At 72.6% G+C, this 55,824-nt stretch carries 51 protein-coding genes and 5 tRNA genes (2 of these 56 only partly in view); 20 read left to right on the top strand and 36 right to left on the bottom strand.

Annotated features, from left to right (window positions below):
- Both ABZ815_RS40920 and ABZ815_RS40915 read right to left on the bottom strand, forming a co-directional pair.
- Positions 1-2: a 2-nt sliver of a cupin domain-containing protein gene (locus tag ABZ815_RS40920; RefSeq protein ID WP_357706755.1), read on the bottom strand. It extends 625 nt beyond the left edge of the window; just 2 of its 627 coding nucleotides fall inside the window; its start codon straddles the left edge of the window (only 2 of its three bases are visible, at positions 1-2); its stop codon lies off the left edge, out of view.
- A gap of 102 nt (positions 3-104) precedes the next feature.
- A complete protein-coding gene (locus ABZ815_RS40915) occupies positions 105-992 on the bottom strand; it encodes an NAD(P)H-binding protein (RefSeq protein WP_357706754.1) in 888 nt (295 codons plus the stop codon).
- Positions 993-1,079: 87 nt separating this feature from the next.
- On the opposite strand from ABZ815_RS40915, the gene ABZ815_RS40910 reads away from it, so the two are divergent.
- Positions 1,080-2,846 (top strand): thiamine pyrophosphate-dependent enzyme, encoded by a 1,767-nt coding sequence (locus tag ABZ815_RS40910; protein WP_357706752.1) that lies wholly within the window; start codon positions 1,080-1,082, stop codon positions 2,844-2,846.
- Between the two features lie 115 nt (positions 2,847-2,961).
- On the opposite strand, the gene ABZ815_RS40905 is transcribed toward ABZ815_RS40910, so the two are convergent.
- Positions 2,962-3,714: an IclR family transcriptional regulator gene (locus ABZ815_RS40905; protein ID WP_357706750.1), complete on the bottom strand. Its 753-nt coding sequence runs from the start codon at positions 3,712-3,714 to the stop codon at positions 2,962-2,964.
- Positions 3,715-3,794: 80 nt separating this feature from the next.
- Here ABZ815_RS40905 and ABZ815_RS40900 point away from each other — a divergent pair, with 80 nt between their 5' ends.
- Complete coding sequence (locus tag ABZ815_RS40900) at positions 3,795-4,955, top strand: 4-hydroxybenzoate 3-monooxygenase (protein WP_357706749.1); 1,161 nt, start codon at positions 3,795-3,797, stop codon at positions 4,953-4,955.
- 64 nt (positions 4,956-5,019) lie between these two features.
- The gene (locus tag ABZ815_RS40895) at positions 5,020-5,325 is read left to right on the top strand and encodes a DUF6401 family natural product biosynthesis protein (protein WP_357706747.1); all 306 of its coding nucleotides are present in this window, start codon (positions 5,020-5,022) and stop codon (positions 5,323-5,325) included.
- Between the two features lie 101 nt (positions 5,326-5,426).
- Here the strand turns inward: ABZ815_RS40895 and ABZ815_RS40890 are convergent, their stop codons facing one another.
- From ABZ815_RS40890 to ABZ815_RS40880, 3 genes are all read right to left on the bottom strand, one after another.
- Positions 5,427-6,242 carry a hypothetical protein gene (locus ABZ815_RS40890; RefSeq protein ID WP_357706746.1) on the bottom strand — a complete coding sequence of 272 codons (816 nt, stop codon included), beginning with the start codon at positions 6,240-6,242 and terminating at the stop codon, positions 5,427-5,429.
- Positions 6,243-6,358: 116 nt separating this feature from the next.
- Positions 6,359-6,940 (bottom strand): hypothetical protein, encoded by a 582-nt coding sequence (locus ABZ815_RS40885; protein ID WP_357706744.1) that lies wholly within the window; start codon positions 6,938-6,940, stop codon positions 6,359-6,361.
- Positions 6,940-8,313 (bottom strand): NAD(P)/FAD-dependent oxidoreductase, encoded by a 1,374-nt coding sequence (locus tag ABZ815_RS40880; protein WP_357706743.1) that lies wholly within the window; start codon positions 8,311-8,313, stop codon positions 6,940-6,942. Before ABZ815_RS40880 ends, ABZ815_RS40885 begins: the two co-directional genes overlap by 1 nt.
- A gap of 163 nt (positions 8,314-8,476) precedes the next feature.
- Here ABZ815_RS40880 and ABZ815_RS40875 point away from each other — a divergent pair, with 163 nt between their 5' ends.
- Entirely contained in the window at positions 8,477-8,638 is a 162-nt protein-coding gene (locus ABZ815_RS40875) for a hypothetical protein (protein WP_357706742.1), read from the top strand.
- Here ABZ815_RS40875 and ABZ815_RS40870 read toward each other — a convergent pair.
- Genes ABZ815_RS40870 through ABZ815_RS40855 form a run of 4 tightly spaced genes read right to left on the bottom strand, consistent with a single transcriptional unit; the run spans position 8,621 to position 12,210 of the window.
- Positions 8,621-9,256 (bottom strand): VOC family protein, encoded by a 636-nt coding sequence (locus ABZ815_RS40870; protein ID WP_357706740.1) that lies wholly within the window; start codon positions 9,254-9,256, stop codon positions 8,621-8,623. The two genes, ABZ815_RS40875 and ABZ815_RS40870, sit on opposite strands and share 18 nt — an antisense overlap.
- Positions 9,234-10,055: an alpha/beta hydrolase gene (locus tag ABZ815_RS40865; protein ID WP_357706739.1), complete on the bottom strand. Its 822-nt coding sequence runs from the start codon at positions 10,053-10,055 to the stop codon at positions 9,234-9,236. The genes ABZ815_RS40870 and ABZ815_RS40865 overlap by 23 nt, the downstream gene beginning before the upstream one ends.
- Positions 10,052-10,966: a Rieske 2Fe-2S domain-containing protein gene (locus tag ABZ815_RS40860; RefSeq protein WP_357706738.1), complete on the bottom strand. Its 915-nt coding sequence runs from the start codon at positions 10,964-10,966 to the stop codon at positions 10,052-10,054. The genes ABZ815_RS40865 and ABZ815_RS40860 overlap by 4 nt, the downstream gene beginning before the upstream one ends.
- Complete coding sequence (locus tag ABZ815_RS40855; protein ID WP_357706737.1) at positions 10,963-12,210, bottom strand: FAD-dependent oxidoreductase; 1,248 nt, start codon at positions 12,208-12,210, stop codon at positions 10,963-10,965. Before ABZ815_RS40855 ends, ABZ815_RS40860 begins: the two co-directional genes overlap by 4 nt.
- A gap of 51 nt (positions 12,211-12,261) precedes the next feature.
- Here ABZ815_RS40855 and ABZ815_RS40850 point away from each other — a divergent pair, with 51 nt between their 5' ends.
- The gene (locus ABZ815_RS40850; protein WP_357706735.1) at positions 12,262-13,449 is read left to right on the top strand and encodes a cytochrome P450; all 1,188 of its coding nucleotides are present in this window, start codon (positions 12,262-12,264) and stop codon (positions 13,447-13,449) included.
- A 12-nt stretch (positions 13,450-13,461) separates the two neighbouring features.
- Here ABZ815_RS40850 and ABZ815_RS40845 read toward each other — a convergent pair whose 3' ends face one another.
- The 3 genes from ABZ815_RS40845 to ABZ815_RS40835 are packed head-to-tail and all read right to left on the bottom strand — an operon-like array spanning position 13,462 to position 15,687.
- Complete coding sequence (locus ABZ815_RS40845) at positions 13,462-14,319, bottom strand: ABC transporter permease (RefSeq protein WP_357706734.1); 858 nt, start codon at positions 14,317-14,319, stop codon at positions 13,462-13,464.
- Positions 14,316-15,272, bottom strand: a complete 957-nt coding sequence (locus ABZ815_RS40840; RefSeq protein ID WP_357706733.1) for an ABC transporter ATP-binding protein — start codon at positions 15,270-15,272, stop codon at positions 14,316-14,318. Before ABZ815_RS40840 ends, ABZ815_RS40845 begins: the two co-directional genes overlap by 4 nt.
- A gap of 40 nt (positions 15,273-15,312) precedes the next feature.
- A complete protein-coding gene (locus ABZ815_RS40835) occupies positions 15,313-15,687 on the bottom strand; it encodes a hypothetical protein (protein ID WP_357706732.1) in 375 nt (124 codons plus the stop codon).
- Between the two features lie 305 nt (positions 15,688-15,992).
- Here ABZ815_RS40835 and ABZ815_RS40830 point away from each other — a divergent pair, with 305 nt between their 5' ends.
- Genes ABZ815_RS40830 through ABZ815_RS40820 form a run of 3 tightly spaced genes read left to right on the top strand, consistent with a single transcriptional unit; the run spans position 15,993 to position 18,279 of the window.
- A complete protein-coding gene (locus ABZ815_RS40830; protein ID WP_357706731.1) occupies positions 15,993-17,249 on the top strand; it encodes a cytochrome P450 in 1,257 nt (418 codons plus the stop codon).
- The gene (locus tag ABZ815_RS40825) at positions 17,246-18,097 is read left to right on the top strand and encodes a methyltransferase domain-containing protein (protein ID WP_357706730.1); all 852 of its coding nucleotides are present in this window, start codon (positions 17,246-17,248) and stop codon (positions 18,095-18,097) included. Before ABZ815_RS40830 ends, ABZ815_RS40825 begins: the two co-directional genes overlap by 4 nt.
- Complete coding sequence (locus ABZ815_RS40820; protein ID WP_189646391.1) at positions 18,094-18,279, top strand: hypothetical protein; 186 nt, start codon at positions 18,094-18,096, stop codon at positions 18,277-18,279. The genes ABZ815_RS40825 and ABZ815_RS40820 overlap by 4 nt, the downstream gene beginning before the upstream one ends.
- A 22-nt stretch (positions 18,280-18,301) precedes the next feature.
- On the opposite strand, the gene ABZ815_RS40815 is transcribed toward ABZ815_RS40820, so the two are convergent.
- From ABZ815_RS40815 to ABZ815_RS40785, 7 genes are all read right to left on the bottom strand, one after another.
- Entirely contained in the window at positions 18,302-18,646 is a 345-nt protein-coding gene (locus tag ABZ815_RS40815) for a YciI family protein (protein ID WP_357706729.1), read from the bottom strand.
- A 69-nt stretch (positions 18,647-18,715) separates the two neighbouring features.
- A complete protein-coding gene (locus ABZ815_RS40810; protein WP_357706727.1) occupies positions 18,716-19,042 on the bottom strand; it encodes a YciI family protein in 327 nt (108 codons plus the stop codon).
- Between the two features lie 19 nt (positions 19,043-19,061).
- On the bottom strand, positions 19,062-21,989 hold the full coding sequence (locus ABZ815_RS40805; protein ID WP_357706725.1) for an NHLP bacteriocin export ABC transporter permease/ATPase subunit: 2,928 nt from the start codon (positions 21,987-21,989) through the stop codon (positions 19,062-19,064).
- Between the two features lie 4 nt (positions 21,990-21,993).
- Positions 21,994-24,339 (bottom strand): NHLP family bacteriocin export ABC transporter peptidase/permease/ATPase subunit, encoded by a 2,346-nt coding sequence (locus tag ABZ815_RS40800; RefSeq protein ID WP_357706724.1) that lies wholly within the window; start codon positions 24,337-24,339, stop codon positions 21,994-21,996.
- Positions 24,340-24,381: 42 nt separating this feature from the next.
- Positions 24,382-25,194 carry an HlyD family efflux transporter periplasmic adaptor subunit gene (locus ABZ815_RS40795; protein WP_357706722.1) on the bottom strand — a complete coding sequence of 271 codons (813 nt, stop codon included), beginning with the start codon at positions 25,192-25,194 and terminating at the stop codon, positions 24,382-24,384.
- Between the two features lie 54 nt (positions 25,195-25,248).
- Positions 25,249-26,607 (bottom strand): SagB family peptide dehydrogenase, encoded by a 1,359-nt coding sequence (locus ABZ815_RS40790; protein ID WP_357706720.1) that lies wholly within the window; start codon positions 26,605-26,607, stop codon positions 25,249-25,251.
- A 39-nt stretch (positions 26,608-26,646) separates the two neighbouring features.
- Positions 26,647-28,929 carry a TOMM precursor leader peptide-binding protein gene (locus tag ABZ815_RS40785; protein ID WP_357706718.1) on the bottom strand — a complete coding sequence of 761 codons (2,283 nt, stop codon included), beginning with the start codon at positions 28,927-28,929 and terminating at the stop codon, positions 26,647-26,649.
- A 285-nt stretch (positions 28,930-29,214) separates the two neighbouring features.
- Between ABZ815_RS40785 and ABZ815_RS40780 the strand changes: the two genes are divergently transcribed.
- Entirely contained in the window at positions 29,215-32,070 is a 2,856-nt protein-coding gene (locus tag ABZ815_RS40780; protein ID WP_357706717.1) for an AAA family ATPase, read from the top strand.
- A 71-nt stretch (positions 32,071-32,141) separates the two neighbouring features.
- Here ABZ815_RS40780 and ABZ815_RS40775 read toward each other — a convergent pair whose 3' ends face one another.
- The 3 genes from ABZ815_RS40775 to ABZ815_RS40765 form a co-directional block, all read right to left on the bottom strand.
- Positions 32,142-33,965: a glycosyltransferase family 39 protein gene (locus ABZ815_RS40775; RefSeq protein WP_357706715.1), complete on the bottom strand. Its 1,824-nt coding sequence runs from the start codon at positions 33,963-33,965 to the stop codon at positions 32,142-32,144.
- 158 nt (positions 33,966-34,123) lie between these two features.
- Positions 34,124-35,338 carry a bifunctional glycosyltransferase family 2/GtrA family protein gene (locus ABZ815_RS40770; RefSeq protein ID WP_357706713.1) on the bottom strand — a complete coding sequence of 405 codons (1,215 nt, stop codon included), beginning with the start codon at positions 35,336-35,338 and terminating at the stop codon, positions 34,124-34,126.
- Between the two features lie 186 nt (positions 35,339-35,524).
- Complete coding sequence (locus tag ABZ815_RS40765; protein WP_357706711.1) at positions 35,525-36,766, bottom strand: serine hydrolase domain-containing protein; 1,242 nt, start codon at positions 36,764-36,766, stop codon at positions 35,525-35,527.
- A 117-nt stretch (positions 36,767-36,883) separates the two neighbouring features.
- Between ABZ815_RS40765 and ABZ815_RS40760 the strand changes: the two genes are divergently transcribed.
- Positions 36,884-37,081 (top strand): hypothetical protein, encoded by a 198-nt coding sequence (locus tag ABZ815_RS40760; protein WP_357706763.1) that lies wholly within the window; start codon positions 36,884-36,886, stop codon positions 37,079-37,081.
- A gap of 251 nt (positions 37,082-37,332) precedes the next feature.
- On the opposite strand, the gene ABZ815_RS40755 is transcribed toward ABZ815_RS40760, so the two are convergent.
- The 5 genes from ABZ815_RS40755 to ABZ815_RS40735 all read right to left on the bottom strand — a co-directional run bounded on the left by ABZ815_RS40755 (position 37,333) and on the right by ABZ815_RS40735 (position 39,848).
- Positions 37,333-37,404: transfer RNA gene (locus ABZ815_RS40755), tRNA-Val, on the bottom strand.
- Positions 37,405-37,423: 19 nt separating this feature from the next.
- Positions 37,424-37,495 (bottom strand) — tRNA-Gly (locus tag ABZ815_RS40750).
- Positions 37,496-37,542: 47 nt separating this feature from the next.
- Positions 37,543-37,613, bottom strand: a tRNA-Cys gene (locus tag ABZ815_RS40745).
- A gap of 15 nt (positions 37,614-37,628) precedes the next feature.
- A tRNA-Gly gene (locus ABZ815_RS40740) sits at positions 37,629-37,700 on the bottom strand.
- Between the two features lie 90 nt (positions 37,701-37,790).
- Positions 37,791-39,848 (bottom strand): peptidoglycan recognition family protein, encoded by a 2,058-nt coding sequence (locus tag ABZ815_RS40735; RefSeq protein WP_357706709.1) that lies wholly within the window; start codon positions 39,846-39,848, stop codon positions 37,791-37,793.
- A 220-nt stretch (positions 39,849-40,068) separates the two neighbouring features.
- Between ABZ815_RS40735 and ABZ815_RS40730 the strand changes: the two genes are divergently transcribed.
- The 6 genes from ABZ815_RS40730 to ABZ815_RS40705 all read left to right on the top strand — a co-directional run bounded on the left by ABZ815_RS40730 (position 40,069) and on the right by ABZ815_RS40705 (position 45,612).
- The gene (locus tag ABZ815_RS40730; protein WP_357706707.1) at positions 40,069-40,356 is read left to right on the top strand and encodes a hypothetical protein; all 288 of its coding nucleotides are present in this window, start codon (positions 40,069-40,071) and stop codon (positions 40,354-40,356) included.
- Positions 40,357-40,368: 12 nt separating this feature from the next.
- Entirely contained in the window at positions 40,369-42,189 is a 1,821-nt protein-coding gene (glmS, locus tag ABZ815_RS40725; protein WP_357706705.1) for a glutamine--fructose-6-phosphate transaminase (isomerizing), read from the top strand.
- Positions 42,190-42,251: 62 nt separating this feature from the next.
- On the top strand, positions 42,252-43,025 hold the full coding sequence (locus ABZ815_RS40720) for an SAM-dependent methyltransferase (RefSeq protein WP_357706704.1): 774 nt from the start codon (positions 42,252-42,254) through the stop codon (positions 43,023-43,025).
- Positions 43,026-43,133: 108 nt separating this feature from the next.
- Positions 43,134-44,066 carry a tripartite tricarboxylate transporter substrate-binding protein gene (locus ABZ815_RS40715; protein ID WP_357706703.1) on the top strand — a complete coding sequence of 311 codons (933 nt, stop codon included), beginning with the start codon at positions 43,134-43,136 and terminating at the stop codon, positions 44,064-44,066.
- A gap of 172 nt (positions 44,067-44,238) precedes the next feature.
- Positions 44,239-45,315: a mechanosensitive ion channel domain-containing protein gene (locus ABZ815_RS40710; protein WP_357706702.1), complete on the top strand. Its 1,077-nt coding sequence runs from the start codon at positions 44,239-44,241 to the stop codon at positions 45,313-45,315.
- 221 nt (positions 45,316-45,536) lie between these two features.
- Positions 45,537-45,612, top strand: a tRNA-Pro gene (locus ABZ815_RS40705).
- 144 nt (positions 45,613-45,756) lie between these two features.
- Here the strand turns inward: ABZ815_RS40705 and ABZ815_RS40700 are convergent.
- A complete protein-coding gene (locus tag ABZ815_RS40700; protein WP_357706701.1) occupies positions 45,757-47,088 on the bottom strand; it encodes an amidase in 1,332 nt (443 codons plus the stop codon).
- Between the two features lie 266 nt (positions 47,089-47,354).
- Between ABZ815_RS40700 and ABZ815_RS40695 the strand changes: the two genes are divergently transcribed.
- Positions 47,355-47,663: a hypothetical protein gene (locus ABZ815_RS40695; RefSeq protein ID WP_357706700.1), complete on the top strand. Its 309-nt coding sequence runs from the start codon at positions 47,355-47,357 to the stop codon at positions 47,661-47,663.
- Between the two features lie 249 nt (positions 47,664-47,912).
- Here ABZ815_RS40695 and glgC read toward each other — a convergent pair whose 3' ends face one another.
- Entirely contained in the window at positions 47,913-49,148 is a 1,236-nt protein-coding gene (glgC, locus tag ABZ815_RS40690; RefSeq protein ID WP_352329862.1) for a glucose-1-phosphate adenylyltransferase, read from the bottom strand.
- Positions 49,149-49,384: 236 nt separating this feature from the next.
- Here glgC and glgA point away from each other — a divergent pair, with 236 nt between their 5' ends.
- The gene (gene glgA, locus ABZ815_RS40685) at positions 49,385-50,560 is read left to right on the top strand and encodes a glycogen synthase (RefSeq protein WP_357706699.1); all 1,176 of its coding nucleotides are present in this window, start codon (positions 49,385-49,387) and stop codon (positions 50,558-50,560) included.
- A 62-nt stretch (positions 50,561-50,622) separates the two neighbouring features.
- Here glgA and ABZ815_RS40680 read toward each other — a convergent pair whose 3' ends face one another.
- Positions 50,623-51,774 carry a hypothetical protein gene (locus ABZ815_RS40680; RefSeq protein ID WP_357706698.1) on the bottom strand — a complete coding sequence of 384 codons (1,152 nt, stop codon included), beginning with the start codon at positions 51,772-51,774 and terminating at the stop codon, positions 50,623-50,625.
- 66 nt (positions 51,775-51,840) lie between these two features.
- Complete coding sequence (locus ABZ815_RS40675) at positions 51,841-52,209, bottom strand: PH domain-containing protein (protein WP_357706696.1); 369 nt, start codon at positions 52,207-52,209, stop codon at positions 51,841-51,843.
- 324 nt (positions 52,210-52,533) lie between these two features.
- Between ABZ815_RS40675 and ABZ815_RS40670 the strand changes: the two genes are divergently transcribed.
- The gene (locus tag ABZ815_RS40670; RefSeq protein WP_357706695.1) at positions 52,534-52,659 is read left to right on the top strand and encodes a hypothetical protein; all 126 of its coding nucleotides are present in this window, start codon (positions 52,534-52,536) and stop codon (positions 52,657-52,659) included.
- 3 nt (positions 52,660-52,662) lie between these two features.
- Here the strand turns inward: ABZ815_RS40670 and ABZ815_RS40665 are convergent, their stop codons facing one another.
- The 4 genes from ABZ815_RS40665 to ABZ815_RS40650 all read right to left on the bottom strand — a co-directional run bounded on the left by ABZ815_RS40665 (position 52,663) and on the right by ABZ815_RS40650 (position 54,915).
- Positions 52,663-53,067, bottom strand: a complete 405-nt coding sequence (locus ABZ815_RS40665; protein WP_357706693.1) for a nitroreductase family deazaflavin-dependent oxidoreductase — start codon at positions 53,065-53,067, stop codon at positions 52,663-52,665.
- A 31-nt stretch (positions 53,068-53,098) separates the two neighbouring features.
- Positions 53,099-53,545 carry a hypothetical protein gene (locus ABZ815_RS40660; RefSeq protein WP_357706692.1) on the bottom strand — a complete coding sequence of 149 codons (447 nt, stop codon included), beginning with the start codon at positions 53,543-53,545 and terminating at the stop codon, positions 53,099-53,101.
- Positions 53,546-53,617: 72 nt separating this feature from the next.
- A complete protein-coding gene (locus tag ABZ815_RS40655; protein ID WP_357706690.1) occupies positions 53,618-54,166 on the bottom strand; it encodes a GNAT family protein in 549 nt (182 codons plus the stop codon).
- 41 nt (positions 54,167-54,207) lie between these two features.
- On the bottom strand, positions 54,208-54,915 hold the full coding sequence (locus ABZ815_RS40650) for a hypothetical protein (protein WP_357706689.1): 708 nt from the start codon (positions 54,913-54,915) through the stop codon (positions 54,208-54,210).
- Between the two features lie 256 nt (positions 54,916-55,171).
- Here ABZ815_RS40650 and ABZ815_RS40645 point away from each other — a divergent pair, with 256 nt between their 5' ends.
- Positions 55,172-55,824, top strand: partial view of an MFS transporter gene (locus ABZ815_RS40645; RefSeq protein ID WP_357706688.1) — the 5' portion only. The gene runs 646 nt beyond the window's last position; only the first 653 of its 1,299 coding nucleotides appear in the window; it begins with the start codon at positions 55,172-55,174; its stop codon lies off the right edge, out of view.

The raw sequence follows: 55,824 nt of genomic DNA, 5'->3' as shown, positions 1-55,824 counted from the left end.
ATCGAACCCCTCGATCGGTCAGGCTGAACAAGTTGTTCAGTGACCGTACCGACGGCGGAGAAAGCCCAGCAAGAGGGGGGTGCCTAACGAATCGGTAACCGGTCTCAGCCGCGGGTCGGCCGCTGGTAGCCCTCGTCGCCGCCGTAGACGTGCCGGGACGGGTCGTGTTCGGGCTGGGTGGCCGGGCTGGTCGGCGAGGCGGTGTGCTCCTCGGCGAAGTCGTCCGAGGGCGTGGGCGGCGGCGGGAACAGGTAGTCGTGCCAGGTGATCCGGCCCTTGGGATCGGCCTCGGTGGTGAACGCGCCCGCGCGCTGCGCGGCGGCCAGCTTGCCCGGGATGCGCACCGGCAGGCACAGGCGGCGCAGGTGACGGGCGTCGAGCCAGGTCCTGGCCAGCTCCTCGGTGCCGAGGACCTGCGGGCCGCCGTACTCCAGGACCGCGCAGGCGGGGCCGCCGGCCAGCAGCGCGGCCAGGCGGGCGGCGACGTCGTTCACGTGCACCGGCTGCCAGAGCAGCGAGCGGTCCATGGGCAGCACGGGCAGCGTGGACAGGTCGCGCAGCAGCCGGTCGACCGACTGGTGGAACGGGGTGGCGCGGACGACCGTCCAGGCCATGCCGCTCTCCTTGACCAGCCGTTCGGCCTCCAGCTTGTGCCGGTGGCCGGGCGCGCGGTCCGCGCCGGCGACCGAGGGCAGCAGCAGGTGCGAGGCTCCGGCCGAGCGGGCCGCCGCGGTCAGCGTGCGGGTGCCGGCCAGGTCCACCTGGGCGCCTCCCTGCCGGCCGCCGGTGGCCAGGTGCGCGACGGCCTCGATCTGCCGTACGGCCTCCGCGACGCCCTTGCCCGAGGCCAGATCGCCCCAAGCCCACTCCACGCCCCCGCGGCTCTCGTGCCGGGTACGGCTGAGCGCCCGTACCCGATGACCCGCCTTGAGCAGGACGGGCACCAGTGCCCTGCCGAGGGTGCCGGTGGCTCCTGTGACCAGAATGCGCATGCCGGGTCCATACCCGCGAATCCCCAGAGATGACAATGATTTTCGTGACGAGGTCTGTGGACGGCGGTGCGGGGTAGAGCCGCCAATATGGCTCGTATCGCATCCGAATCCCTGATCGAACGGCTCGCCGAGTGGGGCGTGGACACCGTCTTCGGCCTGCCGGGCGACGGTATCAACGGCATCATGGAGGGGCTGCGCCGTCATCGTGACCGGGTGCGGTTCGTGCTGGTGCACCACGAGGAGGCCGCCGCCTTCATGGCCACCGGCTACGCCAAGGCCACGGGACGGATCGGCGTGTGCCTGGCCACCTCCGGCCCCGGCGGCATCCACCTGCTCAACGGTCTCTACGACGCCAAGCTTGACCACGTCCCCGTGCTGGCCATCACCGGCATGCAGGAGACCGCCGTGCTCGGCACCGGCTACCAGCAGGAGGTCCACCTCGACAAGCTGTTCGCCGACGTGGCCGAGTACAACATGATGATCACCAACCCGGCCCAGCTGCCCTCGCTGGTGGACCTGGCCGTCCGGACGGCCTACGCGCGGCGCGGCGTCGCCCATCTCACGCTGCCCAACGACATCCAGGTGGCCGACGCGGGGGAGGACCCGTACCGGACGGTCGCGCCGGTGCGGGCGCCGGAGACCGCGCCGATCTACCTGCGGCCCTCGGGGCTGCCGCGCCAGGAGGACCTGGCTCGGGCCGCCGAGGTGCTCAACGCCGCCGAACGGCCCGCCATCCTGGCCGGGCAGGGCGCGCTGCACGCCCGGGACGAGGTGCTGGCCGTGGCCGAGGCGCTGGGCGCGCCGGTGGTCAAGACGCTGCCCGGCAAGGCGGTCGTCCCGGACGACTCGCCGTACACGACGGGCGGGATCGGGCTGCTCGGCACGAGGCCGAGCGAGGAGCTGATGGACGAGGCCGACGTGCTGTTCATGATCGGCACGAACTTCCCGTACTCGAAGTTCCTGCCCGAGCCGGGCAAGGCGCGGGTGGTGCAGTTCGAGGCCGAGCCGACCAGGGCGGGGGCGCGGGTGCCGACCGACGTGCCCGTGGTGTGCGACGCCAAGGAGGGACTGCGGGAGCTGCTGCCGCTGCTCAACCGGGGGAACGGCAACGGCCACCTGGCGAAGTACCAGAAGCTCATGGCCAAGTGGCGCTCCGACATGGACGCCCTGGAGAACCCCGACAGGGACCCGATCGCCCCCCAGTACGCCATGGCCGTCCTGGACGACCTGGCCTCCGACGACGCCATCCTCACCTGCGACAGCGGCACGATCGCCACCTGGGCCGCCCGCCACTGGACGATCCGCGGCGGGCGCGAGTTCTACCTGTCGGGCACGCTGGCCACGATGGCCCCGGGCCTGCCGTACGCCATCGCCATGCAGCACGCCTTCCCCGGCCGCCAGGTCATCGCCTACGTCGGCGACGGCGGGTTCGCGATGCTGATGGCCGAGTTCCTGACCGCCGCCCAGCACCGGCTGCCGGTCAAGGTCGTCATCAACAACAACAACTCCCTCGGCCAGATCCTGTGGGAGCAGATGGTCCTCGGCTACCCCGAGCACGGCGTGCGCTTCGCCCAGCCCGAGGCCGACTACTCGGTGTGGGCCAGGGCGTGCGGCGGGTTCGGCGCCAAGGTCACCAAGTCCGGGGACGTGGCCGCGGCGATCAGGCAGGCGCTCGCCCACGACGGCCCGGCCCTGGTGGACGTGGACGTCAATCCGAACGAGCCGCCCATGCCCGGCAAGGTCTCCTACGACCAGGCCAAGAGCTTCGCCCAGGCGTTCCTGAAGGGCCAGCCGCACAAGGCGGCCATCGCGACCACCCTGTTCAAGGACCGCATCCAGAGATTCACCGACTGATCCCCCACCTCCGGACACCGCCCCACCTCGGGACACCTGGGACCCCTGCCTTGAGAGGCCGCTCGCGTTCGGATCCGGCCGGTCAGGGGTGGGGCGACCCGGGCGGGCCGGCCGGTCAGGGGGTCTGGTGGGCGTGGGCGATCCGGGCGGCGGTCTCCAGGAGGGGGTCCACCAGCCGGGGCAGCTCGCGGGAGCGCCGCGAGGCGAGCACGATCCCCACGGCGGCCACCGCCCGCCCGTCCACCACGACCGGCGCCGCCGCCGAGCACGAGCCGAGCGTCATCTCCTCGTGCGTCAGCGCGTAGCCCTGCGCCCGCACCGCCGCCAGCTCCCTGGCCAGCCGGCCGGGCTCGGTGACGGTGTGCGGCGTGGGCCGTTCGAGGGCACGGGCCAGGTACGCCTGCACGAACCACTCCGGCTCGAAGGCCAACAGCGCCTTGCCCACGCCCGTCGGGTGCATCGGCAGCCGCCCGCCGGTGCGCGAGACGATGGGCACGGCCCGCCTGCCGTACACCTTGTCGACGTACAGGACCTCCAGGCCGTCGCGGACGGCGAGGTGCACGTTCTCGCCGGTGGTGGCGAACAGCTCCTGGAGCCAGGGGTGCGCGCGGCCCTGGAGGCTGCCGGGGGCGAGCTGGCCGAGTTCCCACAGCCGCAGCCCCACCCGCAGCCGCCCGTCAGGAGAGCGGCTGAGTGCCTGCCACCGCTCCAGCTCGGCCACCAGCCGGTGGGCCGTGCTCAGCGGCACCCCGCTCCGCCTGGCCAGGTCGGTCAGCGTGAGCTGCGGATGGGCCGCGTCGAACGCCCCCAGGATCGCCAGCACCTTGGACGTCACCGTCTGCCCCGGCTGCCTGGCTCCTCCGGACATGACCACACTCCTGCACAGTTCTTCCACTCAGTGGAAGAGGCTACTCGGCTCCCGGGGCCTGAAGGCAGCAGACTTCCCTCATGCGAACTCAGGTCGGGATCATCGGCGCGGGCCCCGCGGGCCTGCTGCTGTCTCATCTGCTCCACCTGCGCGGCATCTCCTCGGTGGTGCTGGAGAAGCGCAGCCGCGCCTACGTCGAGCGACGGGTGCGCGCGGGTGTCCTGGAGCAGGGCACCGTGGACACGCTCGTCGAGGCGGGCGTGGGCGGGCGCCTGCTGCGCGAGGGCCTGCCCCACCACGGCATCGAGCTGCGGTACGGCGGCGCCGGCCACCGCATCGCCTTCGACAGGCTCGTCCCCGGCCGGGCCATCACCGTCTACGGCCAGCAGGAGGTCGTCAAGGACCTGATCGCGGCCCGGCTGGCGGCGGGCGGCGACGTCCGGTTCGAGGTCGAGGACGTCGCGGTGCACTCGCCGGAGTCGCAGCCGTACCTCACCTTCGGCGGCGAGCGGCTCGACTGCGACGTGATCGCCGGGTGCGACGGGTTCCACGGCGTCTCCCGCCCCAGCGTCCCGGACGGGGTCCTGGAGGTGTTCGAGCGGGAGTACCCCTTCGCGTGGCTCGGCGTCCTGGCCGAGGTGGCGCCCTCGTCGGAGGAGCTGATCTACGCCAGGACCGAGCGCGGCTTCGCCCTGCACAGCATGCGCTCGCCCACCGTCAGCCGCTTCTACCTGCAGGTCCCGGCCGACGCCGACGTGGCGCAGTGGCCGGACGAGCGCGTCTGGGCCGAGCTGAAGGCCCGGCTGGAGACCGTCCTGGGCTTCGAGCTGACCACGGGCGAGATCATCGAGAAGGGCGTCACGCCGATGCGCTCCTTCGTCACCGAGCCCATGCAGTACGGGCGGCTCTACCTGGCCGGGGACGCCGCGCACATCGTGCCGCCGACCGGCGCCAAGGGCCTGAACCTGGCCGTGGCCGACGTCCGGGTGCTGACCGAGGCGTTGACGGCCTTCTTCGAGCACGGCTCGCCGGAGCTGCTGGACGGCTACTCGCGGGCGTGCCTGAAGCGGGTGTGGCGGGCGCAGCACTTCTCGTGGTGGATGACGACGCTGCTGCACACCTTCGACGAGGACGACGCGTACGGGCGGCGGCTCCAGACCTCCTACCTGGACTACGTCACCTCCTCGGAGGCGGCGGCGACCACGCTGGCGGAGAACTACGTCGGGCTGCCCTTCGACTGACCCGTCCGGCCCGTGCGACCACCCCCGGGCGGTCTGACCTCGGGTGATGCCTTAAGGTTGGCGCGTGGTTTTCGAGGAGGGCTGGGCGCGTTCGCCCCTGCGGTGGTTGATGGACACGCTGGGCCACGCCCAGCTCGCGAGGATGGAGAGCGAGCCGGCGCTGGTCGCGGCCGTGGATCAGCACGCGGCCCTGCTGCGTGACGCGATCCCGCTCGACCGCGAGACCCTCGGCGACTACCTGCTGGGCTTCCTCGACGAGCTGCGCCACCTGGGCTGGATCTTCAGCGGCGACCACGACGCGCCCGCGCTGCGGCTGACGGCCGTCTGCTGGCTCGCCCGCGAACAGGGCTTCCTCGCCGAACCCGCCTGACCGCCCCCAAGACGGGGGCGGGGCCGGTCCGCGGGGTCGGGTGGTGCGGGCCGGCCCTGGTGGGTCCGCGTGACCGGGCGCTCGTCCCGGCCACACGGAGCTCAGGTTCCGGGCGGGATGTCCGCGCGGGTCGCCCCGCCGGCGGTGCCTGTCGTGCCGGGTGCGCCGGGCGTGGTCTGGGCCGGCTCGGCGGGCCGGGCCATCGTGCGGGCGTCCTCACGTCCCCGCTGGTACGCCTCGGCGTGCGCCCTGGCCTGCGGCGCCTCCGCCTCGATCCGGCCGATCCAGCGCTCCCAGCGCTGCTGCATCGGACGGACGAGCCCGCCGCCCAGCCCGATGGCCAGGATCGCGCCGATGGTGGCGAGCACGGTGATGAGCACCGGCGTCGTGACGGTCGTGGCGACGCCGATCTGGTTGAGCGCGGCGATGATGCCCAGCGCCCAGATGAAGACGGCCGCCGCGATGCCGAGCCAGCGCCCGTAGGACAGGCCGCCGAGCGCGCCGTCGACGAGATCCTTGACGGCCCTGGCGATCGCGCCCGCGATCACGATGATCACGATGGCGACCACGGCCTTGGGCAGCCAGCCGACCACCCCGTTGAGCAGCGCCGAGATCGGGTTGGGCCCGAAGACGCTGAAGGCGATCTGCAGGGTGATCAGCAGGATCGCGTAGTAGACGAGCTTGGCGAGCAGGCCGCTGGCGTCGTACCGGCTGCTTTCGAGCCACCGCTGCACGCCGCTGCGCTGCACGGCCCGCTCGAACCCCACGCGGTCGAGGAGCTTGTCCACGAGCTTCTGCAGCGCCTTCGCCACGATCCACCCGATGATCAGAATCACCAGGAACGCGACCAGCCTGGGCACGAACGTCGCCACCTGTCGCCAGGCGTCCGTCAGGCCTTGGCCAATATTGATGTCCACGGTTTCCTCCAGGACGAGGAGCCAATGGAGTCGCGCTACCCGCCTGAACTGGGACTATGCACCCAAAGCAACCGAATTTTTGCAGACTGTTACATTTGTACAAGTGTGCGCGGGCGTCAGCGGAGCCGGCGCAGGTCCATCTGGAAGTTCTGGTGCCAGGTCTGCCCGCCGTCCACGGTGGTCTCGCCGATCTCGTGCCAGGTCGTGGCGGTGAACGTCAGCGTGTAGCGGCTGGTGTAGGCGGGCGTCTGGAGGCTCCACCGGAAGGTGTTGTCGCCGACCTCCGGCACGACCGTGGTGACGTAGCCGCGGGAGAACGCCTCCCACCGGTACTGGCCGGTCGCCTCGTTGTAGTTGATCACGGCCAGGGCGCTGTCCGCGATCGTGCGCGGGTCGGCCTTGTCGCGGCCCTGCCCTTCGACCGAGATCACCAGGTCGCCCGCCTGCCGGCGCACCCGCTCGGTCTGCAGGAACTCCTGCCGCGTCCCGGAAGGGGTGACGGTCCAGCCCGGCCCCGCCCAGGTCCCGATCATGAACGAGAGCCGCCGCATGGCCTCCGCCTGCCCGACGAGTGCCTGCCCGACGGATGCCTGCCCGCTGAGCGCCGGGGAGGGCGTCCGGGCGGCCGTCGCCGGGCCGGGGGAGAGCAGGGCCGCGAGCAGGGCGAGCGGCAGGAGCAGGCGGACCAGTGACTTCATCAAGGCGTCCTCGTCAGTGAGCGGCTGATGCCGAGCCGGGGGTGAGCGGTCAGGTAGAGGCCGGTGGCGGCGTCGTACAGGTCGTTGGCGTCCATGCGCATGGGGGCCATGGTGCTGCCGGCGGGCGTGACGTTGCGCAGGGCGCGCAGCCCCGCGTCGTGGGCGGCGGTCACCAGCTCGCTCATCGGCGCGGTGCCGCCGGCGGTGGTGGCGTCGGTCAGGTCCGACAGCCCGGCCGTGATCGCGGCGAACGCGTGGTCGGACCTCTCGCCCCTGACCAGGTGCTGGGCCAGCCAGAAGTAGCTGGCCCGGCCGCGGTACTGCCGGTAGACCGAGGAGACCATGGTCAGCAGCCGCTGGTAGGCGTTGCGGTAGAGCGACTCGTAGAACCCCTGGGCCTCCTGCTCGCTCACCTCGCCGCGGTCGGTGGCGGTGATCGAGGCCGCGGCCAGCAGGGCGCTGTACATGGCCAGGTGCACGCCGGTCGACAGCAGCGGGTCGAGGAAGCAGGCGGCGTCCCCGGCGATGTGGTAGCCGGGGCCGCAGAAGGAGTCGGCCACGTACGAGAAGTCCTGTTCGATCCGGACCGGCCCGGTGAACCTGCCGACCAGCCCCGCCACGGTCGGCGAGTCGGCCACCACCGCGTGGAACATCTCCTCCGGCGACCCGTAGTGGGGACGCCGCTCCAGGAAGCGCGTCTGGTGGGTGACGAAGCCGACGCTGAACACCTCGCCGCGCAACGGGATCACCCAGTACCACCCTTCCGGCGAGGAGATGACGTTGATGCCGCCGCCCGGCGTGTCCGGAAGCAGGTCGCCGCCCTGGTAGTAGCCCCAGATCGCGACGTTCCTGAAGACGTCGTGCGGTCGTCGGTCACGGAAGTGCCGCGCCGACAGTACCCCGGCGCGTCCGGAGGCGTCGACCAGGTGATCGAAGCGCTCGACGCCGCGGTCCCACTCGGCGGCGCACGCGCGGCCGTCCTCGAACAGCACGCGCCGGACCCTGGCCTGCTGGATCACCTCGACGCCCTGGGAGGCGGCGTGGTCCAGCAGCACCTGGTCGAAGTCGTCCCGGTCGACCTGCCAGGAGCGCACGTCGGGGCCGAACGTGGCCGCCCAGTTCACCGTCCAGTCGCGTTCGGCGCCCCAGCGCAGCAGCAGGCCCTCCTTGACCGGGTAGCCGCGTTCCTCGACCTTGTCGTGCGCCCCGGCGTAGTCGATGATCGTCCGGCACGACGGGGACACCGACTCGCCGATGTGGTAACGCGGGAAACGTTCGCGTTCCAGCAGCCTCACGTCCATTCCGTTGCGGGCCAGCAGCGTGGCGGCGATCGAGCCCGCCGGGCCGCCGCCGATCACTAATACCTTGGTCATCGCGAGCCCTTCCGATAATCGATGCGTATTACGCAGTCGCGGGCCCGGCAAGCGGGCCCAATACGTAGGCCGATACGTATATTCCGGCGTTATTCTGGACCGCCGGCCCGGCCTGGTCGATGATGCGTCTGAGTTCCGTTCCGTCTTTCTTCAAGGAGCGCGCATGGGATTGAACCTCCGGCTGGTCGTTCCCCTGGTCTACGCCGTCGCGGTGGTCGTGGCCTTTCTGATCGGCAAGACGGTCGGCTCGGTGGTCGTCATCGCCGGCGCCGTCCTCGTGGCCCTGTTCTTCGTCCTGTCCGGCCGGTCACGTCAGCGCGAATAGGGCCCCCCACGGGTCGCGCACGATCGTCGCCCGGGGATGCCCGGGGGCGGTCGTGGCGCCCAGCCGGGCCGCCGTCGCCGCCGCCGCGGCGTGGTCCGCGGTCGCGAAGAACGTCATCCACTGCGGGCGAGCCCCCGTCCCCTCGCGGGCCACGGGCGCGGCGCCGAGCAGGCCCCGGTAGAACGCGGTCCCGGCCGACCACAGCTCGTGCCCGCACCACGTCCCCGGCTCGCCGGCCAGCACGATCCCGGCCGGACGGTGTCCCTCCCAGAAGCCGACCGCCGCCCCCGCCGGGTCGGTCGCGAACAGCACGCGCCCGTCCTGGCCGGCCGCCATCGGGCCGAAGACGACGCCGCCGCCCAGCTCCTTCACCCCTACGGCCACCGCGTCCACGTCCGGAGCCGCCAGGTAGGTGTTCCAGGAGGCCGGCAGGCCCGGCGGCACCCGGCCGAAACCGGCCACGACCTGGCCGCCGAGCTCGACGAAGGAGTAGCCGCCCTCCTCGCGGAAGGTCCAGCCGAACAGCTCTCCGTAGAAGGCCCGCGCGCCGGCCGGGTCGAGCGCCCCGTAGTCCACCCAGCACGGCTCGCCCGGCTCATAGTGCTCGTGAATCGGCACGCCCGGCCTCCTCGTCCGCTTCGAGGGCCGACAGCCGCAGGTGCCCGGCGATGAGCGGCGCCACGACCTCGGGCCGTTCGATCATGCACAGGTGCCCCGCGCCGGGGACGGTGACCGTACGGCACAGCGGGACCGAACCGCCCAGCAGCGCGGCGCCGGCCCGGAACGTCGGCATGTCCCGGTCGCCCACGACGACCAGCGTGCGCGCCCGGATGCCGCGCAGGTCCTCGACCGTGTGGACGTGCCTGCTCAGCCCGTGCATCGCGCCGTCGCGCAGCTCCCGCCACGAATGCCCGGCCACGATCGCGCGCAGCCTGGCGCGCAGCTCGGGGTGGTCCTCGGTGCCGCGGAAGATGTCCGGCGGCGAGGACATCCACAGGTCGGCGAGCTGCTCGCCCCCCGCGCCCATCCGAGCCAGCCCGGCCAGCGCCCGGTACCGCCCGGCGGTGCCCGGCTCGGGGGGCGCGCCCGCGATGGTCGGGGAGCCGACGATCAGCCCGCGCACGTCACGCGGATGGTCGATGGCCAGTTGCAGGGCGATCATCGAGCCGATCGACTCGGCCACCACCAGCGCGGCCGACTCGGCCCCGGCCAGCCCGGCCAGCTCGGCCGCCAGCGCGGGCAGCGACGTGCCCGGCCGCAGCGGCCCGGAACGCCCGTGGCCCGGCAGGTCCACGCCGACGTGCCGCCAGCCGGGCAGCAGGTTCCACAGCGGCTCCCACACCGAGGCGTCCATCGTGTAGCCGTGGATCCACAACACGGCCCGGCCCTGGCCGGTCGAGCGCACGTACAGGCTCATGAGGACGCTCCGGGGACGGCGGCGAAACCCTGACAGAAGCGGCGGAAGGCGATGACCGGGGTGTCGCCGGCGTCCAGCCGCTGCGGGGCGTCCGTGTCGAGGTGGTCCCAGACGACGCGGTCCTGGTCGAAGGCGTAGCGGGCGCCGTGCACGAGGGCGGGCAGCGAGTCCGTCCGGTCCGGCCGCACACCGATGGCCACCCGTCCCACGCAGCCCGTCCCGTCCGGCACCGCGCCGGTGACGATCGTGTACGGCGCCTCCGGCGTGCCCAGCTCGGTCACCACGAGATGCGGGCTGTAGGCGCGGGCCACGAAGCGGGAGGCGAAGTCGAGCCGCCGCTCCTTCTCCCACGGCGGCGCCTTGGTACGGAACTCGCCCTCGATCACCAGCTCGTCGTGCTCGCCCATCCTGACCCGCATGCCGCGCACCGAGGGCACCAGGTGGACGGTGCTGAAGTGCTGGGCGTCGAAGGCGTTCTCGACGACGTACTCGGCCGGGACCGTCACCGGCTGGTTCACCGCCGCCACGATCACCAGGTCCTCGGCCGCCTGCTTGATCGCCTGCTCGAAGCCCCGGTCGTCGCCGGGGTCGCCGGACAGCCGGGCGAACAGCGCCGCCCCGGCGCGCAGCGTGCGCAGCTCGTCCACCGCCCAGCGGCGGCCGGACCCGCCCAGCGAGATGCGTTTGCCGTGGAAGGGGCAGATCACGCAGTCGCCGTCCAGCTTGCCGCCGTAGGCCAGGTGGGCGCCCCGGTGCGGGCAGGTGGCCTCGAACACCCGGATCCGCTCGCCGTCGCGCACGGCCATCAGGCGCGTACCGCCCAGCCGCAGCGGCGTGATCCCCGGGCCGATCTCGTCGTCGAGGGCGAGCAGGAACCACCCGCCGTGGAGCTCCCCGTTGCCAGCCGTCATCTCTCCAGCGCCCCAATCACCTCTGTGGCCGCGCGCTCCCCGCTGGCCATCGCCATGTGCGCCATGGGCGGGCCGGACAGGCCGACGGTGGCCTCCCCGGCGAAGAAGACCGTCCCGCCCAGCGGCTCGGCCCAGGCCGGGGACGCCCACAGCGCCCCCACGCCCGGGTACGTGTAGGCCCCGCCCGTCCACGGGTCGGCGCCCCAGTCGCACACCACCACCTCCGCCGGGTTCAGCCCCCGCGTCCACGGCAGGGCCCCGGCCAGCAGCGCGACCAGCCCGCCCGGCTCGGCCCAGGCGCTCCTGGCCGCCGCGGCGGCGCGGGCCTTGGCCATCACCAGCACCTCGGGCCGCCCGGCCGTCGTGCTGACGAACCCCAGGCGGCCCCCGGCGTCGAAGACCACGACGGACTCGGGCGCCTGTTCGGGATAGGCGACCAGCCCGCACCAGGCGTCCCCGGGCCGCAGCTCGTACGCCGCCGCCTGCTTGCGCACGGGCAGGTCGTCCACCACGAGCCGCCCCTCGGCGACCACCGGCGGCGGCACGGTGACCACGGCGGCGGCGGCGCTCTCCACGTGCCCGGCGGCGGTCAGCACCCGCACCCGGCCGCGCGTCCAGGACAGGCGGACGACCGCGTCGCCGAGCCGCACCCGCAGCCCCTCGGCCAGCCGCGCGGGCAGCCGGTCGAAGCCGCCGGGCAGCGCGAACTCGCCCCGTCCCGCCGGGTCGGCGCGCCGCAGCGCGGCCAGCGCGGGCGCGCTCAGCGCCTCGGGCTCGGCCGCCCAGTTCTGCCTGAACCACTCCGCGGCCGGCTCCAGCGCCTGCGGGCTGTCGGCGGTCTCCTCCTTGAGCCACGCCGCGACCGGCACGTCCCAGGGGCTCGCCCCCGCCAGGCGGCGCAGCGATTCCCGGGCCGCGCCCGACGTCAGCCGGTCCTCCAGCAGCGGCGGCGTGGGCCGCAGCGCGGTCAGCGGACGCGGCCCGCCGGGCAGCAGCACCCGCGCCGCGCGCCGCGGCACCGGCACCGGCGCCTCCAGGCCGGGCAGCGCCGCGATCGGGTTGCGGTCACCGTGGATCACCTGCGCGCCCAGCTCCAGCAGGGACGGCCGGTGGGTGCGGATCCGGCCGCCCACCCGCTCCCCGGCCTCCAGCACCGCGACCGCCAGGCCCGCGCCGGCCAGGCGCGCGGCCGCCGCCAGCCCGCTCACCCCGGCGCCGATCACGACGACGTCAAGCTCTGCCACCGGCACATCCTCTGTAGTAGTTTGTCCTCGGCCTGATCATGAGGAGACGCGATGACGGCACCCCGCACGCTGCCCGGCCACTTAGCGCACCCGTTCTCTCCTCGCGGGCGGCTCGACCCGTATCCGGCGTACCGCTGGCTGCGCGAGAACGACCCCGTGCACTTCGACGTCACCTCGCGCATGTGGCTGCTGACCACGCACGCCGACTGCGCGCTCGCGCTGCGCGACCCGCGCTTCTCGGCCGCGCTCGGGCAGCGGGAACGGGTCAGGGACGACGAGCTGCCGCCGTCGATGCTGACCACCGATCCCCCCGAGCACCAGCGCCTGCGCTCGCCCGGCGCGCTGCTGATGGGCCCGGCCGCCATCCGCGGCGTCGCGGGCGACATCGAGGCCGGGATCGGCGCGGTGCTCGACGCGCTGGCCGGCCGCGACGAGATCGAGGCCACCGCCGACATCGGCGAGCCGCTGGCCACCGGCGTGCTGGCCAGGCTGTTCGGGCTGCCGGCCGCCGACGTGCCGGTCTTCGCCGGGCTGGCCGCCCGCGTGTCGGTCAACCTCGACCCGCTGGCCGGGCCCCAGGCCGCCGCGGCCGGGCGGGTCGCGATGGGCGAGCTCACCCGCTTCCTCGGCGAGCGCGCCGACGCCACCGCCGCCGCCGGGAACGGGCCGGGCGGCTCGCCCTTCGGCCGGCTGGCCGCCGACGACCGGCTGACCAGGGCCGAGATGCTCGGCATCGCCGCGCTCACGGTCGTCGGCGGATGGAAGCCGCTGGCCGAGATGGTGGGCAACGCGCTCCACTGGCTGCTGCCGCGCCACGAGGCCGCCGACCGGATCAGGAACGGCGGCCGGGAGGTGGCCGAGTCGGCCGTGGACGAGCTGCTGCGGCTGGAGTCGCCGATCCCGTTCACCGCCAGGGTGACCACCGAGGCGGTCCCGCTGGACGGCGGCGTGATCCCGGCGGGGGCGAGGGTGCTGGCCCTGGTCGGGGCGGCCAACCGCGATCCGGCCGTGTTCGACCGGCCCGACGAGCTGCTGGTCACCCGCTCGCCCAACCCCCATCTGGCCTTCGGCGCGGGCACCCACCTCTGCCTGGGCGCGCCGCTGGTCAGGCAGGCCGGCGGGCTGCTGCTGAGCGGGCTGCTGGAGCGGTATCCCGGGCTGCGCCGGATGGGGAAGCCGCCCGCGTGGGCCCCGGGCCTGGTGCCCAGGAGGCTGACCGGCTTCACCCTCGCCATCTGAGCCCCTCCCCGGCTAGCGGACGTTGGCGCCGCGCCAGCGGAAGGTCAGCAGGCTCAGCAGCAGCGCCGCCACGCACCAGGCGCCCAGCACCGCGGCCGTCCTGCCCAGCTCCCACGTGCCGGCGGGCTCCACCACCGCGAAGTCGGCCGGCAGGAACACCGAGCGCAGGCCCTGTGTCATCCACTTCAGCGGGAAGAACGCCGCCAGGCTCTGCATCCAGGCGGGCAGCTCGCTGTAGGGGAAGAACACCCCGGAGATGAACTGCAGCACCAGGAACGGCAGCGTGACGATCGCCGCGGCCGAGCGGGCGTTCGGGATGATCGCGCTGAAGGCCACCGCCAGCAGCGAGCAGGACGTCGCCCCGAGCAGCAGCACCCAGGCGAACGTGAGCCAGTGGGCGGCGTCAGGCGGCATCGGCAGGCGGAACAGCGCGACGCCGACGGCCAGCAGGATCGCCGCCTCCAGCAAGCCGGTCACCACCACCCGGACGATCTTGCCGACGAAGTACGCCGTCTTCGGCATCGGCGAGGAGGCCAGGCGGCGGATCATGCCGTTGTCCCGCTCGATCGCGATGTTGATCGCCAGGCCGTTGAAGCTGACGCTCATGATGCCGCAGGCGATGATCCCGGCCACGAACATCTGCTTGAAGTCGGTGTGCGTGCCGGGGACCGTGCCGGAGAAGATCGAGCCGAGCACCAGCAGCAGCACGATCGGCAGCAGCAGCGTGAAGAACAGTGACTGGCGGTTGCGGAAGAACGACTTCAGCTCCACCGACGAACGGGCCGCCGACGCCCGCCAGAGCCCCGACCCGCCGCCCCGTGCGCGCACGGGACGGCCCTGCTCGGCCACGATCGCGTTCGAGCTGGTCATGACTGGGCCCCCTGGTTCTCGCGGATCAGCTTGAGGTAGACGTCCTCCAGCGTCGGCCGGTGGACGCGCAGGTCGGGCAGCTCGTCGGCGCCCGCGCGCGCGGCCCAGGGCAGCAGCGCGGCCAGGGCCCGCGTGGGCGTGTGGGTGAGCAGCGTGAGCGTGCCGCCGGGCACGCCGGGCGCGCAGGACGGGTCCAGCGCGGTGCCCGGAGGCAGGTCCGGCAGTTCGGCCGCGCTCAGCTCGGGCGTGAGGGTGAAGCTCACCGCGGCGGGCGTGTCACGCCGGCCGCCCAGCTCGCTCACCGGCCCGGTCTCGACGATCCGGCCGGCCACGATCACCGCCGCGCGTTGCGCCAGCGCCTCCACCTCGTCGAGGTAGTGGGTGGTCAGCACGGTCGTCTTGCCCTGGTCGGCGAAGAAGCGGACCAGGTCCCACGCCTCCATCCGGGCCTCCGGGTCCAGCCCGGTGGTCGGCTCGTCCAGGAAGATCAGGTCGGGGTCGCCGACGACGCCGACGGCCACGTCCAGGCGGCGCAGCTGGCCGCCCGAGAGCGTCTGGGCCTGCTTGCGCTCCTTCGCGCCGAGGCCCACCATGTCGATGACCTGCGCCGCGGGCAGCGGCGCGGGGTAGAAGGCGGCGAAGTGCTCGACGACCTCGCGGACGGTCAGGTCCGCGTAGGCGCCCGTCGTCTGCGGCACGATGCCGAGCCGCGCCCGCCACTGCGGGGCGTCCTCGGCCGGGTCGCGGCCGAGGACACGCACGTCGCCGCCCGAACGCCGGCGCACGCCTTCGAGGATCTCGACCGTGGTCGTCTTGCCCGCGCCGTTGGGGCCGAGTAAGGCGAACACCTCTCCGGGACGAACATCCAGGTCCACACCCTGCAGGATGAGAGCGGGACCGTACTGCTTGCGCAGCCCCCGTACGTGGATGGGGTTCGCCTGGTCGTCGGACATGATCTCCTCTTCCTCCTCTTGGCGTGCGTGGCTCCCGGCGTCAGGTGCAGCAGCAGCAGGGGCAGCAGCAGCAGTTGACGTCGACGCCGGCCGCGATCGAGTCGAGGTCGCCCTCGCTCAGCTCGGCCATGTCGATCTGCGGCGTCTCGGGGATGTGGAACTCGAACGTCCCCGTCTCCAGACCGCGCTCCCACAGCGAGACCTGCACGTCGAGGTTCGTGTCGTGGTGGCCGTCGGGCACGTTGCGCACGAGGGTGATCTGGGCGCCCGCGGGAACCTCGAGGCCGGCCTCGGCCAGCGCCTCGCGCGGGTTGCTGTCCAGCTTCGCCGAGAATTCCTCGCTCGACCACGCGGTGATCAGGACTCGGGTGTAGGCGTTGACGAATTCGGTCCGCTCTCTGGGGTTCAGGGCCATTGCGTCCTCCTGGAGCTTTTCCCCTTCGGCGCGGTGCGCCGTCTCGGAACGGAGTCTTACACAGTCGAATTCGAGGTGCCTAGACTTAATTTCCGGGGCTCCGGATTAAGTATTGAGAGCCCTCTGCTTAAAAGGTACTCTGCAAATACGCCGACCGGAACAATACGAAGCGATATACGTATTCGGTGGCCGGAAATGCGTATCGGAATATTCGTTTGCGTAAGCCATCGGGAGAACCCATGTCCGGGACGTACGTATCCCCCCGGGTGCCGCCGGGACCGGCCGGAACCCAGAGCCTGAGGGCCATGCGCGACGCGCCGCTGGAGTTCGTCACCGCCATGGCGGCCCTCGGCGACGTCACCCGCCACGACGCGGACGGCGAGCCGGTCTACATGCTCAACCGCCCCGACCTGGCCAGGCACGTGCTGAAGGAGAACGGCGCCGCCTACACCAAGGAACGCACGCCGGACGACGACATGCTCCGCCCCCTGCTCGGCAACGGCCTGCTGACCAGCGACGGCGCCGAGTGGGCGGCCCAGCGCAGGATGTGCGCGCCCGCGTTCAGGCCCGCCGAGGTGGGCCGGTTCGACCAGGTCATCGTCGAGGCCGCCGAGCACCTGGTGACGCACTGGGCCGGCGACCGGCCCGTACGCGTCGACCACGACCTGACCTCGCTCACCCTCAGCGTGATCGTCAAGGCCATGCTGGGCACCGACATCGGCGTCGCCGGCGAGGGCTTCGGCCGCGCCGTGGACGCGGTCAACCGCTTCATCGGCCACTACGTACCCAGCGACGACCCCGACCCGGCCGACACCGCCGCGCGGCACGCCGGCTTCCTGCGGGCGCGGGCCTTCCTGGACCGGGTCACCAGGCTCATCATCGCCGCCCGCCGGGCCGGCGGCGCGGGCGACGACCTGCTCGGCGCGATGCTGGCCGAAGGGCACGCGATGTCCGACGCCGACCTGCGCGACCAGGTGCTGACCATCGTCATGGCCGGGCACGAGACCACCGCCAAGTCGCTGACCTGGACGCTCTACCTGCTCGACCGGCACCCGGAGGCGGCCGAGGCCGTGCGCGCCGAGATCGACGAGGTGCTGGCCGGCCGGTCGCCCACCGCCGCCGACCTGCCCGGGCTGCGCCGCTGCCGGCAGGCCGTCCAGGAGGCCATGCGGCTCTACCCGCCGGTCTGGCTGATCTCCCGCCGCGGCACGGCCGTCGACGTGCTGGACGGCTACGACGTACCGGCCGGGTCGCTGGTGTGCGTCAGCCCGTGGGTGCTGCACCGCGACCCGAGGTACTGGGAGGAGCCGGATGCGTACCGGCCGGAGAGGTTCGACCCCGACCGGGCCGCCCGGCTGCTCAGCCACCAGTACCTGCCCTTCGGCGGCGGCCCGCGCATCTGCGTCGGACGGCACTTCGCGCTGGCGGAGGCCACGCTCGTGCTCGCGGTGATCCTGCGCGGGCTGCGCATGGAACTGGTGGAGGGCTTCCCCGTCGAGCCCGAGGCGCTGGTCACGCTGCGGCCCAGGCACGGCCTGATGATGACCCCGAGGCCCCGATGAGCGCGGCGCCGGCGGCCACCGGCTCCTACGACGCCGCCACCACCACGTGGGGCGGCGTGACCGGCGAGCTGGCCCGGCTGGAGGCCCAGGCGGCGCTCTCCTTCGAGGAGGAGCTGCGCATCATGCGCGACCTCGGGCTGACCCGCGAGGGCCCGCTGCTGGAGCTGGGCGCCGGCTCGGGCGCGGTCACCCGCCGGCTGCGCGCCGCCGAGCCGGGGCTGCCCGTCATCGCGCTCGACGTGGACGCCTCCCTGCTGCGCAACGCGGGCGGCTGCGGCGCCCCGCTGGTCACCGCCGACGGCGCCCGGCTGCCGTTGCGTACCGGCAGCGTGGGCGGCGTACTGCTGCGGTACGTACTGCAGCACGTGGGCGATCCGGCGCCGATGCTGGCCGAGGCGCTGCGCGTGCTGCGTCCCGGCGGCCGGATCGTGGTCGTCGAGGTGGACAGCATGTTGTGGGGGCTGGCCGACCCGATGTACCCCGAGCTGGCCTCCGTCCACGCGACGATGGCCCAGGCCCAGCGCGGCGCCGGAGGGGACCGGCAGATCGGCAGGAAGCTCACCCGGCTGCTGCGCGGCGGCGGGTTCGCCGACGTGGTGCTGCGCCCGTTCGCCACCACCAACGACACCCACCCCACCGCGGCCTTCGCCCCGCACCTGGGGCCCGAACGCCTGGCGCCGCTCGTCGCCTCGGGCGCGCTGCCGATGGCGGGGCTCGCCCTGGCCGCCGACCGCTGGCGGCGTTTCCTGGCCGACCCGGACGCCTGGGTCATGCTGCTCGGCTTCGTCGTCGCCGGGACCGCACCGTACGGACCGGCTCAGCACTCATCGGAAGGAAGCACGTCATGAGTCCGTTCTGGAAGATCTTCATCGCGATCTTCAGCTACATCAGCGCGATCGTCGGCCTCGGGCTGGCCGTCGTGAACGCCAGCGAGAAGCCACCCGCGACCTCGCTGGCCATCGTGTACGGCGCCGCCGGCCTGCTGTTCCTGGCCGTGGGCGTGCTGCTCAGCCGCAGAGCCCGCTACTGAGGGCGCTCCCGGGGCCCGGCCGTCAGGAGGCCGGGTCGCAGGGGCGCACCTCGACGATGTCACCGGGCGCGTAGGGCATCTTGCGCGCCCACGACTCGGCCTCCTCGGCCGACTGGACCTCGATGACCCAGATGCCGCCGATCTGCTCCCGCCCGACCGCGTACGGGCCGTCGACGGCGGGCCCGTCGGGTCTGACCAGCTTGCCCTCCCCGGACCTGGTCAGCCCCGCGCCGTACTTGACCTTGACCCCCGCCATCGCCATCGCCCGGCCGAACTGGCGGTGGGCCTCGGCCATCCGCTCCCGCTCGCTCTCGCTGAAGGCGTCCCAGAGCATCTCGTCGCCGTGGATCAGCAGCACGAAGTCCATGAGTCGTCTACCTCCCTGTGGGTTCTGCCCCAAAGGCGTGGTGGGGCGCGGGCAGAGCCCCGGTTGGCACTATCGTGACATCCTTCCACGGTCGCAGCGCCGTAACTCGACCCGGTCGCCCGGCCCGGACGGCAGGCGCCCGGCCCACTCCAGGGCCGCCTCCTCCGACGGCAGGTCGAGGATCCACATGCCGCCCAGCTCCGGACGGCCGTCCTCGCGCGGCTCCCCCTCGGCCGCGTCCGGGCGGGCCAGCCGGGCGCCGAACACCACCGTGACGCCCGCCTCCCGCAGCTCCCGCCCGAAGGCGAGGTAGGCGGAGAACAGCGCGGAGCGGTCCTGCTCCGACAGCTCCGCCCAGGCCCGTTCCGGCCCGTGGATCAGCAGCGCGAACTCCATGACGGCTCCTTCCGTGCGCTCACATCTGCCGCCGCGCCAGCCGCGCGAACAGCCCCTGCTCCTCGGTGAGCAGCTCGTCGTAGGTGCCCTGCTGGACGATGCGGCCGCCGTCGAGCACCAGGATCTTGTCGGCGTCCCGGACGGTGGACAGCCGGTGGGCGATGACCACCCGGGTGGCGTTGAGCCGGCGGGTGCTCTCGGCGATGACGTTCTGGGCGGGGTTGTCCAGGGCGCTGGTCGCCTCGTCGAAGAAGACGATGCGGGGCCGCGAGACCAGCGCCCTGGCGATCATGATGCGCTGCCGCTGGCCGCCGGAGAGCGTGTTCGTGCCCTCCGACAGGACGGTGTTCATGCCCATCGGCATGGCCGTGATGTCGTCGGAGATGCCGGCCATCGCCGCCGCCTCCCAGGCGTCGTCGACGGTGTGGTTCGTGCTGCCGACGATGTTCTGCCGGATGTCGCCGGCCAGCAGGGCGCCGTTCTGCAGCACCACGCCGCACTGCCGGCGCACCGCGCCGAGGTCCAGCTCGCCCAGGTCCTGGCCGTCGTACAGGACCGAGCCGACGTCGGGCTGCTCGAAGCCGAGCAGCAGGCGCAGGATCGTGGACTTGCCGCTGCCGGTCGGGCCCACGATCGCGACGAACTCGCCGGGCTCGATCGACAGGTCGATGTCGGTGAGCACCGCGGGGCCGTCCCCGCCGTAGCGGAAGGAGACCCGGGACAGGCTGACGCGGCCCGACAGGTCGCCCGGGTCGGCCTTGCCCGCGTGGTCCTCCGGCTCGGCCTCCAGCACCGGGGCCAGCTTCTCCAGCATCGGCACCACGCCCATGGCGGTGATGGCCGCGCCGGTGAACTGCAGCACCGAGGCGATGAGCAGGTTGAACGCGGCGAAGAAGGCCAGGAACGCGCTGATCGGCAACTGCCCGCGCAGCGGCCCGGCCGCCACGGCGAAGATCACGACCGAGCAGACCAGCGGGAACCCGGCGTTGAAGGTGGTCACCACGTTCTGCAGCCGCCGGGCGGCGGCCGAGGTGGTCCTGGTCGCCATGAAGTCGCGCGTCCACACGCCGAACGCCTGGTCCTCCGCGGCCGCCACGCGCAGCTTGGGCACCGCCGACAGGAGCTGGAACACCCGCGACGACAGCCGCTGCTCCTGCTCGTACAGGCGGCGTTGCAGGCGTACCTCGAAGAAGCCGGCGACCGCGCACACCAGCACGCCGGCCAGCACCAGCAGGGTCGCCAGCAGCGCCAGGCCGACGTCGTAGACGTACACCAGCGCCAGGTTGGCCAGCCCGCCGAACAGCCCGAGCGTCGCGGTGGTCATCACGCCCGACAACGTCTCCTGCGCCGCGCTCACGCCCAGCACGGTCGTGCCCAGCTCGCCGGTGGAGTAGCGGCCGAAGAACGTGACGGGCAGGGACAGCAGCCGCGTCCACGCGCCCGCCTGCACCCGGGCCGACGAACGGCCCTCGATGCGCAGGGCCGCGACGTTCTGCACGATCGACAGCGCCCCCGCCACCAGCGCGCCGCCGATCACCAGCGCCGCGCCCTGCACGATGAGGTCGCGCTCGGCCCGCTGCACGAACGTCCCCAGCACCAGCCCGGTCATCGCGGGCACCAGCAGGCCGATGACCGCCACCAGCGTGCCCAGGGAGGCCAGCACCCAGAGGTCGCGGCCGTTGCGGGCCAGGCCGAAGCGCAGCAGCCCGGCCACGGTCCGCACCTCGCGCGGCAGCGGCTGGTACAGCACCTCGGCCTTGCCGGTCAGCGTGGCGGCCACCGCCTTGGTGACGGGCGTGACCCGGCTGTGGCCGGGCTGGGCGACCACGTACCGCGAGCCGATCGGCAGCAGGGCCACCGGCGTCCCGTCGTCGGCCCGGTAGCCCACCATGGGCCCGATGTCGTGTTTCCACCAGCCGTCGTCCAGCCGGACCGACCGGGTGCGCACCCCGGAGGCCAGCGCGACGGCCTGGAGCGGGTCGGCCCCCCGGGCCTGGCCCGGCGGCGGCGCGGTCACGGTGAACCCGCCGTGCGAGGCCACCAGCCTGGCCGCGGCCAGCGCCGGCGGGTCGGCGGTGACGTCGGCCACGCGCACCTTGGCCTCGGTGTCGCTGACCAGCGTGTCGAAGCCGCGGCGGGCCGCCCGCGTCGTGCCGGCCTCGCGCTCCCTGCGCCGCCGCAGCGCCTCCAGCTCCTGCGCCCGCCGCCGCTCGACCCGGCGGTCCACCGTGTAGAGGAAGCGGATGGCGTGCTCGACCCAGCGGGCCCAGATCGTCTCGTCGGCCAGCAACTGCCAGGTCGACCGGGCGCGCAGCCGGGCGGGGGCGTCGGCGACCATCCAGTCCCGCTCGGTCACGGCCAGCTCGGCGCCCGCGGTCAGCACGCCGGCCACGCCGTCGGGCATCTCGACCGCGCCCTCCTCGACGGTCATCCACCGCACGCCGTCCACCGACCGGGCGGCGCGGCCGGCCGGCAGCTCGGTCACCGCGTCGGGCAGCAGCGGGACGAACTCGCGCGGCGGCAACGCGTCGCGCAGCGCGGTGGCCAGCGCGATCATCCCGCCCTCCAGCCCGCGGACGAACTGCCGCACGGCCAGCCCGTACTCGGCGGTGGACATCGTGGCCGACCGGTTGGTGCCCGACAGCTCGCCCAGCCTGGCCAGCGGCAGGCGCGAGACCCGCGTGCCGAGCACCGGACGGCCCACGATGCCGTGCCTGGGCCCCTTGGGCGAGCCCGGCAGCAACGTGCCCTGCCGGACCCGGCACAGGTAGTGCCACCGGCCGACCGGACGGCCGCCCTCCAGGCGCACCGCGAACAGGTCGACCGCGCCCTCCTCCACCAGCAGCACCTCGCGCATGCCCGACAGCACGAACAGGTTCTCCGCCGAGTAGTCCACCGGCGTGGCGGCGTCGGTGAAGAACGGGGAGAAACCAGCCACTTTCAGCACTGCGTCATCCTCCGTCGCCGTTCTTGCGTGAGCTCCTGAGCAGCGCGGCGTAGTGACCGTCGAGCGCCAGCAACTCGGCGTGCCTGCCGCGCTCGACCACCTCGCCGCGGTCGAGCACGATGATCTCGTCCGCGTCGCGCACCGTGGACAGCCGGTGCGCGATGATCAGGCAGCCGCAGCCGCGCCTGCGCAGGTTGTCGGCGATGATCCGTTCCGTCTCCGGGTCCAGGGCGCTGGTCGCCTCGTCCAGGATCAGCAGCGTCGGCTGGATCGACAGGGCCCGCGCCAGCTCCAGGCGCTGCCGCTGGCCGCCGCTGAGGTTCCTGCCGCCCTCCAGCACCCGGCTGTTGAGGCCGCCGGGCCGGGCCGCGATCAGGTCGAACAGCGCCGCGTCCCGCAGCGCCGAGACCGCCACCTCGTCGGGCACGTCGTCGCTCCACAACGTCAGGTTGTCGCGCACGGTGCCCTCGAACAGGGTGATGTCCTGGTCCACGTACGCGACCGAGGCGGCCACGACGGCCCGCGGCAGGTCGTCCCGCGGCCGGCCGTCCAGCAGCACCCGGCCGGAGGTCGGCGCGTACAGGCCGGCGGCCAGCTTGCCCGCGGTCGACTTGCCGCTGCCGGAGTTGCCGACGATCGCCACCCGGCGGCCCGGCACCACGGTGAACGACAGGTTCCTGACGACGGGCGTGGCGAGCGCGTTGTAGCCGAAGGTCACGTCGGCGAACTCCAGCCGCCCGTCCAGGCGCCCGCTCGGTCCGGCCTCCTCCTCGGCTCGCGCGGACCGCTCGAACGTCCGGGCCATCGGGTACTTCTCGACGTCGTACAGGCGGCAGATGTCGGCCGAGATGTCCTGCAACTGGCCGCCCAGGTTGGTGAGCTGGGTGACCGGCCTGGACAGCGCGTTCAGCAGCGTCTGGAAGGCCACCAGCATGCCGACGCTGATCGCCCCGTCCACCACCCGCAGCCCGCCGATCAGCAGGATCAGGCCGCTGTTGACCGCGGCCAGCAGCGGCGGCACGACGGTCAGCGTCGCCGTGGCCACGCCCAGCCGCTGCTTGGCGGTGACCGCCTTGGCCAGGAACCCGGCCCAGCGCTGGAACGCCGTCGGCTCGGCCCCCGTCGCCTTGACGGTCTCCACGAGTTGCAGCGTGTTGAACGTGGTGGAGGTCAGGTTGCCCAGGTCGGCCCGTAGCGCCGCCACCGCGTCCGTACGCGCCCGCGACACCTGGCGCAGCACCAGGATGTTCAGCAGCGCCATCGACACCCCGACGAGCCCGAGCAGCAGGTCGTAGCGGATGAGCACGGCCGCGTAGAACAGCACCAGGACCAGGTTCACCAGCGTGACGGCCAGGTCGCGGGACAGGATCTCGGCCACGCCGTCGTTGGCCTGCACCCGCTTGGCCACCTCGGCCGGACGCCGCTGGAGGAAGAACTCCACCGGCAGCCGCAGCAGATGGCGGAAGAAGCGGGCCGAGCTGACCAGGCTGAGCCGGATCTCCAGCCGCAGCAGGTAGTGCCGCTGCACCGAGGTCAGCACGAACACCACGACCGCGGTGACCCCCATCGCGAACAGCAGCGGCACCAGGTAGCCGGGGTCGCGCCCGGTCAGGATCCGGTCGATGAACACCCGGCTGAACGCGGGCCCGATGATGCCCGGCACCACCAGCAGCAGGCTGGCCAGCAGCACCAGCGGCAGGGCGCGGCCCGACGGCATCCGCCGCGCCAGCAGGGCCTGCCCGACGCGGGTGGGCCGCCCGCCGGGCCGGAAGTCCGGTCCCCGCTCGAACGTCAGCACCACGCCGGTGAAGCCGGAGTCGAAGTCGTCCCAGTCGATCATCCGGGGGCCGCCCGCCGGGTCGTTGACCGCGACGGCCTTCCTGCCGAACCGGCTGCGCACCCCCTCCAGGACCATGAAGTGCTGGAACGCCCAGAACACGATGGCCGGCTCGGTCAGCGAGCGCAGGTCGTCGGCCTCCATCTGGAAGCCCCTGGCGATCAGCCCGTAGCGGCGGGCCGCGGCCACCACGCTGGAGGCCTTCGCGCCGTCGCGGGAGACTCCGCAGGCCGAACGCAGCTCCTCCAGCGGCACGAACTTGCCGTGGTAGCCCAGGATCATCGCCAGCGAGGCCGCCCCGCACTCGACGGCCTCCATCTGGATGACCGTCGGCGTGCGCCGCCGCCATCTCCACCGCCGCCGCCGCCGCGCCGGGGCCGCCGGGGTCGCCGGGGGAGCGGGCGCGGCGCCCTTCCCGGTGTCCTTTGCGGGTGCCTGGTCCACATGCCCCTGGTCGGGGACGCCGGTGGTGGTCACACGTCCCTCCCGGGGGCGCTGGTCGTGGTCACGCATCCCTCCTTCGGCGGGGGAGCGGGGGCGGTCACGCGGCTCACCTCAGCGCCCGAGCAGCAGGTCGAACAGCGTCTGGCTGCCCAGCCCGATCGCGCCGCTGACGGAGACCTGCGACTGCAGGCCCACCGGCGGCCCCTTCACGGTTGACCAGGCGTAGCCGGACGGCGTGGCGGGATCGCGCACCAGGTCCACGATCACCAGTCTGGACGGCGTGTTCCGCAGGTAGCCGCGCGCCGGGTCCTCGCCGCCCACCAGGTCGGCGGCCTGCTCGGTCATCACGGGGTAGTCGCTGACCGACTCGACCCGGCCGCGCAGCAGCCCGTACGCGCCGGGCGGCGCCGAGGAGACCGACAGATCGACCGGCTTGCCCGGCACCACGCCCATCGCCCGGTCGACCGGCACGAACAACATCGCCACCAGCCGGTCGCGCGGCGCGTCCGTACGCTCGATGAGCAGCAGCTCCTCGCCCTCCCTGACCACGTGGCCGGGCACGGCGGAACCGGCGACCACCCGCCCGCTGAACGGGCTGCGCACCACCTGCTCCGCCCCGCCGTCGGCGGCGATGACCGCCACCGCCTGGCCCTCGCGCACCGCCTCGGCCGGCTGGACGAGCATCGAGCGCACCGTCCCCCCGTACGGGCTCTGCAGCCGAGCCGTGCCGCCGGGATGGGTCAGCAGCCCCACGGCGGGCACCGTGACCGGCAGCCGCCCGGCGAAGAACCACACTCCCGCGGCCACCACGATGATCAGCACCACGAACGTGGCGATCCACCCGCGCGGCGAGGCCAGCAGCGTCGGCGAGTCGAGCTCGTCGGGCTCCCGCATCCGCTGCAACGCCTTGAACCGGAACTTCATCGCGCCGTCCCCCGAACGCGGCCCTCGGCCCGCCGTCGTGCCGTCATGTGCCCATCACCGCCGGCTGCCGACGATCAGCTCGCCGACGCTGCCCTCGGTCAGGTAGTCGAGGCCGCTGGCGAGCGCGAAGTCGGCGGCGTCCCCGCCGCCCAGCGCGCACACGGCCAGGTCCATGGCCGTGCCGGCCAGGTAGAGCGTCTGGTACAGCACGCCCACGTGCTTGAGGACCAGCGAGTAGCCGATCGTCTCGTACTTCCACATCACCCGGCCGAAGCGCGCGGTGACGGTCAGCACCACCTGGGGGTCGGCGGTGAGCTGGGCCGCCGACTTGGCCCGCTCGACCAGCGCCCGCACGGCGGGCGTGGGCGGCGAGACCAGCTCCAGCGCGTGGCCGGCGGTGTCGTAGTGCCACAGTCCCGGTTCGGCCCCCTGGCAGGACACGATCAGCGGATAGATCTCCAGCTCGTGGACCGAGCCGCCGGAGGGGTAGGGCCGGTCGGTCAGCTCCTGCCCGTCGGGTGAGGTGAACGTCGCCCGCCGCCGCATCGACCGGTAGAGCAGCTCGCCGAGCTGGGCCAGCGTGATGGGCGCGTCCGGGTCGTGCTCGCGCAGGGAGCGGCGGCGTTCCAGCGTGTCGGTCAGGCTGGGGTCGGTCTTGGCCAGCAGCTCCAGGTCGGGCCGGGGCAGCTCGATCCGCTCGCCGGTGAACGGCGGCGGGTCGGCGGGCACCGGGTCGAAGCGGGAGGTGAAGGCGTACGTGCCGCCGTAGCGGCCGGTGTACCGGGGGCCGCGGCTGTGGGCGTGCAGCCACAGGTCGCGAGGGTGCCACTGGGCCGTCGCCAGGTCGTCGTCCTCGGGGCCGGTGGCGAGCACGCCCGCCGCCGCGAGGAACCGCAGCGCCGGCCCCCACTCCTGGTCCCGCGCCCGGCCGCCGTCCGCCAGGTTCGCCGGGGTGGTCCAGGACGCCAGCGCGCCGAGCAGCCCGCAGGCGGCCGGCGACAGCTCCACCACCGCCGGGCTGCGCGGCGAGCGCACGGTCAGCACGCCGTCCCCGGCGGTCACGACGGCGAAGCGCGACAGCCTGATCGGCGTGTCCGCCGGCGGCGTGGGTGCGGGCTCCACGCCGCCGGCGCCGACCGGGCGCAGCCGGGCCCCGGCCGCGGTGAACTCCAGCAGGCCGGCCCTGGCCAGGCGGCGGACCAGCAGATTCCAGCGCAGCAGTCCGGCCTCGCCCACGGTCGCCGCCAGGGCGGTCTCGCCCGCGTCGCCGCCGGCCAGGATCCGCAGGGCGGCCGCGGTCCCGGCGTCGAGCCCGCGCAGGCCGAGCGAGCCGGCGGGCGTGGAGATGCGCGCCTCGCCGTCCGCCTCGGTCAGCTCCGCGTCCCGCCGCAGCCGCAGCTTGGTCTCGTCCATGGCCCGCTCCTCTCCGTCACCCAGGGGCCCGCGAACCGGTCAGAAGAAGACGCTGGTCGGGTTGAGCTCGTCCTCGGCCACGGGCTCGGTGACCCAGCCGAGCGAGACCGGCACGTCGTACAGCCGGCCGGGGCCGAGCCGCCGCCAGAAGTGCCGCATGCCGGGCGCGATCACCCGGACCACGCTGAGCTCCAGGTCGGGACGGCTCTGGTCGAGCGCGATGACCTCGATCCCGGCCGCGGCGGCCCTGGCCACGCACGTCTGCACGTCACCGGCCAGGTCGCCGCCGTCCGAGCGGGCGTAGTCGGACAGGGTGCGGGCGCGTACGGCGGGGTCGGGCACCAGCCACGGCTGCTCGGCCAGCCTGGTCTCCTTCCACCAGGCCAGCGTGGCGACGTCGTCGTCCAGGTAGAGCGTCTCGCCGTTCTCGTCGCGCCGCTCCACCGAGGGCAGGAACTGGTTGACCTCGGTGAGCGTCCTGATGGCGGCGATCCGCGGGTCGAGGTGCGCGCCGAACCCGACGATGACGTCCTCCACCGGATGCCCGGTGCGGTGCGAGACCCCCACGAACGCCGGGATGCCGAGGTCGGTCGTGAGGTCGAGCAGCCACAGGTCGCGGTCCATGCCGCGGTAGAACTCGCGCACGGTGTCGACGTACGGGTCGCGCAGCGAGTCCAGGTCGAAGGCCGGCCGCCGGGCCCGGTTGTACCACCACAGGGCCACCGCGTCCCGTTCGACCAGCTCGCAGAAGCCCTGCAGGACGGCCTCCTCGATCGAGTTGCCCGAGGCGTTGCCGTTGGAGTCGCCCACGCAGTAGAAGTGGCGTTCCAGGTCGGGGTGGCCGTACCAGGCGTAGCCGGAGGGCACCAGCCGTTCCCGCTCCTCGGTCAGCGACCAGGCGGGCGACCAGTCGACCGGCAGGTCCGTACGGAACCGCTCGGGCACCAGGTGCAGCCGGTGCGCGGGGTCCTTGTTCCACTCCTCGCGGCCGGCGTACTGGGCGTCGGAGAAGTGCAGCAGCGACTCAGGATGGACGGCCACCGCCGGGTCGAGGTCGGCGTAGGCGGCCTCGGTGACCGGCTCCTCGCCGCGCCACACGCCCGAGTAGCGTTCGATGGCCTCGCACAGCGCGCTCACCCTGGCCTGCACCTCGGTACGGCCCTTGCCGCCGCTCTGCCCGCGCAGGTTGCGGCGCAGCAGGTCCATGTTGTCGCCGATCATGGCGAAGTTGTGGCCCGCGGTGAAGCTGTAGGTGACGCCGTTGTCCTCGTCGGCGAAGGTGTGCAGCCGGGTGACCGCCCCGATCAGCGGGCTGATGTGCTTCTCCAACCTGGCGTACGTACGCGCGGGCGGCTCGATGCGGTATCCGCCGTCGGTGACGTGCCGGGCGCTGCGCGCCGACAGCGCGACCTTGGGGCTGCGTTCGCTGATCAGCGTGGGATCGCCGCAGGCCGGGCACTGCGGCAGCCGGACCACGGTGTGCTCCATGACGCCGAGGGTGCGCAGGTCGACGGTGGTCATGCGGCCCTCCAGCCGCGAGGAGGCCGCCCCCGCGGCGATCCGCGCCAGCTCCACGGCCAGCAGCCCGCCCGCCACGGCCGGACCGGCGGGCGCCGACTCCCGCGCCGGGTGGTACGGCACGCCGCCGCCGCGCTTGCCCGCCAGGTACCGCTCGACCTGCCGGTTCCCGGCCAGCCGCTGCGCCAGGCAGGCCCAGCAGCCGGTGCGTCCAGGCTGGAGCACCGGGCCGACCCAGAGCGTGATCCCGCCCGGTTTCACCAGCGCCCACGGGTGCCCGGCGGCCAGATAGGCGGCGTTGAGCCGGTCGAGCGCCGGATCGAGGTAGTCGCCGGCCACCACGACCGCCATCGTCCCCTCGGGCCCGGCGGCCTCCTCCGCCACGCTCCTCGTACGTATACGCAACCCGTGCTCGGCCAGCACCGGGACCACCGCGGCGGCGTCGGCCCCCTCGCAGGCCACGACGGTGAATTCGGCGCGGGAGAGCGCGTCGTGCGCGTGCACCGGGTCAATTCCCTGCGCGTCCCAGAATGCCAGCGTGCTGTCCGGCCAATCGGGGCGGCCATTGGCGAGATGGCCGAATGCGGCGAATTTGCGAATGGCGATGAGTGTCTGCGGGAGCGGCAGTTCGTCGATCAGCGCGCTCGCGATCTCGGCTACGGTACGCCGTCCGTCCAGGTAGGGAAGGAGTTTCCCGGCCCCCGCCGACTGGACGAGGTAGTGCTGACCCTCGGCCAGGAGAAACACCTTCGACCCGTCGATCACCTGCGGTGTGAAGTGCGCCTTGAGACGTGGGCGGTCCATGACCCTCCCCGTATCGGGTCCATATTGGTTGATCGCAGAGTCGCACCGGGCCGGATCCGGTGTAAAGACGTAATTCCGGCGTACGCATTTCACCGGTACGGTGGGCGAAAATACGTATTGGTCCGGCGGGAATGCGCATGCGCCCCGGTGTGGGCGCGCTGTTGAACCAGGTGCCAATAGTCCGGATTAGTCGGATTTGCGTGCCCAGGTATTGACAGCCCGCCCGCCCGAGGCGGCATGATCCTGGTGGACAGTTTCAGGGGGGCCGAACTGTGGGGAGTGGCGATGTCTTCGGGACAGCCGCTGCTACACCGTGACATCGAGACCGCGGCGATGCGGGAGGCGCTGTCGAGGGTCCGTGCCGGCGGGCCCTCCGTCCTCCTGATCCAGGGGTCCCGGGGCATGGGCAAGACCACCTTGCTGAACGCCGCGCTGGCGGCCAGAGGTGAGGCGGGGGCGCTGCTGCTGATGGCGCGGGGGCACCCCACCGAGCGCGACCACCCGTTCGGCGTGGTCCGCCAGCTCTTCGAGCCGCTCATGACCGCCGGCCGCGCGCCGCCACCCGGCGAGGGCGCCGTCGTCGGTCCCGACCTGGGCGGCGGGCTCGACCGTAGCCATCCCGTCACACCCGACCTGCTGCACGGCCTCTACCGGGCCACCCGCTCCTTCACCGGCGACCGGCCGCTGATCATCGCCGTCGACGACGTGCACCACACCGATCCGCAGTCCTCCCAGTGGTGCTCCTACATCGCCCGGCGGCTCGACGGCCTGCCCATCGCGATGATCCTCACCACCGCCGACACCGGCGGCCCCGACGACCTGGCCAGAGACCTGGCCACGCTGCCGTACACGCGGCTGCTGCGGCCCGCCCCCCTGTGCGCCCAATGCGCGGGACGGCTCATGGAGTCCGTGCTCGGCGTGGAGGAGGAGATCGGCGAGGAGGTCGCCGCCGCCTGCCACCGGCTCACCCAGGGCAACCCGCTGCTGCTGCGGGAGCTGGCCGGGCGGCTGGCCAGGTCCGGCGTGCGCCCGGTGGGCGCCGAGCTGTCCCGGGTGCTGGAGATCGGCGCGCTGGCGCTGACCGAGACCGCGCTCGGCTGGCTGTCCGGCAGCGGGTCGGGCGTGGACGCCGCGGACGTCGACCTGCTGCGCAGCCTGGCCATCGTCGCACCCGAGGACGGCATGGAGGTCGCCTCCATGATCGCCGGGCACGGCCAGGACACCGCCAGGGCGGCGGGGGAGACGCTGCGCCGCGCCGGGCTGGTCACCGGCACGCCGCCCGACCGCTTCGCCCATCCGCGCATCCAGCAGGCCGTGCTGGCCGGCATGGACCCGGGCGAGCGCGACCGGCTGCACCGCCGTACCGCGTCGCTGCTGTACCGGCTCGGCGCGCCGCTGAGACGCTCGGCCCGCCACCTGATGTCGGCCGGCCCGACCGGCGACCCGCTCACGGTCACCGTGCTGCGCGAGGCCGCGGGCGAGGCCGCCGCCAAGCACTCGTGGGCGGACGCGACCGGCTACCTGCACCGCGCGCTGGCCGAGACCGACGACCGGGACACCGTCCTGGAGGTCACCGCCGAGCTGGGCGCCGTGGAGAAGCACCGCGACCTGCCCGCCTGCCTGCGCCACCTGCGCACCGTCTACGGCCGGGTCAGGACGGCCCCGCACGCCCTGATGTCGCTGGCGCCGTTCGCCGACATCCTGGTCACCGCGAACTCCGCCGAGGCCGCCGAGGTCTTCGCCGGCGCGGCCGAGGCCGCCGCCGCCACGCCGCAGTTCGGCGGAACGGACCTGCTGCTGGTGTTCGCCGCCCAGGCGCTGCTGTGGGGCCGCTCGGCCGGCCGGCTCGGCCTGCGCCGCCTGGGACGCTCCCTCGGCACGCTGGTCAGCCCGGCGGCAAGGGAGTTCGTCAGCGTGCTCGCCCTGGCCACCGGCGCGCGCGGCCGCAGCCTGCCGCGCATGCTCGCCCAGACCCGCCGCTGCCTCGACGGCCAGGGCCCGGTGCCGGTGGCCGCCGTACTGCCGCTGGTGTGGGGCGACCGCCTCGACGAGGCATCCTACTGGGCCGAACGGCTGGTCACCGAGACCCAGGACGCCGGCTCCGGCACCGGCCTGGCGCTGGCGCTGCTGACCCGGGCCGAGGTGCGCTACCAGCTCGGCAGCCTGGAGGCGGGGCTGGCCGACGCCGAGGCCGCCGTCGTCAGCTCGCGCGAGTGCCAGGCCGAGGGCTTCCACGTGGCCGCCGCCGCCTGCGCCGCCCGGGTGCTGGTGGAGTACGGCGACCTGGAGGCCGCGGAGGCGGCGCTGAAGTCCGTGGCCCCGTACGGCGACTGGCATCCGATGATCTCCGGGCAGGCCCTCGACGCGCTGGGCCGCCTCCGGCTCGCGCAGGGCCGTCCGCGCGACGGCCTGCTCACCCTGCTGGAATGCGGCCGCCGCCTGACCGCCGCCGGCATCATGAACCCGGCCTGCGTGCCCTGGGGGACGAACTCGATCCTGGCGTACGTCCTGTCCGGTGAGCGTTCGGCGGCCCGCATCGTGGCCGAACGGGAGCTGGAGCTGGCCCGCGCGTGGGGCGCGCCCACCGTCGTCGCCCGCGCGCTGAGCGCGGCCAGCATCGCCCACGAGGGCCAGGTCCGGCTCGACATGCTGCACGAGGCCGTCGCCCTGCTGGGCAACCGGGGCGCCCGGCTCGAACACGCCAGGGCCCTGCTGCGCCTGGGCATCGCCCAGCGGCAGGCGGGCGACGACGGCAAGGCTCACGAGACCCTGGCCCTGGCGCTGCGGCTGGCCGCCGACTGCGGCGCGGCCCGCCTGGCCGCCCTGGCCGACAAGCACCGCGCCGCCACCGCCCCGGCGCGCGCCGCCACGCTCGTTCCCGGCCAGGACGACCATGTGCTGACCGTCGGCGAACGCCGGGTCACCGACCTGGTGCTGCGCGGGATGAGCAACCTGGAGGTGGCCACGACGCTGTCCATCAGCAAGCGCACCGTGGACACCCATCTGGCCCGCATCTACCGCAAACTCGGCATCCACACCCGCGCCGAACTCGCCGTCATCCTCACCGGCCTGTCCGACGACGACCACCCCACCCCGCTCCGGACCGAGCCCGTCCCCACAGGCCCCCACGAATACCTGTAACGGCGGGGGCGTGCAGCTCAGGACCCCACTGCTGCCGACATCGCCTCATCGGGCGCCGTCATCGTGCTCCCTCAGCCGAGCCGGTACAGTTCACCGCCGCCCGTGTCGGCCGTGCCGCCGTACGTGCTCGCGGGAACCCTCGTACCGTTCTTCCGCACCCATTGGGCGACGGCGGGGTCGCCGCTCATCGGGCCGCTCTCACCCGACCCGTTGATCACGATGTGACGCAGCTCGCCCCTGCGGACGTACTCCTGCAGCCCGGCCACCGTCATCGCCGGGTCCTGCCCGGTGAAGCCGCCCATCGCGATCACCGGCTCGCCGGTCGACAGGATGATCGACGACGCCTGCTGGGCACTGACCACGGCGACCAGCCAGCGCGCACCGGCCCGGTTCCTGAGCAGGTAGTCGACCATGTCGTCGCTCAACTCACCGGCCGGTCCGCCGACCACCAGCATGCCGCCCCGCCCCTCGGGCGGCGCCTGACCGTTCTGGGCCTGACCGTTCTGGGCCTGCGCCGCGTACGGCCCCGCCAGCGCGTTGCCGCTGGTGTTGCCGCCGCCGAACGCGGTCACCGCCGCGTACGCGCCCGGCCCTGCCAGGGCTGCGACCAGCGTGAACGCCATCGACGCGACGACGATGCCGGGGCCCGGCGCCCACCGCGGCCGCGCGGCCACCAGCGCGAGCACCGCCAGCACGGTCGCCGCCACGATCACCCAGCGCAGCCATGGATTCCAGTCGGGCGTCCGGTTCAGCAGCGCGAACGACCACGCACCTGTGACCGCGACGCCCACGGGCAGCACCCACGCCCACCGGACCGACCCCTGGTGAGCGCCATACAGCAGTACCCCGCCCACTCCGACCAGTACGGCGATCGCGGGGGCCAGTGATGTGGTGTAGTACGGGTGGAACACGCCCTTGGCGAAGCTGAACGCCACGTAGTACGTCGCCAGCCAGCCGCCCCACAGCACCAGCCCAGCCCGTGCCAGGTCGGTGCGCGGCCGCTTCCACAGCAGCACCATCCCCGCAATCAGCGCGAGCACCGCGAACGGCAGCAGCCAGGAGATCTGACCGCCGACCATGTCGTTGAACATCCGTCCCACGCCCGCGGCGCCACCGAACCCCCCGCCGCCACGGCCGCCGCCGTGCGTCTCCAGGCCGAAGATCCGGCCCAGGCCGTTGAAGCCGATGACGAGGTCACGCACGGTGCCGTCGGTGCTGCCTCCGATGAACGGGCGATTCCCGGATGGGGTCAGGTCGACCACCACCATCCACCAGAAACTCGACACCACCAGCGCCGCACCCGCCGCCAGCAGATGCCACACCCGGCGCAGCGCGCCCGGCCTGGCCGCCACCAGGTAGGCCAGCGCCAGCGCCGGGACCACCACGAACGCCTGCAGCATCTTGGTGTCGAACCCGCACCCCACGAACGCGGCCGAGGCCAGCAGCCAGCGCAGGCGTCCCGACTCGATCGCGCGCTGACACGACCACGCAGCCAGCACCAGCCACAGCACCAGCAGCGTGTCAGGATTGTTGTCGCGGTTGATGGCCACCGTGATCGGGGTCAGCGCCAGCACCCCGGCAGCGATCAGCGCCGCCGGAAACCCGGCCGCGCGCCGTACCGTGGCGTGCAGCACCGCGACGGCGGCCACCCCGGCCAGCACCTGCGGCAACATCAGGCTCCACGTCCCGAACCCCAGGACGCGGGCGAGCAGCCCCATCGCCCACAGTGCCATCGGAGGCTTGTCCACGGTGATGAACGACTCGGAGTCCAGGGCCCCGAAGAAGAACGCCTTCCAGCTCTCGGTGCCGCTCTTGACCGCCGCCGAGTAGTAGGAGTTGGCGTAGCCGGCCGACCACAGGTTCCACGCGTACAGCACGAGAGCCGCCGACAGCACGCACCAGAGCCCGGGACGCGACCAGCGCGGATCTTCAGGCCCGCCCAAGGCCAGTCGGCGCAGCCACCCCGATCCGGCATCCGAGCGGCGACTCCCGCCGGGCCTGTCAGGCAGGCCCGGCGGATCGGAGGGCGTCTGTGAACGACGTACGCGGATGGTCATGCGACCTCGTCCTTCCGGGCCGTGTCGATGGTCGGATCGGCCGGGGTCGACCGGTGCCCAAGGCGCCGTGGATGGAAGATCCAGGTGCGCATCAGAAGGAACCGCACCAGCGTCGCGACCCCGTTGGCGGTCACCAACGCGGCGACCTCGACGGCCCGTGGCGGCTCGGGCGCCAGTGCGTGGAGCAGGGCCAAGCAGCCGGTGCTCAGGACCAGTCCGAGCAGGAACGCCAGACCGCCTTCCAACTGCTGCCTGAACGCCCGTTCACGGCCCGTCACCCCAAAGGTGAAACGGCGGTTGGCGGCGGTGTTGCCGACAGTGGTGATCAACAGCGAGACCGCGTTCGCCCACAGTGGCCCCATCACCATGCGCAGCAGCACGAACAGCAGCAGCTGAGCGATCGTGCTGAACACCCCGATGATCGCGAAAGTCGGCAGTTGCCGGGCCATCCCCGCCGGCAGCCGCGGCCTCGGCCGGCTCTCCACCGGGGCGTCGAACGCGCCCGTCAGCATGCGCCGCGCCACCCGGGCCATGCCCTTCACATCATCCAGCGCGGTTCGCAGCACGTCCACGCGGCTGTCGGGGTCGTCGACCCAGTCCACCGGCACCTCGTGGATGCGCAGCCCGTTGCACTCGGCCAGCAGCAACAACTCGGTGTCGAAGAACCACTTGTCGTCCTGCACCGACGGCAGCAACGCCCTCGCGATCACGGTCCGCGCGGCCTTGAAACCACACTGGGCGTCGGTGAAGCGGGCCGACAGCGTCGTGCGCAACAACACGTTGTAACCCCGGGAGATCAGCTCCCTTTTCGGGCCGCGCACCACCGCCGACCCGCGAGTCAGCCGAGTCCCGATGGCCAGATCGCTGTGCCCGGAGATCAGCGGCGCCACCAGCGGAAAGAACGCGTCCAGATCGGTGGACAGATCCACGTCCATGTAGGCGACCACGTCGGCGTCGCTGTGGCTCCACACATGCCGCAGCGCCCGTCCCCGGCCCTTCTGCTCCAGCCGCACTGCCCGGACCCCTTGCAGTTCGGTCTCCAACTCCCGCGCAACCTGCCACGTTCCGTCGACGCTGGCGTTGTCGGCGATCGTGATCCGAAACCGGTAGGGGAACGTCTCTTCCAGATAGGCGTGCAGTCTGCGCACGCTGCACGCCAGCACATGCTGCTCGTTGTAGACCGGAATGGCGATCTCCACCATGCGATCCATGACCAACTCCTCGCTCGCTCGAAGGGCCTCTCAAAGGTGTGGCCGCGGAGCCGATGACCCGGCGGCGACGTCCGCTGCGCCAAGCCGGGACGCACGCGGAAGGATTGCGACCGGCTGACATCGGGCTGCGGTGGCCACGGGAGACGTCAGGAGATCCGTTCTCTTCGTGGCGACCGCCGGACCACCTCAGCCACCCCCGCCGCCGCCCGGCGTGCCTCCGGTGACAGCCTGTACCTCCCGCTCGTTCAGCTCCTGCAGCGTCCCGCCGTCGGTGTTGCTGAGGATGACACCGACCCAGCCGGTGTACGGGTAGATGTTCCAGCTGGCGCCGACACCAGGGTTGGCACCGGCGCGCCCGTGCACCCACTGACCGCTGACGATGCGGACCGGCATCTGGTAAGCCCCGAACGACTGCGGTCCGTGGGGGGACCTGGGCGCGGTGAGCACCTCGGCGTAGGGCCGTTCCAGCACCGTGCCTTCGCTCAGGGCGTGCGCGAACCGGACCAGGTCCGGTGCGGTGGCGAAGCCACCGTCCCCTGGGACGTCGATGAAGCTGCGGCCCGGGTTCTTGCCCGGCGTGGACTGGTTGGAGCTGCTCTTGTCCAGGTGGCGGACGGCGTCCACCACGCTGCCGTCAGCCAACCTCATGTAAGGGTGCGCGATATGCGCATCGGTGAGCCACTGCGGCCTCGTGCGGAACGCCGAGCCGGTCATGCCGCAGCGCTTGAAGATGTTCTCCTCGACGTAGTCCCAGTACGTCCTGCCGGTCACCGCCTCCACGATCAGCGCCGGGATGACGACCTCGGCACCGGCGTGTTCGGTGGGAGTGCCGGGGGCGGTCACCAGCTTCGCCTTCCGGGCCCACTGCTCGTAGAACTCGTGCACCTCCTCCCGGCTCCGGAAGATGCGCCGCAGATCCTCCTCCGGGGTGTTCAGCCCGGAGGTGCCGGAGAGCAGGTGGTGGACGGTCACCCGTTCGGCGATGTCCCTGGCATAGCCCTTGAGGTGGGTGCCCACCGTGTCCGACAGCTTCACCTTGCCCTGCTGCACCAGCTGCAAGATGGCCACCGCGCCGAACGGCTTGCCCGCCGAACTGAGGCTGAACGCGATGCCCTCGTGATTGCGGATCCCCTTCTCCTTGTCCGCCATGCCGTAGCTGCGGGACAGCACCGTCCTGCCCCGGTGCGACAAGAGCACCACGCCGGAGAACCTGCCCTCTGCGGCCAGCTTCGCCACGTACCGGTCGTAGGCTCCGCCGGGACGGGTGTCCGGCGGGATGCCGGGGCCGGTCGCGGCCGGACGGTGCTGTCGCGGGCCGGGCCGCCCGCCCACCAGCGGCGCACCGGCCGCCACCACGCCGGCAGCCGCCACCCCGCTCCACCCGAGCAGCCGCCGACGGCCGATGCCACCCACAGAATCCGAGTCCATGATCACGGTCCTTTCCTGACGACGAACCGACCGTTGCAGGTCTGACGGCGACCGCCGTCGGCAACCGATCACCCACCACGCGGCCGGTGCCTCAACTGAAGACGGAGGACTGTTGCGGTGGCGTATGCGCTTTTCGATACGCCCGCGATACGCCCGCGATACACCGAGATCCCCGGCATCAAGGAACGGGCGCAGGCCGGCAGCGCGATGGTCCTGCCGCCCGCGATGAACGCCGACGCCGCAGCCCGGGGACAGGCCGAACGCGACCTGGTCGGCGACATGGGAACAAACGACGCCGGCACCGGTTCCGGCTGAAGGCGGCCGAGCCGGGCCGCTCGCGGGGCGGGGTGACCAGCGGGGTGCGTCTGGCGGCTGATGGTCGGTGCCGTCCGCTGTCCTCCGGCCTGACCGCCGGGCAGGCCGGAGGAACGGCGGGCCTTGCCAGGGGAGGCGGGGCCCGGCCCTCGAAACGAAGAAGCCCCAGTCGTCCGGCATGTGCCGGTCGCTGGGGCTTGACTGGTGTCCGGACCGGGCCGAAACCCGGTCTGACCGCCGACGAGCAGAGGTGGACGATACTGGGATTGAACCAGTGACCTCTTCCGTGTCAGGGAAGCGCTCTCCCGCTGAGCTAATCGTCCTTGTTGAGTTGTCACTCAGAGCGGAAGACGGGATTCGAACCCGCGACCCTCACCTTGGCAAGGTGATGCTCTACCACTGAGCCACTTCCGCATGCGCACTTAACTTTACCGGACCCAGAAGAGTCCGTTGTACCACCGAGGTGGAGACGGGATTTGAACCCGTGTAGACGGCTTTGCAGGCCGCTGCCTCGCCTCTCGGCCACTCCACCAGGAGTTTGACTCCGAGCGGAAGACGGGATTCGAACCCGCGACCCTCACCTTGGCAAGGTGATGCTCTACCACTGAGCCACTTCCGCGTGAATCCCCCGCGAACTCGCGGGGCCACGGGAAAACCATATCGTCTTCGCGGAGTGCCCGTGCGCAGCCCGAGCCCTGTGGGGCGAAATTCACCGGATGACGCGCACATCCTTGGCCTGGACGAACGCGACACGATGCCCGAGCTGGATCTGGTGGTACCGGACCGACCCCGTGACCCGTACGTGCCGGGCCGGGTTGAAGGCGCTCGCCGAGTAGAAGGAGCCGGTGACCGTGCCGCCCAGCGAGTACGACTGCCCCGGCCCGATCCGGTACTTCAACGGCGTCAACGGCTGCGCCCCGCCGCCCCGGTACGCCGACCGCTCCGGGTAGGCGCGCCCGTACACCTTGGTGCCCGCGGCCAGCGGCGTGACCAGGGCGCCCTTCGCCGGCACCGCAGTCGGATCCGACTCGGGGTTGAGGAACCAGGCCCGCTGCCCGAGGTACCAGATCGCCGTCCAGTCCCCCTCCCGCCCGGCCACCGCGTACCGCTGCCCGGTCGAGGCGCGGGCGCTGTGGTCGTAGACGCTGTACGTGCTCGGCTTGGGCCCCGGGTGCTTGCCGAGGTCGGTGACCAGCGGGGCGGTCGAGCTCGGCCCGGTGTGCAGCCACACGCTGGCCGATCCGTGCTCCGGGCACCGCCGGCCGGGCTTGGTGCTGGCGCAGCCGGTGAAGTACGGGCGGTTGGCGTCGTAGGAGGGACGGATGATCACCGACGAGCCCGTCCCGTCGCCTTTGATCGGGTGGTTCATCAGCTCGAAGTAGTGGGCCCAGTCCCAGTAGGGGCCGGGGTCCTCGTGCATGCCCGCGACCGCGTCGGCCGTGGCGCCCGGCACGTTGTCGTGGCCGAGGATGTGGGCGCGGTCGAGCGGGATGCCGTACCGGACGGCGAGGTAGCGCACCAGCCGGGCCGACGACCGGTACATGGCCTCGGTGTACCAGGCGCCCTTGGCCAGGTAGCCCTCGTGCTCGATGCCGATCGAGCGGGCGTTGACGTCCCAGTTGCCGGCGTGCCAGGCGATGTCCTTCGTCGGCACGTGCTGGGCGACATGTCCGTCGCGGGAGCGGATCGTGTAGTGCCAGCTCACGTACTTCGGGTTGCGGATCATCGACGGGATGCCCTGGTAGCCGCCCTCGGTGTCGTGGATGACGATGTAGTCGACCTGCCTGCGGCCCTCGACCCGGTCGTGGTTGCCGTAGTCGTGGTCCTTCCTCTTGCCGTACCTCTTGTACGCGGCCGGCATCCACTCGCACCTGAGGCTGCTCGGGCACTCCACGGACGTGTCGGCGGCGGTCAGCGGCATCTCGTCCTGCGCGGGCACGTCCCAGTCGGACTCGTCGGCCGCCTCGGAGTCGTCGTCGCCCTCGGGTTCCATGTCGGAGAAGAAGAACGGGTCGTCGTCGTCCTCGTCGTAGTCGTCGCCGGCCCCGCTCTTCGGCGGCGTCGTGGGCGGGCGCAGGCCGGGCACGGCGTCCAGGCGCACGTCGAAGCCGTCGTCGGTGCGCCGCGCGATGCCCTCGCCCATCACCGCGTACACCTCGTCGGCGAAGGACCGCGCGGCGAGCCGGTCGCTGCTGCCCGAGTAGCGGGCGACCGCCTCGTACCAGCCGGCCGGGTCGGAGGTGGGACGCCGCTGGTAGGAGGCGAGCAGGGCGGCCCCGCCCCTGATGTTGGCGCGCGGGTCCGTGCGCAGGGCGCGCGGCGCGATCCCGGCCAGGCGGCCGGCCAGGGCGAGGGTCGCGTCCGGGATCGCCGCAGTGCGGGAGGAGCCCGCCGGCCGTGTCGCCGGCCGGGCCGCCGACCGCATCGCCGATCGGGGCAGCGGGCGGGTGTCGTCGCCTCTGGCGTCGCCCATGGCGTCGGCGAGCGGCTGCCCGGCGGGGACGACGTCCACCAGCGCGTCCACCAGGTGCATCGGGCCGTAGCCCCCGGCCGTGCTGGGACGGCCGCGGTTGGCGTCCCACCTCGACTCCAGGTACGACACCCCGAGCAGCACGCTCACCGGCACCCCGAACTCCGCGGCGGCGGCCGCGAAGTCGGCCTGCCGCCCCTGCTCCCGGACGCCCGTGACGACGGGGACGGCGGGGGCGGCCGGACCGCCGACGGCGGCGATCACGCTGGCGACCAGGACGGCAAGCCGGAGCTGCATGACATCTCCCCACGGAACGGCACTACTCAATCACTCAGCGTAACCATTCCCAGAAAGGGATGTGTCAGACGGGTCGGATGATACGGATGAGAACCACGGGATCCGCCGCCAATCCGCCTACCAGCTCATCGGCGAGCGATGGGGAGAAGCGGAAGCGCGTTGGAGTTAAATCCTGCCCGATTCCGGGCAGGATGTTGGCGTGTCCCGCTCCAGATGCGTAATGTCCTCGTCTGTGTCCACGGCGCGGCATCCCTATGAAGACCTCATCGCCCACCTCACCAGGACGAGCGCGCTCGACCCTGGAGAGGCGGCCCGCGTGGTCGCCGACGTTCTGTCGTACTTCTCCGAGACGGTCGAGGAGTTCGTACGGCGCCGGCACGGCGAGCTCAAGGCCCGCGGCCTGACCAACGACGAGATCTTCCCCCGGATCGCCGCCGAGTTACCCGCACGCCGGGTAGCGGCACCTGAGCTGTCGCTGCGGCAGCTCCGCAGGATCGTCTACGGATAAGAGGAGAGCTCGATGTGCGGAATCGTGGCCTACGTCGGCCCCAAGGACGCGGCGCCCATCCTGCTGGAAGGGCTGCAGCGGCTTGAGTACCGGGGCTACGACTCCGCCGGGGTCGTGGTGTCGAACAAGGGCCTCAAGGTACGCAAGGTCAAGGGCCGGGTCGCCGACCTGGCCAAGGTCGTCCCGGTGCGGTTCAAGGGCAACCACGGCATCGGCCACACCCGATGGGCCACCCACGGCGTGCCCAGCGACGAGAACGCCCACCCGCACCTGTCGTCCGACCAGCGCATCGCGGTCGTGCACAACGGCATCATCGAGAACGCGGGCGAGCTGCGCGCCAAGCTGGTGGCCGACGGCGTCGAGTTCCTGTCCGACACCGACACCGAGGTCCTGGCCCACCTGATCGCCCGCGCCGCCGACGAGAACGACACGCTGGAGGAGGCGGTCAGGAAGACGCTCAAGGCCATCGTCGGCACGTACGGCATCGCGGTGATCGACGCCGAGCGGCCCGGCGAGGTGGTCGTGGCGCGCAACGGCAGCCCGATCGTGATCGGCATCGGCGAGAAGGAGATGTTCGCCGCCTCCGACGTCGCCGCCCTGGTCCGCTACACCCGCCAGGTCGTGCACCTGGAGGACGGCGAGCTGGCCGTGCTCAAGGCCGACGGCTTCCACACCTTCACCGGCGACGCCCGCGAGACCGCCAAGGAGCCGCTGACCGTCGACTGGGACGCCGGCCACTACGACACCGGCGGCTACGAGCACTACCTGCTCAAGGAGATCTCCGAGCAGCCCGAGACGATCACCCGCACGATGAGCGGCCGCCTGGACGAGCGTTTCCACGTGGCCCACCTCGGCGGCCTGAACATGGACGCCCGCGAGACGCGCTCGTTCCGCCGGGTGAAGATCATCGGCTGCGGGTCGGCGTACTACTCCGGGCAGATCGGCGCGCAGCTCATCGAGGAGCTGGCGCGCATCCCCGCCGACGCCGAGCCGGCCAGCGAGTTCCGCTACCGCAACCCCGTCGTCGACCCCGACACCCTCTACGTCGCGATCAGTCAGTCGGGGGAGACCTACGACACCCTCGCCGCCGTCCAGGAGCTCAAGCGCAAGGGCGGCCGGGTGATCGGCATCGTCAACGCCGTGGGCAGCGCCATCGCCCGCGAGGTCGACGGCGGAATCTACCTGCACGCCGGGCCCGAGGTGTCGGTCGCCTCGACCAAGGCGTTCACCTCGACCTCGGTCGCCTTCGCGCTGCTGGCGCTGCACCTGGGCCGGGTGCGCGACCTTTCGCCCGCTGACGGGCGGCGCATCGTGGAGGGCCTGCGCCGGCTCCCCGGCCAGATCGAGGAGATCCTCGCCCAGGGCGACAAGATCGCCGAGCTGGCGCAGAAGTACGCCAAGCACCCGAGCATGATGTTCGTCGGCCGGGTCCGGGGCTACCCGGTGGCCCGCGAGGGCGCGCAGAAGCTCAAGGAGATCTCCTACGTGCACGCCGAGGCGTACCCGGCCAGCGAGCTCAAGCACGGGCCGCTCGCGCTGATCGGTCCCGACATGCCGACGGTGGCGGTCGTCCCCGACGACGAGCTGCTCGACAAGAACCTCACCACGCTCGGCGAGATCCGCGCCCGCGGCGGCCAGGTGCTCATGGTCGGCCACCGCGAGCCCGGCGCCAAGCTGGCCGACGACGTGATCGTGATCCCGAAGAACGAGATCGAGCTCGACCCGATGCTGCTGACGATCCCGCTCCAGCTGCTGGCCTACCACGCGGCGGTCGCCCTCGGCAGGGACGTCGACAAGCCTCGCAATCTCGCCAAGAGCGTGACTGTCGAATAAATTCAGCCACAATCCGTGCGGGGTAGTGTTTATCCGGCTGCGGACCACCTAAATTCAGTACTGTGCGGCAGTTCGACCCACACACGCCCAATCTCGCACGCATGTACGACTACATGCTCGGCGGGAAGGACAACTTCGCGGTCGACCGCCTGGCCATCGAGCAGCTCGCCGAGCTGGTCCCGGAGGCGGTCCCGCTGGCCCGGGCGAACCGGGCCTTCCTGCAGCGTGCCGTGCGCTACGTCAGCGCCGCGGGGGTCACCCAGTTCATCGACCTGGGCAGCGGGCTGCCGACGCAGGGCAGCGTGCACGAGGTCGCGCCGGAGGCCAGGGTCGTCTACGTCGACCACGACCCGGTCGTCGCCGCGCACGCCAGGGCCCTGCTCGCCGGGTCGGGCAGGGCCGCCTTCCTCGAAGCCGACCTGCTCGACCACGAAGAGGTGCTGGCCCGGGCCGGCCGGTTCCTGGACCTGTCGCGGCCGGTCGCGATCGTGCTGGTGTCGATCCTGCACTTCCTGCCCGACGCGGCCGATCCGCAGGGCGCGGTGGCGGCGCTGCGCGAGGCGGTCGCGCCAGGCAGCCGCCTCGTGATCTCCCACGCCACCTCGATGGGACGCCTGTCCGACGAGGAGGACGCCCGGGGCGTCCGTCGCGGCTCGTCGAGCTCGGGCGGTGGCGACCGCAGTCCGGCCGAGATCCGCGCCTTCTTCGGCGGCTTCGCGTTCGACCCGCCGGGCCTGGTGCAGGCCGTGGACTGGCGGCCGGACCGGCCCAAGCTGGTGGGCGACTGGTCGCTGCCGTCGTCCCTGATGGCCGGGGTGGCCGCGAAGCCGGAGTGACCCCGCTATACGCCGAAATATCGGTTAACCGTATCCCGATGTGTAACAGCGAGTGAAGCGTCAATAACCTGAGGTAAGGGCGGACTCGCGAAGGTCGGGGGAGGGCGGATGCGTCGTCGGCGGTTCTTGGCATGGACCCTGGGCGCGGCGGCGTGCGCGGCCGGGTGCGGGACGGGACGCGTCGGCGGCGGCCGGTTCTCCATCGTGGCCGGGGGCCGCCGCTGGGCCCGCGTCGGCGAGGCGTTCGCCGCCGCCGCCCGCGCCTCCGGCGTCGGCACGTCGTCCACCGGCACGCCGATCACCGTGACCGGCCTGCCCGCGCTGGCCGCCTCCGAGCTGAACAACGGGCAGACGCTGCTCGACACCTCGACCCCGCTGTCCAGGCTCACCGGCGATGTCGAGGTCGTCGTCGTGCCCGTCAACTCCCGTTTCAAGGACTTCGACGACTTCGGCGTCCACCTGCGCACCGACCCGAGCGGGACGATGCTGGCCGGTGGGCCGCAGGGCGAGCCCGACCACCTGCTGTTCGGCCTGATCGCCAAGGGGCTGGGCGCCGACACCAGGCAGATCGACTACACCGGTTACCCGGGCAGCCACGAGGCCGTGTCCGCCCTGCTCGGCGGCAAGGCGGCGGCCGCGGCGGGCCTGCTCGGCGACTGGCGGGCGGTCATCGACGGCGGCGGGGTCAGGGCGCTGGCCGTCTCGTGCGCCCGCCGGGTGCCGGGGCTCGACGTCCCGACCCTGCTGGAGTGCGGCGTACGGGTGGACTTCGCGGACTGGGCCGCGGCCGTCGGGCCCGACGACATGCCGGACGACGGCCGGGAGTCGGCCGTCCGGATGTGCGACGAGGTGACCTCCTCGCCCTCGTGGCGGCGGGCGTGCCGCAAGGCGGGGTGGATCTCGATCCCGCTCAGCGGGGACGACTTCCGGCTCTGGCTCACCTCCGAGGTCGAGCGCACGCAGGCCGTGCTGCGCGACCTCGGCCTGCTGGCCAGCACCCGGGCCACGACCTGCTGGGGCAGCTGCGGGAACGGCCACTGAACGGCCACTGACCGCTCACTGAGTGGTCACTGAGCGGTCACCGAACGGCCGCTCCGGGCGTCGTCGCCGGTTCGCCTCCTTCGGCTTCCGGCGGCGTGTCCGCGCGTATGAAGTGGCGGTTGAGGGCAATGTGACCTTGAAGCGACGTTCTACAACATAGGGGGCGCAAAACGTGCAGTCGCCGGAAGCCTGGCCGATCCTCGTCATCTCGGTGGTCGGAGCGGTGCTCCTGGTGGAGGTGGTCCGCCGGGTGCTGATCAGGGTCGGACGAAAATGGGCCCTGGCCCGGCACCTGGTCGAACACTGCACCTGGCCGGCGTTCTTCGTGGCCGCCACGGTGGCCTGCAACCTGGTCTTCGCCCCCGGCAGCTTCGGCGACACCCCCACGGCCCAGTCGATCGACCGGATCATCGGCCTGCTCACCATCGGCACGGTCACCTGGCTGATCATCCAGGCGACGTACGCGCTGACGGACGTCGTTCTCGACCGGCTGGTGCTCGTCGAGGGCGAGCGCAACCGGCGGGCGCGGCGGATCAGGACGCAGATCGCGCTGGTGCGCCGCATCGCCGCCGCCGTCATCATCGTCATCGCGCTCGGCGCCATGCTGTTCTCCTTCCCGCAGGTGCGGGCGCTCGGCGCCGGGCTGCTGGCCTCGGCCGGCATCGCCGGCGCCATCGTCGGCATCGCGGCCCAGCCGACCATCGGCAACATGCTGGCCGGGCTGCAGCTCGCCTTCAGCGACGCGCTGCGGCTGGACGACGTGGTCGTCGTGGAGAAGGAGTGGGGCAGGATCGAGGAGCTCACGCTCACGTACGTGGTGCTGCGCCTGTGGGACGAGCGGCGGCTGGTGCTGCCCGTCTCCTACTTCACCCAGAACCCGTTCGAGAACTGGACCAGGCACGGCAGCCGGGTGCTCGCCGTGGTGTTCCTGCGCGTGGACTGGGCGGTGCCGGTGCCCAAACTGCGCGAGGCCCTGTACGAGTTCCTCCAGGGCAACCCGCTGTGGGACCAGAAGGACTGGACGCTCCAGGTCACCGACGTGCTGCCCAACGGCTTGGTCGAACTGCGCGCCCTGATGAGCGCCGCCGACTCGCCCTCCTCCTGGGACCTCAAGTGCGACGTCCGCGAATTCCTCGTCAATTTCGTCCGCGACAATTACCCGGACGCCCTTCCCCGGTTCCGCGTCGAGGCGCCCGAAACGCGCGCCGGCGTGGCCTGGACGAACGACCGTGACCGCGACCGGCGATAAATGCCTGGCATGTCCGGCTGCCGCCGGTCTACCGTGGAGCACGCCGGGAACGACATTTCCGGAACGACGAGAAAGGCGGTGGCCATGCGCGGACCCCGATGCGCCAGGCCGTCTGCCGACCGGCCTGAGCTGCGGCCATGGCTTTCCCGGTGATTCCACGGAGAATCCACCAGGAAAGCCGTCCCGGGCCTCGGCCGGGGGCGGCTTCTTTGATTTCATGACCGAGTGTGGGGCAGTTTGGTCAGCCCGCCTGCCTTGGGTGCAGGAGCATCGCAGGTTCGAATCCTGCCACTCGGACGTACGGCCCTGAAAGAAAAGGGCCGTGGGCTTCGGCCTGGCCGACGGGAATGGCGCCCCCCGGCCGGACACGGGCCCCCGCCCCGGGCGCGGCCTACGCCGGGCCGACCCGGGGCCCACCTTCTCACCCCTCAGCCTCACCTCTCAGCGAGCGGCCACACGGAACAGCAGCTCCTCCTGCCCGGGACGGCCGACGAGCTGCAGCCCGACCGGCAGGCCGTCCACCGAGCCCACCGGCACGGTCAGCGCGGGCAGGCCGAGCACGTTCCACGGGCTGGTCAGGGCCAGCAGCGCGGCCCGGACGGAGACGGCCCGGCCGTCCAGCTCGGTCCCGCGCTCGCCCAGCGGCGGCGCGACGAGCGGCACGGTGGGCAGCGCCAGCACGTCGTGGTCGTCGAACAACGCCTGCGCCGCGGCGGCCAGCGCGGGCCGCTCGTCCAGGGCCTTGACGTACGCCCAGGCGGGCAGGTCCATGGCCGCGCCCAGCCGGTCGAGCACCTCGGGGTCGAACAGCCCGGGCGCCGCGGCCATCCGGTCGGCGTGCACGGCGGCGGCCTCCGCGCCCTGGACCGTCGCGTACGTCTCCTGCAACTCCTCGGCCAGCTCCCTGGACAACCGCGCCTCGCCCGTCCCGGCCCCGGCGGCCGCCCGCGCGACCTGCACGACGCGCGGGTCGCACGGCGACAGGACCGTGGGATCGATCCACCCGACCCGGACGGCCGCCGCCGCTCCGGAGCCGCCCCGGGCGGCGGGCGGCTCGCCGGCCGCCAGCTGCCGGTAGGCGATCAGGCAGTCCAGCGGCTCGGCGGCCAGCACACCGACGTGGTCGAAGCTTCTCGACAGGGGGAACATCCCGGCGGTGGGGATCGCGTCGTAGGCGGGCTTGAACCCGGCGATCCCGCACAGAGCAGCCGGGATGCGGACCGACCCGCCCGTGTCGGTGCCGAGCGCGAGCGGCACGACGCCCGCCGCCACGGCCGCCGCGCTGCCGCCGCTCGACCCGCCCGACATGCGGCCGGGGTCGTGCGGGTTGCGCGAGGGGCCGTTGGCCGAGCGGTCGCCGGTGGGGCCGTACGCGAACTCGTGGGTCGTGGTCTTGCCGACGATCACCGCCCCCGCCTGGCGCAGCAGCGTCACGCAGGCGGCGTCGGCGTCGGCGACATGGCCGGCGAAGTGCCGCGACCCCATGGTGCAGGGCAGGCCGGCGACGTCGATGAGGTCCTTCACGGCGACCGGCACGCCGTGCAGCGGGCCGCGGTCGCTCCCCGCGGCCAGCTCCTGGTCCGCCCGCCGGGCGGCGGCCAGGGCGCCCTCCCGGTCCACGGTGACGAAGGCGCCGAGCGCCGGACCCAGCGCGGCGGCCGCGTCGAGCGCCAGCCGGGCCAGCTCGGCGGCGGTGGTGCGGCCGGCGCGCAGGTCCCGGGCCAGGCCGGTGACGGAGCGGCTGGTGAACGGGCCGGGCGGTGTGGGCGGCATGGGGTCCTTTCCTGGCGGGTCACGGCGCCCCCGCCGGGCAAGGGAAGGGCGGGGACGGGCGTCCGGAGCAGACTAGTCGAACCCCCCCTCCTGGCCTCCTGCGGCGTGCCGGGACGCGGCGGGCTTCCGGAGTGCCAGGAGAAGGCGGGACATCGGCCGGAAGCACCGGAAAGCGGTGAGTCGCTTCCTGGCGTGGCGTTACACGGCGGTACGAATGCGATTACGTAAAGTGATCAACGATGTCACTTCGTGATCCAGGGGGATTCATGAAAGCCAAGCTCATCGTGGCGGGCGGCTTCGCTGTCGCCGCGCTGTTCGGTATGGCGGGGACGGCCAGTGCCAGCGGCTACGGCCACTCGGAGAGGTGCGACCTGAGCACCGACGACGACTCCACCGCGCTGCGCATCACGCCATGGGGCGTGTTCGCCGGACACCGTGACGCCGAGGCCTGCGAGCACCGCAGGGACTACGGGCGTCCCCACGACGGCGACAACTGGGGCTTCTGGCCGGGCCGCGGCTACTGGCCCGGCGGGTGGGCCTACGGCATGGGCGTCGGCATGGGCGTCGGCCTCTGAGATCGCGTCATCCGATCCCGGGCCGCGGCGCGCGTGGCCCGGGATCACGCGTTGCCGGCGGCCGGTGACGGCCGCCCCGCACCCCCACCAGCGCCGGATGAGCGGCGCCGCGCCTTCCGCGAGGGCGGGCGCGCCCGCCCGCCGGACGTTCCACGAGGGGATCGCGCCCGCTCGCCGCCGCGCGGCGTTCTCCGGCCGACGGGCTGCCCGGCCGGCCCCGAGCGCGCCCGCGGACCGGCCGCCCCGGCCCTAACGGTCGACGATCTCGTTCTTGCCGATGACCACGACCCCGCCGCGGGTCAGCGCGAAGCGGGTGCGGTCGTAGTCGAGGTCGAAGCCGATGCGCGCGCCGTCGGGGATCACCACGTTCTTGTCGATGATCGCCTTGCGCACGATCGCGCCCCGGCCGACCTTGACGTTCTCCATCAGCACGGAGTCCTCCACCAGCGAGTGCGAGTGGAGCACGACCTTCGGCGACAGGATGGAGCGCATCGCCATGCCGCCCGAGACGATCACGCCGGGGGAGACCAGCGAGTCGATGGCCCGGCCCACCCGGTCGCCGTCGTTGTGCACGAACTTGGCCGGGGGCAGCGGGTCGTGCCCGGTGAAGATCGGCCACTTGTCGTTGTACAGGTTGAAGATCGGGTGGGCGGAGATGAGGTCCATGTGGGCCTCGTAGTAGGCGTCGAGAGTCCCGACGTCGCGCCAGTAGCCGCGGTCGCGCTCGCTGGAGCCGGGGACGATGTTGTTCTTGAAGTCGTAGACGTCCGCGCCGCCGGACTTGACCAGCATCGGGATGATGTTGCCGCCCAGGTCGTGCTTGCTGGTCGGGTCGAGCGCGTCCTCGCGCAGCGCGTCGATCATGGCCTGGGTCTTGAAGACGTAGTTGCCCATCGAGGCGTAGACCTCGTCGGGGGAGTCGGCCAGGCCCACGGCGTCCTTCGGCTTCTCCCTGAAGGCCACGATGCGGCGGCCCTCGGGATCGGTCTCGATCACGCCGAACTGGTCGGCCAGCGACAGCGGCTGGCGGATCGCCGCCACCGTCACGTCCGCGCCCGAGTCCTCGTGCTGCTCGACCATCTGCCGCGGATCCATGCGGTAGATGTGGTCGGCGCCGAACACGATCACGTGCTCCGGCATCTCGTCGTAGATCAGGTTCAGGTTCTGGAACAGCGCGTCCGCGGAGCCGGAGAACCAGCGCGGCCCGAGCCGCTGCTGGGCGGGGACGGGGGTCACGTAGTTGCCCAGCATCGCCGACAGCCGCCAGGTACGGGAGACGTGCCTGTCCAGGCTGTGGTTCTTGTACTGGGTCAACACCACGATCTTCAGGAAGCCGCCGTTCGCGAGGTTCGACAGCACGAAGTCGATCAGCCGATACATCCCCCCGAACGGCACCGCCGGTTTGGCCCGATCCGCCGTGAGCGGCATGAGCCTCTTGCCCTCTCCACCTGCCAGCACGACCGCAAGCACCCTTCGGGACCTCATGTCCAGGACGCTACCCGTAAATGGCCGATCTATCGACGAAAGCCCACACTGTGCTGTGCTCCCGTGTCCTGACTTATCCGCCTAGAGCACGGGCCGGACTTACCGACATTGGGCTGTATCGATGTGTTCCCTATGCCTTGCGCCGGTTCACAAGTGCGGCGCCGGAGTTGATGGTCACCGCGAAACTCGCGGCTCGGTAGGGGGCGCCGGGCCCGGCTCGTCGTAAGGTCGTGGGCATGCGTGTTGATCTGCTCAGCAGGGAGTACCCGCCGGACGTCTACGGCGGCGCCGGGGTGCACATGGAGTACCTGGCCAGGGAGCTGCGCGAGCTGGCCGACGTCCGGGTGCGCTGCTTCGGGGCCGATCGCGAGGAGCCCGGCGTGTCGGCCTACCGGGTGCCCGGCGGCCTGGAGCGGGCCAACGCCGCCCTCCAGGTGCTCGGCGTCGACCTGGAGATGGCCGCCGCCTGCGAGGGCGCGGACGTCGTCCACTCCCATACCTGGTACGCCAACTTCGCCGGGCATGTCGCCAAGATGCTCCACGGCGTGCCGCACGTCGTCACCACCCACAGCCTGGAGCCGCTGCGCCCGTGGAAGGCCGAGCAGCTCGGCGGCGGCTACACGGTCTCGTCCTGGGCCGAGCGCACCGCCCTGGCCACGGCCGACGCGGTGATCGCGGTCTCCGAGGGCATGCGGCGCGACGTGCTGGCCGCCTACCCCGAGATCCCGCCCGGCAAGGTCGCCGTCATCCACAACGGCATCGACACCGCCGAGTACGCCCCCGACCCCGGCCTCGACGTGCTGAAGAAGCACGGCGTCGACCCCGGCCGGCCCTACGTGATCTTCGTCGGCCGCATCACCCGCCAGAAGGGCCTGGTGCACCTCCTGCACGCCGCCCGCTCCTTCGACCCGGCCGCCCAGCTCGTCCTGTGCGCGGGGGCGCCGGACACGCCGGAGATCGCCGCCGAGGTGACCGGGCTGGTGCGCGGCCTCGACCGCGACGGCGTCTTCTGGATCTCGGAGATGCTGCCCAAGCCCGAGGTCATCCAGCTCCTCACACACGCCTCGGTCTTCGTCTGCCCCTCGGTCTACGAGCCCATGGGCATCGTCAACCTGGAGGCGATGGCCTGCGAGACGCCGGTGGTGGCCACGGCGACCGGCGGCATCCCCGAGGTCGTCGCCGACGGCGAGACGGGCCTGCTGGTGCCGATCGACCAGGGCCCCGACGGCACCCCGCACGACCCCGAGGCGTTCGCCGCCGATCTGGCGAAGCGGGTCAACGAGCTGCTGGCCGACCCGGCGCGGGCGGCCGCGATGGGCCGCGCGGGCCGGGTCAGGGCCGTCGAGCACTTCTCCTGGGAGCGCATCGCCCGGCGCACCTTCGACCTCTACAGCTCACTGCGACGCCCCTGAGCGCGCACCCTCGACCTCTGCGCCTCGCTGCGGCGCCCCTGAGCGCGGGCCCCGGGGCCGGGTCAGCGGGTGAGCCAGAGGGCGGGGCTGGTCAGGGCGCCCTCGGGGCCGGTCCAGCCCGCCGCGTACACCTCGGCCGTGCCGGGGCGGCGGGCCAGGGCGGTGACCGTGCCGGGCACGCTCGTCGTCGTCCAGCGGCCGGTCGTGTAGTGGTGCAGCCGGGAGCGGGTCGAGTCGAGCGCCCACAGGCCCGCCCGTCCGTCGGGCTCGGCCTCGGTGAAGGCCGCGCCCTCCGGGCCCCAGAGGCACCGCCAGGCCGAGCCGTCCCAGTGCAGCGCCAGCGGGCGCCGGCGTTCCTGGGGTTCGCCCTGCGCGTCGTACTCGCCGGGCGGGAACCAGGACATCCCGCCGACCACCCACACGTCGTCCGGGCCGAGCACCGCGACGTCGCCGAGCCCCGTCCGGGCGGACGCCGCGCCCCGGGGCGCGGTCAACGCGGGCAGCGGCACCGCCTGCCACGCGGCGCCGTTCCAGCGGGCGGCGGGGTCGCGGGCGGTCTCGCCCACCGTCCACATGTCCGCGCCCTCGCCGCCGAGGGCCCGCGCCGGGGCGGGCAGCCGGTACGCGCGCCAGGCCGAGCCGTCCCAGTGCAGCGCGTCGTGCCCGGACACCGCCCACGGGCCGCTCGCGGCGGTGCCGTGCAGACCGATGGCGGAGGCGGCCTCCTCGGGCGCCGTGGGGGCGCTCACGGCGCCGTCCGCGACGCCGGCGACCAGGCCGGGACGCTCGTCCTCGCCGGTCCCGAAGGCCCACGCCCGCTCGCCGGAGACCGCTCCGACGGCGGCGACCGTCATCCCGGACGGCAGCGCGTACGTCCGCCAGCGGGCGCCGTCCCATCGGCTGAGCCCGCCGGGCGTCGTCTCCATCCCGGCGGACGTCTCCCGCTGGACGGAACGCACCGCCCACACCGTCCCGTCGGCGGAGACGGCGAGCCGGTCGAGCGTGCCGTGCCCCTCGCCCGCCGGGATCGCCCGCCACGGCGACCGTACGGGCTCGGCCCGCAGGTCGTCGCCGCCGGGCTCGGAGCAGCGCGCCGGGACCGTGGGGCTCGCCGGCGGAGCGGACGCGACATCTCGCCCAGCAGGCGCGGCGCAGGCCGAGAGCGCCACCAGCATGCCGACGCCGGCCGCACGGGCACGTACGGAACGCCCCACCTCGCCCCCTTCGCGATCATCGGCAGATTACGCTCACCCTGCCCAGGAGGCCGCGCGTGACGCCGATCAGGTCTGCGAAATGTAGTGGAGGATGACGTTGTGCACGTGGTGGGCCTTGTTGTCGCCCCGGAAGTCCACCTCGTAGGTGTGCGTGCCCACGTGGATGGCGATGGCGCCCGAGGAGAAGAACCCGCCGGCCAGGGACTTGTTGCTCACGACGCTCACCGCCGAGATCTTGCCGTACGGGATGCTGGTGATCGCGATGCGCTTGCCCACGAACGACTTGTCCTGGACGATCACCCGCCGGTCCGTGAGCCCCAGGAACCCGGTGCCCGCGCCGATCGCGTCGTAGACGGCGATGATCTGCTCGCCGGGGAGGAGGCCGCTCTCGATCTGCTTCAGCTGCTCTTTACGGTCGTAGGGGATGTCAGCCATGCCTGGCCAACGAACGGGACGGGCCCCCGCGTTCCATGCCCGCCCGGGGATGGGCGGACGGGTCGTGCGGCAGGTCGAGCAGGCAGCGGCACGCACCCGGCGGCCGTGGCAGCCCGAACAGAACACGCACCTGCACCGAAGGAGGCGGCCCAAGGCGGCCCAGACGGGCCAAGCCGGTCAGGCGGAGCAGACGGGTCACCTCGGCCAATCGGGTCAACCCAGCCAAAAGGGTCAAGCGGAGTCGGCGCGTCAAGCCGGTGGGGCCGGTCAGGCGGGTCAGCAGGTGGGGGATCATGCTTCTCAGCGTCGTGGCGACGCCAGGGGTTGCGTCACCCGGGCCTCGCCGCGCTCCTGGCCGCCGTGGCCGAGCTGGGACGGGCCCACCACTGGCTGCGCCGCCCGCCGGACTCCTGGCTTCCCGAGGCCGACGAGGCCCTGGTGACCGCCTGACGCCTACGTGGCGCGCTGGAGCACGACCACCGGGATCTGGCGGTCGGTCTTCTCCTGGTATTCGTCGTACTGGGGCCAGGTGCGGGTCATCGTCCGCCACATCTCCGGCTTCTCCTCCTCGGACGCGGTGCGGGCGCGGGCCTTGAACCGGTCGCCCTTGACCTGCACCTCGACGTCGGGATGGGCCAGCAGGTTCTTGTACCACTGCGGATGGTCGGGATCGCCGCCCTTGGAGGCGACCACGAGGAAGTCGTCCCCGAACCGCTGGTAGATCAGCGGCGTGGTGTACGACCTGCCGGAGTTGCGGCCCTTGGTGGTGAGGAGGAGGACGGTGGTGTTGTTCCAGTCGTGCCCCTCCGCGCCGTCGGTCGCCTGATAGCGCTGCACGTGTTCTTGACCAAAGAGCATGCCTCTGCACTACCCCCGCGGCGGGGTCTCCTCACCGGGCCGCGCCGACCAGCTCGGCGGCGGGCCGGGTGGCGACCACCAGGGCCGAGTCGGGGGTGCGCTCGCGCACGTCACGGTCGCGGATCGCGAACACGGCGGGCGCCGCGCCCACGTCGCCGTAGCGCTCGGTCACCGCCGCGCCGACCGCCCGCCGCACGTCACGCACGACCTCCCGGACGTCGCGGCCGGGCCCGGCGGGGACGGACACGGCGAGGTGGCCGAGCATCCCGGCGAAGCGCAGCTCGTCGTCGGCGACGGGCTGCTGCCCCGGCAGCACGGGCCGGTCGAGCCAGAACACCTTGCCGGACAGGGACGCCTCGTAGCCGTCGGGGCCGAGCACCCGCGCCGTGCGGGCCAGCAGCTCACCGAACTCGGCCAGGTCCGCGTGCGGCGGGAGGTCGGTGGTGACGAACAGGGGCACGATCAGCGAGTCAGGCATGCGGCTATCCCTCCGTGAGGAGGCTCATCGTAGGACGTGCCACCGACAATTCCGCTCTTCGCCACTCGCCGTCTACCGCTCGGTCCACTCGTCCTGGAGCGCCGCGTGCACGATGGAGTCGCGCCAGCCGTGCGGGGTGTGCACGTGGTGCCGGATCAGCCCCTCCTCGACCATGCCGGCGGTCAGCATGGCGAGCTGGGCGGGCAGGTTGGCGGGAGACCTGGCGCCCCAGACGCGGTGCAGCCCGAGCTGCTTGAAGCCGAACGACAGCAACAGCCGTACGAGGTCGGTGCCGATGCCGCGGCCCCACTGGTCGGGATGGAGGCCGAAGCCGATCTCGGCGCTGTGGGGGAGGTCGGGGTCGATCTTCAGGCGGGCCACGCCGAGCACGTGCCGGCGGTCGGCGTCGACCACGGCCAGCACGTAGAGGTGGCGCGGGTCGGCGGCGGCCGCCTCGACGGCCTGGCCGACCAGGGCGGCGACCTCCTGCACGCTGCGCGGCGCGAACGGCATGTACTGCGTGGCCGCCGGATCGCCGTACACGGAGTGCAGCGGGACGACGTCGGCGTCGGTGACGTCACGGAGTCCGATTCGCTCGCCGATGACCATCACGCGCCGCATGCGCAGAAGGTAACGCGACTGTAGTGATCTTTACAAGGGTGTCAAGTCGCGAGCTGACTGCCGTAAGCCCGCGCGACAAGTTCGGCGACGGCGCTGTGGGCGCCGAGCGGCTCGGCGTGACCGGCCTCGACGGCGGTGGCGGCGCGCTCCACGATCTCCGCGGGGGCCTCGTGGCCGATCAGGCAGGGCGCGATGGCCAGCCGTTCGGCCCCGGCGGCGCGCAGGCGCTGGGCGGCGACGTCCACGCCGGGCGCGCTGTCGAGCGAGGCGGCGACGACCGGCAGCGTGAGCCTGGAGGCCAGCAGCACGGCCGTGGCCTGGACGGCGTGCACCGCGCGCTCGCCGCCCACCGTGCCGAGGATGACGGCGTCGACGGGGCTGGAGACGTTGAGCAGGCGGACGCGGTCGGCCCTGGCCAGGCCGCGCTCGGCCAGCCTGATGTGCAGGGCCTCGGCGAGCAGCGGGTGGGGGCCGAGCGCCTCGGTGGCGACCGCGCCGGAGCCGCTGGCCGCGATGGCCTTGCCGATCTCGGCCATGACGACCGGGTCGTCCCAGGTGAGCAGGGGCACCACGACGGCGTCGCGGCCCGAGGGCAGCGAGTCTGCCAGGTCGGCGACGGCGGTCAGCCGCACCTCGATCTGCGGGTTGTCGACCCGCACCACGGCCGCGATCTCTTCGGCCACGCCGCCGGTGCCGCCGGGGGTGGCCAGCACGAGCATGGGCGCGTCCGGCGGCAGGGACGTGGGCACGGGGCGACGGTGCCGGCCGCCGCCGGGCCGGGGGGAACGTTCACGTACAGGCAGGCTCACAGGCGCGCATTTTATGCCTATTCGGGGGAGGTTGTTCTGCGAATCGGCAGCGAATCCGGCACAACGGGGAAGGGGTGTGATCGAGATCACATCGTGACCGCCGTCGCCGTTGACGAACACCTTGAAAAGGGAAACTCTGAGGCAACTAGAAACGCGTTCTAGAGCGACCGTCACACACCGTCCCCGGAGGATGGGAATGAAGCCGTTCTATGTCCGCGAGCTGAGCGTGTACCCGGTCGGTCGCCGGCGGATCTTCCTGCTGGCGATAGCCGTGCTGGCGAGCCTGGTGGCCAACTTCGAGACCACGCTCGCCACGATCCTGCCGCTGCTGATGAAGGACCTGGGCATGTCGCTCACGGTCTATGGCCTGCTCGCCGCGGGATCGGTCCTGATCGGCGGCCTGTCGGCCGGCGTCGGAGGCATCCTGTCCGACCGGTGGGGACGCGTCACGCTCCTGGTGCCCACCCTCACCGTCACGGCCGCCTGCAACTTCCTGCTGGCCACCGTGGACACCGTGGCGGGCCTGTTCTGGGTGCGCTGCCTGATGTTGTTCATCGAGGGCGCGGGCATCACCATCACCGCCTCCCTCGTCCGCGACTTCTCCCCGCGTCTCGGGCGGGCCCAGGCGTTCGCGTTCTGGACGTGGGGGCCGGTGGGGGCCTCCTTCCTGGCCTCGTTCATCGCCGGGTTCACGCTGCCGCTGTTCGACAACGCCTGGCAGTCGCAGGCGATCATCATGGGCGTCGTGTCGCTGGCCATGTGCGCGGTCATCGTCTGGAAGATCGCCGAGCCGTCGGCGGCGCTGCGGGCCCAGGTGCTCGACGCCGAGGAGGCCGTCGCCGTCGAGGA

The sequence above is a fragment of the Nonomuraea sp. NPDC047529 genome, from assembly GCF_040642995.1.
In the GTDB taxonomy this organism is placed as follows: Bacteria; Actinomycetota; Actinomycetes; order Streptosporangiales; family Streptosporangiaceae; genus Nonomuraea.
This window is presented reverse-complemented; position numbering and strand designations above follow the sequence as displayed.

Coding starts and splice junctions, on each gene's coding strand:
- ABZ815_RS40915 (WP_357706754.1), bottom strand. CDS start 992: ATGCGCATTCTGGTCACAGGAGCCACCGGCACCCTCGGCAGGGCACTG.
- ABZ815_RS40910 (WP_357706752.1), top strand. CDS start 1,080: ATGGCTCGTATCGCATCCGAATCCCTGATCGAACGGCTCGCCGAGTGG.
- ABZ815_RS40905 (WP_357706750.1), bottom strand. CDS start 3,714: ATGTCCGGAGGAGCCAGGCAGCCGGGGCAGACGGTGACGTCCAAGGTG.
- ABZ815_RS40900 (WP_357706749.1), top strand. CDS start 3,795: ATGCGAACTCAGGTCGGGATCATCGGCGCGGGCCCCGCGGGCCTGCTG.
- ABZ815_RS40885 (WP_357706744.1), bottom strand. CDS start 6,940: ATGAAGTCACTGGTCCGCCTGCTCCTGCCGCTCGCCCTGCTCGCGGCC.
- ABZ815_RS40880 (WP_357706743.1), bottom strand. CDS start 8,313: ATGACCAAGGTATTAGTGATCGGCGGCGGCCCGGCGGGCTCGATCGCC.
- ABZ815_RS40875 (WP_357706742.1), top strand. CDS start 8,477: ATGGGATTGAACCTCCGGCTGGTCGTTCCCCTGGTCTACGCCGTCGCG.
- ABZ815_RS40865 (WP_357706739.1), bottom strand. CDS start 10,055: ATGAGCCTGTACGTGCGCTCGACCGGCCAGGGCCGGGCCGTGTTGTGG.
- ABZ815_RS40860 (WP_357706738.1), bottom strand. CDS start 10,966: ATGACGGCTGGCAACGGGGAGCTCCACGGCGGGTGGTTCCTGCTCGCC.
- ABZ815_RS40850 (WP_357706735.1), top strand. CDS start 12,262: ATGACGGCACCCCGCACGCTGCCCGGCCACTTAGCGCACCCGTTCTCT.
- ABZ815_RS40845 (WP_357706734.1), bottom strand. CDS start 14,319: ATGACCAGCTCGAACGCGATCGTGGCCGAGCAGGGCCGTCCCGTGCGC.
- ABZ815_RS40840 (WP_357706733.1), bottom strand. CDS start 15,272: ATGTCCGACGACCAGGCGAACCCCATCCACGTACGGGGGCTGCGCAAG.
- ABZ815_RS40835 (WP_357706732.1), bottom strand. CDS start 15,687: ATGGCCCTGAACCCCAGAGAGCGGACCGAATTCGTCAACGCCTACACC.
- ABZ815_RS40830 (WP_357706731.1), top strand. CDS start 15,993: ATGCGCGACGCGCCGCTGGAGTTCGTCACCGCCATGGCGGCCCTCGGC.
- ABZ815_RS40825 (WP_357706730.1), top strand. CDS start 17,246: ATGAGCGCGGCGCCGGCGGCCACCGGCTCCTACGACGCCGCCACCACC.
- ABZ815_RS40820 (WP_189646391.1), top strand. CDS start 18,094: ATGAGTCCGTTCTGGAAGATCTTCATCGCGATCTTCAGCTACATCAGC.
- ABZ815_RS40815 (WP_357706729.1), bottom strand. CDS start 18,646: ATGGACTTCGTGCTGCTGATCCACGGCGACGAGATGCTCTGGGACGCC.
- ABZ815_RS40810 (WP_357706727.1), bottom strand. CDS start 19,042: ATGGAGTTCGCGCTGCTGATCCACGGGCCGGAACGGGCCTGGGCGGAG.
- ABZ815_RS40800 (WP_357706724.1), bottom strand. CDS start 24,339: ATGCGTGACCACGACCAGCGCCCCCGGGAGGGACGTGTGACCACCACC.
- ABZ815_RS40795 (WP_357706722.1), bottom strand. CDS start 25,194: ATGAAGTTCCGGTTCAAGGCGTTGCAGCGGATGCGGGAGCCCGACGAG.
- ABZ815_RS40790 (WP_357706720.1), bottom strand. CDS start 26,607: ATGGACGAGACCAAGCTGCGGCTGCGGCGGGACGCGGAGCTGACCGAG.
- ABZ815_RS40785 (WP_357706718.1), bottom strand. CDS start 28,929: ATGGACCGCCCACGTCTCAAGGCGCACTTCACACCGCAGGTGATCGAC.
- ABZ815_RS40780 (WP_357706717.1), top strand. CDS start 29,215: ATGTCTTCGGGACAGCCGCTGCTACACCGTGACATCGAGACCGCGGCG.
- ABZ815_RS40770 (WP_357706713.1), bottom strand. CDS start 35,338: ATGGATCGCATGGTGGAGATCGCCATTCCGGTCTACAACGAGCAGCAT.
- ABZ815_RS40765 (WP_357706711.1), bottom strand. CDS start 36,766: ATGGACTCGGATTCTGTGGGTGGCATCGGCCGTCGGCGGCTGCTCGGG.
- ABZ815_RS40735 (WP_357706709.1), bottom strand. CDS start 39,848: ATGCAGCTCCGGCTTGCCGTCCTGGTCGCCAGCGTGATCGCCGCCGTC.
- ABZ815_RS40730 (WP_357706707.1), top strand. CDS start 40,069: ATGTCCTCGTCTGTGTCCACGGCGCGGCATCCCTATGAAGACCTCATC.
- glmS (WP_357706705.1), top strand. CDS start 40,369: ATGTGCGGAATCGTGGCCTACGTCGGCCCCAAGGACGCGGCGCCCATC.
- ABZ815_RS40715 (WP_357706703.1), top strand. CDS start 43,134: ATGCGTCGTCGGCGGTTCTTGGCATGGACCCTGGGCGCGGCGGCGTGC.
- ABZ815_RS40700 (WP_357706701.1), bottom strand. CDS start 47,088: ATGCCGCCCACACCGCCCGGCCCGTTCACCAGCCGCTCCGTCACCGGC.
- ABZ815_RS40695 (WP_357706700.1), top strand. CDS start 47,355: ATGAAAGCCAAGCTCATCGTGGCGGGCGGCTTCGCTGTCGCCGCGCTG.
- glgC (WP_352329862.1), bottom strand. CDS start 49,148: ATGAGGTCCCGAAGGGTGCTTGCGGTCGTGCTGGCAGGTGGAGAGGGC.
- glgA (WP_357706699.1), top strand. CDS start 49,385: ATGCGTGTTGATCTGCTCAGCAGGGAGTACCCGCCGGACGTCTACGGC.
- ABZ815_RS40675 (WP_357706696.1), bottom strand. CDS start 52,209: ATGGCTGACATCCCCTACGACCGTAAAGAGCAGCTGAAGCAGATCGAG.
- ABZ815_RS40665 (WP_357706693.1), bottom strand. CDS start 53,067: ATGCTCTTTGGTCAAGAACACGTGCAGCGCTATCAGGCGACCGACGGC.
- ABZ815_RS40660 (WP_357706692.1), bottom strand. CDS start 53,545: ATGCCTGACTCGCTGATCGTGCCCCTGTTCGTCACCACCGACCTCCCG.
- ABZ815_RS40655 (WP_357706690.1), bottom strand. CDS start 54,166: ATGCGGCGCGTGATGGTCATCGGCGAGCGAATCGGACTCCGTGACGTC.